Genomic DNA, 57671 nt, shown 5'->3' with positions numbered 1-57671 from the left:
TCGGGTCGCCGCCGAGTCGGTTACCCGGCGCCGGCCCAACCGGCCGAGCGGGTCGTCGGCCGGCACCTTCGGGCCGCCACCCGGCCACCAGACGATGACGGGGGAGTCCGGCAGCAGCAGGGGCGTGATCACCGACTCGGGAACCTTCGCCAGCTCGCCGTGCAGCCGCAGCAGCACCGCCTCGCCGGGGATGCCCTCACCGACCCGCACCTCGGCGTCCAGCCCGGACGCGCCCCGGCCGGGCCGCAGGATTGCGACGAGAACGCGGGACGGGTGCTCCCGACCGGCCTCGTTCGCGGCCTTCATCGCGTCGTGGTGGGACGCCTCGTCGACGACGACCACGATCGTGCCGACCATGCCCATGGCCGGCGAACCCGCGTGCCGGCGGGCCTGTACCAGTGCCGATGCGACGCCGCTCGACGTCGTGTCGGTCAGGTCGATGATCATGGCCGCCTCCAGGCACGTCCGTCGCGGGCGAGCATCTCGTGTGCGGAGTCCGGGCCCCAGTGACCGGACGCGTACTGCTCCGGCTTGCCGTGCCGGGCCCAGTAGTCCAGCACCGGGTCGAGGATCTTCCAGCCCAGCTCGACCTCGGTGTGCTGCGGGAACAGCGGCGGGTCCCCGAGCAGTACGTCGAGGATCAGCCGCTCGTACGCCTCGGGCGAGGACTCGGTGAACGAACCGCCGTACGCGAAGTCCATGTTCACGTCGCGGATCTCCATCGACGTGCCGGGCACCTTGGCGCCGAAGCGCACCGTGATGCCCTCGTCCGGCTGGATCCGCAGCACCAGTGCGTTCTGACCGAGCTCTTCGGTCTCGGTCTTGGTGAACGGCAGGTGCGGCGCGCGCTTGAACATCACCGCGACCTCGGTGACGCGACGGCCGAGCCGCTTGCCGGTGCGCAGGTAGAACGGCACACCGGCCCAGCGCCGGGTGTCGACGTCGACCCGCAGTGCCGCGAAGGTCTCGGTGGCCGAGTCCTCCGGGATGCCGTCCTCCTGCAGATACCCCTTCACCTTCGTGCCACCGGCCCAACCGGCGGCGTACTGCCCGCGGGCCGAGTGCAGATCCAGCCGCTCCGGCAGCTGTACGGCGTTCAGCACCTTCTTCTTCTCCTGGCGCAAGGACCAGGCGTCGAAGCTGACCGGCTCCTCCATCGCGACCAGTGCGAGCAGTTGCAGGAGGTGGTTCTGGATCACGTCACGGGCGGCGCCGATGCCGTCGTAGTACCCGGCCCGGCCGCCGATGCCGATGTCCTCGGCCATCGTGATCTGGACGTGGTCGACGTAGTTGCTGTTCCAGATCGGCTCGAACATCGCGTTCGCGAACCGCAGCGCGAGGATGTTCTGGACCGTCTCCTTGCCCAGGTAGTGGTCGATCCGGAAGACCGACTCGGCCGGGAACACCGACTCGACCACCTGGTTCAGCTCACGGGCGCTCTTCAGGTCGTGACCGAACGGCTTCTCGATCACCACCCGCCGCCACGAGCCGGGATGCTCGTCGGTCAGCCCGTGCTCGGACAGCTGCCGCACCACCTCGGGGAACAGCCCCGGCGGGATCGACAGGTAGAACGCGTGGTTGCCGCCGGTTCCGCGGGTGACGTCCAGCTCGTCCACGGTCTCCCGCAGCCGCTCGAACGCCACATCGTCGGTCAGGTCACCCGGCACGAACCGGAACCCCTCGGAGAGTTGCTGCCACACCTCCTCCCGGAACGGTGTCCGGGCGTGTTCCTTCACCGAGTCGTGGACGATCTGGGCGAAGTCCTGGTTGGTGTAGTCGCGACGGGCGAACCCGACCAGGGCGAAACCGGGGGGCAGCAGCCCCCGGTTCGCCAGGTCGTAGACCGCCGGCATCAGCTTCTTGCGAGCCAGGTCGCCGGTGACGCCGAAGATCACCAGGCTGCACGGCCCGGCGATCCTCGGCAGCCGCCGATCCTGCGGATCGCGCAGCGGGTTCACCGGTCCGGCCGGCTCTTCGTTGAGCTCAGCGGTCATTGGCCGCATCCCTTCGAGATGTCGAGCTACTTGTCGGAACTTATCGGAGCCGGAACTTATCGGAGCACGGACAACAGCTGCTGTACGCCGTTCGCCACGTCCGTGAGGTGCAGCCGCAGTACCGGCCGGCCCCGCTCCGCGAGCACCCCGGCGTCACCGGCGGCCTGCGCCGAGATCAGCGTGCCGAACGTGAACGGACGGTCCGGGATCTCCACGTCCTGCGGGTGCGCCCCGGTGATCTGCAGGAACACGCCCTCCGGGTGACCGCCCTTGTGGTACTGGCCGGTCGAGTGCAGGAACCGCGGGCCCCAGCCGAAGGTCACCGGGCGACCCGTCTTGGTCGCCAGGCCCGGCCGGACCGCGAGCAGGTCGGCGTCCCGCTCGGAGTCGAGGTACGCCATCACTGCGACGTACCCCTTCTCGTCGAGCGTGCCGAGCAGCGCGTCCACCGCGCCCTGCAGCGAGTCGACACCGTCGAGCAGACCCTCGGAACCACGGACCTCGACAGCACCTTCGGTGAAGGCCGCCGCCTCAGGCTCCGGCTGCGCGTCGAGCAGACCACGCGCCGCCTTCTTGGCGCTCTCGACGTCCGGCTGGTCGAACGGGTTGATGCCGAGCAGATAGCCGGCCACCGCCGTCGCCACCTCCCAGAGCAGGAGCTGCCCGCCGAGCGAACCCGACGTCAGAGCCGTCGGTACGCCGCTCGTCGCCTTCTCGGCCAGCAGCGCGTTGGTGAGGTCGGCTGCCTCGCTCGTCAGCTCCGGAGCGGTCGCCTCGACCGCGACCGGGAGGACCCCGGTGCCGTTCTTGCCGGTGCTCTCCGCGATCAGCTGCTCGGCCCAGTCCGGGAAGCCGACGATGCCACCACTCCCAGGCCCGTCGGCCGTGATGATCGCCTTGTCCCGGCCCGCGCTCGCCGCGAGCACCGCACCCAGCCACAGGGCCGGGTTGTCGGTGGAGTCGGCCTGCAGCTCCGGAGCGGCCTCGGCCGCCTGGTCGAGCAGTTCGGCGATGTCGGCGCCGGCCAGACCGGACGGCACCAGGCCGAACGCGGTCAGCGCGCTGTATCGGCCGCCGACGTTCGGGTCGGCGAGGAACGTCTTGCGGTAGCCCTCGTCCGCCGACAGCTTCTCGAACGGCGAACCCGGGTCGGTGACGACGACGATCCGCGATGCGGCGTCGATCCCCGCGTCGGTGAACGCCTTCGCGAACGTCCGCCGGTGGCTGTCGGTCTCGACCGTGCCGCCGGACTTGCTGGACACGACGATCACGGTCTTCGACAGGTCACCGGCCAGCGCGCGGCCGACCACGCTCGGGTCGGTCGAGTCCAGCACGACCAGCTCGACACCGGCCGTCCGGGTGATGACCTCGGGGGCCAGCGACGAGCCGCCCATACCGGACAGCACGATCCGGTCCAGGCCCTCGGACCGCAGGTCGGCCTGCAGCGCCTCGATCTCGGCCAGCAGCGGCCGCGAGGTCTCGTGCAGGTCGACCCAGCCGAGCCGGATCGCCGACTCGGACTCGGCCTCGGGGCCCCAGACCGTCGCGTCCTTCGCGGCGATCCGGGAGGCGATCTTCTCGGCGACCAGCTTGTCGACGACCTCGGACCAGTCGCCGTTCTGGGTGTTGACCTTCGGTGCGCTCACTTGGCGGCCGCCTTGAGGGCCGTGGCAACGGTTTCCTGCAGCTCGGACCAGGAGGCGTCGAACTTCGCGACCCCTTCGTCCTCGAGCAGTTGCACGACCTCGTCGTACGAGATGCCGAGCTTCTCCAGGTCCTCGATCACCTTGCGGTCACCCGCGTAGTCGCCGCGGACCGTGTCACCGGAGAACTCGCTGTGCTCCTCGGCCGCCTTGATCGTTGCCTCGGGCATCGTGTTCACGACACCCTTGGTGACCAGGTTGTCGACGTACAGCGTGGGGGAGTACGACGGGTCCTTGGTGCCCGTGGACGCCCACAGCGGGCGCTGCGGCTTGGCGCCGACGGTCTCCAGCTCGCGCCAGCGGTCGGTGTCGAAGATCGCCTCGTACGCCTCGAACGCGAGCCGGGCGTTGGCGATCGCGGCCTTGCCCTTCAGCGCCTTCGCCTCGTCGGTACCGATCGATTCCAGCCGCTTGTCCACCTCGGTGTCCACGCGGCTGACGAAGAACGACGCCACGCTGGCCATCTTGGTGACGTCGTGGCCGTTCTCGACGGCCTGCTCCAGGCCGGTCAGGAACGCGTCCGCGACCGCCTTGTAGCGCTCGAGGGAGAAGATCAGCGTCACGTTCACGCTGATCCCGGCGGCCAGCGTCTGCGTGATCGCCGGCAGTCCCGCCTTGGTGGCCGGGATCTTCACGAACACGTTCTCGCGGCCGACGATGTCCCACAGCTGCTTGGCCTGCTCGACCGTCTTCGCGGTGTCGTGCGCGAGGGTCGGCTCGACCTCGATCGAGACCCGGCCGTCCTGGCCCTCGGTGTCGTCGTACAGCGGCTTGAACAGGTCCGCGGCGTCCCGGACGTCGTCGGTGGTGATCACGCGGATCGCCTCGTCGACCGAGATGCCCTGAGCGGCGAGGCGCTCGACCTTCTCGGCGTACGCGTCGGCGTCCGAGATGGCCTTGGCGAAGATGGTCGGGTTCGTGGTCACACCGACCACGTGCTTGTCCTCGATCAGTGCCTGCAGGCTGCCGCTGGCCAGCCGCTCACGGGACAGGTCGTCGAGCCAGATGGAGACACCCGCGTCCGCGAGTGCTTTCAAGCGATCGTTCATAACTCCGATGCCTTCTTCCGGAATGTTCTGTTGTGGGTGTCGTCAGCTGGCGTCGGCCGGTCCGACCGGCCCGGCGGCGGCGCGTCCGGGCGGGACACCCGGACCGCTGATCTGTGCGGCGGCGGCGATGCTGTCCTTGGCGGCCTGGACGACCGCGTCGGTGGTGATCCCGAACTCGTCGTACAGGGTCTGGTACGCCGCGGAGGCGCCGTAGTGCTCCAGGCTGACCGAGCGGCCGGAGTCGCCGACGATGTCGTGCCAGCTCTGCGCGATCCCGGCCTCGACCGAGACCCGGGCGCGGACATCGGCCGGGATGACCGACTCGCGGTACGCGTCGTCCTGCTCGTCGAACCACTCGCGGGAGACCATCGACACCACGCGGGCGTTGACGCCCTCCTCGGCCAGCTTGGCGCGGGCCTCGACGGCGAGCTGCACCTCGGACCCGGTCCCGATCAGCACCACGTCCGGCGTGCCTTCGGTGTCGAGCAGCACGTACGCGCCCTTGTGGACGTTCTCCGTGGTCGCGTAGCCGTCCGTACCGCGCGGGAAGGTCGGCACGTTCTGACGGGTCAGCACCAGCCCGGCCGGCCGGTCGGTGTGCTCGAGGATGGTGGCCCAGGCGGCCGCCGTCTCGTTCGCGTCACCGGGCCGTACGACGTCCAGGCCCGGAATCGCCCGCAGCGCCGACAGGTGCTCGATCGGCTGGTGCGTCGGACCGTCCTCGCCGAGGCCGATCGAGTCGTGCGTCCAGACGTAGGTGACCGGCAGCTGCATCAGCGCGGCCAGCCGGACCGACGGACGCATGTAGTCCGAGAAGACCAGGAACGTCCCGCCGTACGGGCGGGTCAGGCCGTGCAGGGCGATGCCGTTCAGCACCGAGCCCATGCCGTGCTCGCGGATCCCGAAGTGCAGGACGCGGCCGTACTCGTCGCCCTGGAATTCCTTGGTGGAGTACTCCGCCGGGATGAACGACGGCTGGCCCTTCGGGGTGGTGTTGTTCGAGCCGGCGAGGTCGGCCGAGCCGCCCCACAGCTCGGGCAGCTCCGGCGCCAGCTTGGTCAGCACCTCGCCGGACGCGGCGCGGGTCGCGACACCCTTGGCGTCGGCGTCCCAGCTCGGCAGCGCGTCCTTCCAGCCGGCCGGCAGCTCACGCTTCGACAGCCGGTCCAGCAGCGCGGCGCGCTCGGCGTTCGCGGCCTTCCACTCGTCGAACTTCGCGGTCCACTCGGCCTCCTCGGCCTTGCCCCGCTCGAGCGCCTCGCGGGTGTGCGCGATCACGTCGTCGGCGACCTGGAACGTCTGCTCCGGGTCCCAGCCGAGGACCTTCTTGGTGGCCGCGACCTCGTCGGCGCCGAGCGCCGAGCCGTGGATCTTGCCGGTGTTCTGCTTGTTCGGGGCCGGCCAGCCGATGATCGTGTGCAGCCGGATGAAGCTCGGCTTGTCGGTGACCGCCTTGGCCGCCTCGAGGGCGTCGTACAGCGCCTGCACGTCCTCCTCGTAGCCGGTGCCGCCGTTGGTCCAGTCGACGTCCTGGACGTGCCAGCCGTACGCCGCGTAGCGGGCCGCGACGTCCTCGGAGAACGCGATGTCGGTGTCGTCCTCGATCGAGATCTTGTTGGCGTCGTAGATCACCGTGAGGTTGCCGAGCTTCTGGTGACCGGCCAGCGAGGACGCCTCGGCCGAGACACCCTCCTCCAGGTCGCCGTCCGAGGCGATCGCGTAGACCTGGTGGTCGAACAGGCTCTCGCCCTTCGGCGCGTCCGGGTCGAGCAGGCCGCGCTCGCGGCGGGCCGCCATCGCCATGCCGACCGCGTTGCCGACGCCCTGGCCGAGCGGGCCGGTCGTGGTCTCGACACCCTTGGTGTGCCGGTACTCCGGGTGGCCCGGCGTCTTGCTGCCCCAGGTCCGCAGCGCCTTCAGGTCGTCCAGTTCGAGGCCGAAGCCGGCCAGGTAGAGCTGGATGTACAGCGTCAGGCTGGAGTGGCCCGCGGACAGCACGAACCGGTCGCGACCGGCCCAGTGCGCGTCCGCCGGGTTGTGCCGCATCACCTTCTGGAACAGCAGGTACGCCGCCGGCGCGAGGCTCATCGCCGTACCGGGATGTCCGTTTCCGACCTTCTCGACCGCGTCCATCGCGAGGACCCGCACGGTGTCGACCGCGCGCTGGTCGAGCTCGGTCCATTCAAGCTTGGGGCTGGTCTTCTCCGTCACGCCGGCGGCGCTCCTCTCGATGGTGGCTTCTGGGTCCGTCACCCAGGATGAGCCTACTGTGGCGAACTCTCTCCACTGCACACTGCTCAACTACGTGTCAACTGTCCGGCAACTCTGCCTGTTCCCCAACCGGCGGGGCCGCATCGGAGGGGGGTGGCAGAACCCTCCTACGGGGCGTCGTAGACTGCTGAACCGTCAGCGCCGGATCTCCGGCGTCAACCCAGATTGTTCGAGGTGTTCGTGACGGCCGTCGACCCGCGTCCCGCCGCGACGACGTCGTACCCGACGCCGCTGCCGGACGCTACCGCTGTATCAGCTGCAACGGTGAGTCCGTCGGTGCGCGACGTGGTGAAGGCGTACGTCGGTCTGACCAAGCCGCGCATCATCGAGCTGCTGCTGATCACCACCGTGCCGGTGATGTTCCTCGCAGCCGGTGGCGTGCCCGGGCTGCAGGTCGTGGTGGCCACCCTGATCGGCGGCGTGCTCGCCTCCGGCAGCGCGAACACGATCAACTGCGTCCTCGACCGCGACATCGACGAGCAGATGCGCCGGACCCGGCGCCGCCCGCTGCCGCGGCACGCGGTCAGCCCGCGCTCGGCGACGGTCTTCGGCGTCGCCCTCGGCGTGCTGGCGACGCTCGAGCTCGGCTTCTTCGTGAACTGGCTCTCCTCCGGCCTGGCGCTGGCGGCGAACCTGTTCTACGTCTTCGGCTACACGATGGTGCTGAAGCGCCGTACGGTGCAGAACATCGTCTGGGGCGGGATCGCTGGCTGCTTCCCGACCCTGATCGGCTGGACCGCGGTCACCGGCGAGCTGGCCTGGCCTCCGGTCGTGCTGTTCCTGGTGGTGTTCTTCTGGACACCGCCGCACACCTGGTCGCTCGCGATGCGGTACCGCGAGGACTACGCATCGGTCGACGTGCCGATGCTCCCGGTGGTCGCCACCCCGGTCCAGACCGCCCGGCAGATCATGGCGTACTCAGTGATCATGGTGATCACGTCGCTCGCGCTGTGGCCGATCGCCGACACCGGCTACGTCTACGGGCCGGCCGCGATCGTGCTCGGCTTCGTGTTCCTGCGCGAGGCGCGCCGATTGTTGCTTCGGGCCCACACCGGCGCCGACGGCGCGGCCCTGAAGCCGATGCGGCTGTTCCACTTCTCGAACATCTACCTGGCCCTGCTGTTCATCGCCGCCGCGATCGATCCCCTTCTGCACTGAGCGTTGCCGCGTCACCGCGCGGAGTCCTCCCGTTGACCATTTCGTGACCTCATGTTCCGATGGGGTGGTCTGCGGAGGGGAAGCCGTGGTCGGGGGAGACGGGAGTCTCAGGGGGTTTCACAGTGGGGGTACGAACACGCATTGCCGCGGTAGCGGCGCTCGCGCTCGCCGGTTCGGTGCTGGTCGCCGGGCAGGCCGACGCGCACAGCAGTCCGTCGAGCCTGAAACCGGTGGCGACCAAGCTGAACGGGCCACGCGGCGTCTCGACGTTCGAGAACAAGGTCATCTACAGCGTGAGCAGCGGTGCTGTGTACGCGACCGATGGCCACAGGACCTGGAAGCTCGGCACCGTGCCGGGCGCCAACGGGTTCGCGCCGGCGATCGACACCAGTAAGCGCGGTGTGACGTACGCGCTGACGGGTGCCGGTGGTGAGCCGGGCCAGCCGCCGGTGCCGGGGAGCTCGACGCTGTACCGGTTGCGCTACGGGAAGTCACCGGTGAAGATCGCCGACATCGCGGCGTACCAGAAGAAGGACCCGGATCCGTTCGACCTGGAGAAGAACCCGACCGACTCGAACCCGTTCGGTGTCGCCGCGCTCAACGACGGCACGGTCCTGGTCTCCGACGCGGCCGGCAACGACCTGCTCCGGGTCTGGCCGAACGGTCACATCAAGACGGTCGCGCGGTTGAAGCCACGCGTCGTCGCGATTCCGCCGGGCCTGCCCGCCAAGGGCCCGGACGGCAGCCCGATCCCGCCGGCCGGTACGCGGGTCCCGTCCGAGGCCGTCGCGACCTCGGTGACCGTCGGTTCGGACGGCTACTGGTACGTCGGTGAGCTCCGCGGCTTCCCGGCGACACCGGGGACGTCGCAGATCTGGCGGATCAAGCCGGGCTCGTACAACGCGGTCTGTGACCCGACCAAGCCGAACCGCGGCAACTGCAAGCGGTACGCCGACGGCTACACGTCGATCGTCGACCTGGCCGGCGGCCCGCGCGGGACGCTCTCGGTCGTCGAGCTGGCCAAGATCAGCTGGCTGAAGTTCGAGCTGTCGGGCAAGCCGCAGATCGGCGCGCTGATCCTGCAGTTCCAGGGCCGGAACCACAAGGCGACGTTCCGCAAGGAACTGGTCAGGAACCAGCTCACGCTGCCGGGCGGCACGGCCTTCAACCGATGGGGTCAGCTGTTCGTCTCCGCACCGGTGATGGGCACTGGCGCCGTGTACAGAGTGAAGTACTGAGTGAAGTACTGATCGGTCAGGTCATTCTGCTTCCGGAATGAGAACACTGGCGAGAGCGACCCGGCGCGTGCCGGGTCGCTCTTCGCGGTACGGCGCCAGTACGTCGTTGAGCGCGCTCTGCAGCGCGGGCAGGTCCCCGTCGGCGACGTACAACTGGCTCATCCCGAAACCGAGGTAGTCGCGCAGCTCCTGGTCCTCGGCGGCCAGGAAGTCGTCGAAGGTCTCGCCCAGCAGCCCCAGGAAGGTCAGGAACGTCGTTCGCAGCTGGGCGGCGTCCATGGCCCGGACCTCGTCGAGATCGGCGACCGCCAGCCGCGCACCGAGCGCCAGCGTTCGTTCGGTCGTGCCGCGCACCTTGCGCTCGGCGACCACCGCGAGGATCCCGGCGTCGATCAGCGCCGCGACATGCCGGTAGAGCGTCGCCTGGGTGATCTCGGGCAGGGCGTCGCGGAGCTGCGTGGTGGTCAGTTCGCGCCCGCTGAGCTGCTGGATGATCCGCAACCGCGCCGGGTGCATGACGACATCGGCGATCGGCGAGTCCTTCGGCACGGTGACCTCCACTGATCATTATCAGTCTGATAATGTTATTGCTCTCAGGTTGATAATAGTCGGGGAGAGGACAGTCATGACCCAGGGACTGCCCATTCGGGTGGCGGGACTGAGCAAGGCGTTCGGGCCGGTCGATGCCGTGAGCGATCTGACATTCACCGCGGCCGCGGGGCGCGTCACCGGATTCGTCGGGCCGAACGGGGCCGGCAAGTCGACCACGCTGCGGATGCTGCTCGGGCTGATCCGGCCCGATCGGGGGAGTGCGTTGTTCGGCGACACGCAGTACCGGGATCTGGCGTCGCCCACCGGTGTGGTCGGCGCGGTGCTCGATCTCGCGGCGGCTCATCCGGCGGCGAGCGCGCGGGCGCACCTGCGGACCGTGTGCGACCTGAGCGGGCATCCCCGGTCGCGGGTCGACGCGGTGATCGAGAGCGTCGAACTCACCGGGTACGCCGATCGAAAGGTCCGCGGCTTCTCGACCGGGATGCGGCAGCGCCTCGCGCTGGCGACTGCGCTCCTCGGCAACCCGGGGGTGCTCGTTCTGGACGAGCCGTCGAACGGGCTGGATCCCGCGGGCATCGTCTGGCTGCGGACGTTCCTGCGGCAGCTCGCGGACGAAGGACGGACCGTGCTGATCTCCAGTCACGTCCTCACCGAGTTGCAGTACAGCGTCGACGACCTGGTGCTGATCGACCACGGGCGGATCGCCTGGTCCGGCGAACTCGCGGACTTCACGGCTCACGGAGCGACGCTCGAGCAGGCCTTTCTCGCGCTGACCGCGAAGGAGACGACGGTATGAAGAACCTGATCCGTGGCGAGATCACCCGCCTGTTCTCGACCAGGCTGCCGTGGTGGGCCGTGCTGGCCGCGGTCGCCTCGGGCGGCGGCCTGACCGGGATCCTGGCGCTGACCGGGCCGGAGAACGCGACGCCGCCGATGCCGGGGATCGAGACCCCGGCCGGTGCCGGCCTGGTGGCCGGGTTGTCCGGCCTGTTGCTGTTCGTGCCCGCGCTGTTCGGCACGATCGCGATCACCAGCGAGTACCGGCACCGCACGATCGGTACGACGTTCCTGGCCGCACCGCGCCGTGGGCAGGTGCTGTCCGCGAAGCTGATCGTGTACGGAGTGGGTGGCCTGTGTTACGGGCTGATCGCGTCCGTCACGTCCGGACTCGCGCTCCTGGGCGCTGCTGCGATCCGTGGAGTGACGCTGACCGTCGACCTGGCGGATCTCCTGCTGCTCCTGACGAAACTTGCCGTCGTCGCGGCGGTCTACGTGGTCGTCGGCGTCGCGATCGGCGCCCTGGCCCGACACCAGCTCGTTGCCGTCGGCATCGTCCTCGGCTACTTCTACTTCCTCGAGTACGTGCTGATGATCCTGCCCGGCGTCAACAGGCTCTACCCGTACCTCCCGGGCGGCGCGACGTCGTCCCTCACCAGCTTCACGTTCCTCACCGACACCATCGCCGACCAGACCTCGGCCACGGTCGGCACGCCGCTCCCACCGCTGTACGCCGCCCTCGTACTCCTCGGCTACGCCGCAGTCGGCGCGACGGCGGCAGCCGTAGTACCCCTCCGCCGCGATCTCACCTGACGGCGTTTGAGGGGCCGGCCCCTGAAAGTGTGGGGTGACACGTGTTATTTCGGGTCCGCATCCCGCCGTTTGAGGGGCCGGCCCCTCAAACGCCGGGCGCTGGGCTGGGCTGGGGCGGGGCGGGGGTCAGGTCGCGGGGGTGCCGCGTTCGCCGTAGACGGCGGTGACCAGGGCGATCAGGAGGCCGGCCAGGAACATGTGGACGAGGACGACGGGCCAGGGCAGGCCGGTGAAGTACTGCGTGAAGCCGACGACGCCCTGTAGGAGCTCGATCGCGAGGAGCCATGCGGCGAGTTTGCGGAGCGTGCGGGAGGTGGCGGTGACGCGGGTCGCGATCACCAGCGCGATGGTGATGCCGAGCAGGCCGAACACGACGTCCGCGTGCAGCTGAGCGACCAGCTCGGGATTGAAACCGTTGCGGCCGGTCTCCGGGTCACCCGAGTGTGGGCCGGCGCCGGTGACGATGGTGCCGAGGGCAACGGTCAGCCAGACCGCCACCACGGAGGCGGTGGCCAGCGCGCGGACGACCGGGGGAGTGTGCGGGTACGGACTGGTGCGGGAGCGGCGCATCATCGAGACCGTCAGCGTGATGATGATCGGCGAGACCAGGAAGTGCGCCGACACGATCCACGGATTCAGCCCGGTGAGCACGCTGATGCCGCCGATCACCGCCTGCAGCGGCACCCCCAGCGCGGCGGCCGTGGCCAGCCGGCGCAGGTCGTGCCGGATCGGGCGGTACCGCATCACGACCAGCCAGGTACAGATCGCGATCACCGCGACCACGAACCCGAGCATCCGGTTGCTGAACTCGATCGCCCCGTGGATGCCGAGGGCGGCATGCGGGACGTACGACTCGTCGGTGCACGACGGCCAGGTCGGGCAGCCCAGCCCCGAACCGGTCAACCGGACCAGACCACCGGTCACCACGATGCCGATGTTCGCCACCACCGACGCCCAGCCCCAGCGCCGTACGGCGTCCAGGCTCGGCTCGGGCAGCAGTCGCCAGAAGCGGCCGACCGGTTCGGTCTCTCGAGGCGGGGTCTCCGTCGTCATCACCGGCACACTCTAAAGGTCAGTCCCACCGGAACGTCCGGGAGACCAGGTAGCCCAGCACTCCGGCCCACAGTGCGAGCGACAGCGCGGCGGCCCACGGGATCACACCCTCGACGGTCGAGTTCGCGATCCCGTTCGCCAGTGCGGCGCTCGGCAGCAGCCGGACGATGCCTTGCATCCCGGCCGGGTACTCGTCGACCGGCGTCATGATCGCGCCGCCGACGAGCAGCAGCAGGTAGAGCAGGTTCGCTGCGGCCAGCGTCGCCTCGGCCCGCAGTACGCCGGCCATGAGCAACCCCAGTGACGCGAACGCGGCGGTGCCGCAGAGCACCGTGAGGATCACCCCGAACACCGCATTGAACCCGCCGACGGGCTTCCAGCCGAGGGCGAACCCGGTCCCGATCAGGACCGCGAGCTGGATCACCTGGACGATCAGGACGGCGCCGATCTTCCCGGCCAGCAGACCGGTACGGGACAGCGGGGACGCACCGAGCCGCTTGATCACGCCGTACCGGCGCTCGAAGCCGGTCGCGATGGCCAGCGACGTGAAGGACGTGGACAGCACGGCCAGCGCGAGCACCCGCGGGACGGCCTCGTCGATCGGCCGTCCGCTGCCGAGCGGAAGGCGTTCGCCGAGGCCGGTGCCGCCGAGCAGCAGCAGGAGGCCGAGCGGGATCACCAGCGCCAGCAGCAGTTGCTCGCCGTTGCGGACGAGCAGCTTGAACTCCATCCGGGTGTGCGCGAGCACCTTGCGTGGCCAGGGCGCGCTGCCGGGCTGTGGGGCGTACGTCGCAGCGGCGCTCATCAGGACTCCTGCTTCGGCGCGGTCAGCTCGAGGTACACGTCCTCGAGCGACTTGGTGTGGTGCTCGGTCAGCGAGTCGGGGGTGCCGGACGCGATCACCTTGCCGGCCGACACCACGTACACCTGGTCGGACAGCTGCTCGGCCTCGTCCATCGCGTGGGTCGTGAGCACGACGGTGACGCCGTCGGCCTGGAGGTCGCGGATCAGTTGCCAGATCTCGCGCCGCCCGTGCGGGTCGAGGCCGGTGGTCGGCTCGTCGAGGAACGCGATCTCCGGCCGGCCGACGATCGCCAGCGCGAACGACAGCCGCTGCTTCTGCCCACCCGAGAGCCGCCGGTACGGCGTGCGTCCGCAGCTGCCCAGGTCGAGGCGCTCGACGAGAGCCGGGACGTCGAGCGGATGGGTGTGCAGCGTGGCGACGTACCGGAGCATTTCGACGGCGCGGACGCCGGACCAGGCGCCGCCCTCCTGGAGCATCACGCCGATCCGCGGCATCAGCGCGTCGTGGTCGGCGATCGGGTCCAGCCCGAGCACCCGGACGCGTCCGGAGTCCGGTCGCCGGAACCCCTCACAGCTCTCCACGGTCGTGGTCTTGCCGGCGCCGTTCGGGCCGAGCACGGCCGTCACCGCGCCGGCGGCTACGGTGAGACTCAAACCGTCGACCGCGGTTTTCTCGCCGTACCGCACGACGAGGTTGTCGATCTCCACCGCAACTGGCACAACCGCAGCATAGAGAACCGGAAGAACGAACCCTCGCCCCGCTCGGGGTTGGGAGGGGGGAAGTGACCTCGCTCACGCCGCACCCCGGAGCCCCGCGTGAGCGCGTGAACCGGTTAGGGGACCCTTATTTGAAGGGCCCCGGTATTTACGCGACACTGATGTTGTGAAAAATCCTGCGAGCAGCGGAGCCGTGTCCCACGGCACCGGTAGCGCGCGGGACGAGTCCACCCGGGACCGGGTCGCCCGCTCGATCCTGACGAATGGTCCGTCCAGCGCCGCGGTGCTGGCCGACCGGCTCGAACTCACCCCCGCGGCGGTCCGCCGGCACCTCGACCACCTGCTGGACGAGGGCCTGGTGGAGTCCCGCGAGGAGCGCGTCTACGGTCCACGTGGCCGCGGCCGCCCGGCGAAGGTGTTCGTGCTGACCGACACCGGCCGGCACGCCTTCCACCAGGCGTACGACGACCTCGCGGCGACCGCGATGCGGTTCATCGCCGAGGCCGGCGGTGACGACGCGGTGACGGAGTTCGCCCGGCGCCGGGTCGCCGAGGTGGAGGAGCGGTACCGGGCGCAGCTGGCGCAGGCTCCCGAGGGCAAGAAGACGCAAGCGCTCGCCCAGGCCCTGACGGCCGACGGGTACGCGGCGTCGACGGCGGAGGCGGGCCACGGCGCCCAGCTCTGCCAGCACCACTGCCCGGTCGCGCACGTGGCCGAGCAGTTCCCCCAGCTGTGCGAGGCCGAGACCGAGGTGTTCTCGAGACTCCTCGGCAAGCACGTGCAGCGTTTGGCCACCATCGCCCACGGCGACGGTGTCTGTACGACGCACATCCCGGGCCCTACCCCTGGGGCCCCTGTAACCGACGGCGAATCTGCGAGGACTGCACGATGACGCAAACCGCTCACCCCGAACTGGAAGGCCTCGGCAACTACCAGTACGGCTGGTCCGACTCCGACGCCGCCGGCGCGGTCGCCCAGCGCGGCTTGAGCGAGGACGTGGTGAGAGGCATCTCCACGCTCAAGAACGAGCCGGAGTGGATGCTCGACCTGCGCCTGAAGGGCCTGAAGCTCTTCGGCCGCAAGCCGATGCCGTCCTGGGGTGCCGACCTGTCGGGGATCGACTTCGACAACATCAAGTACTTCGTCCGGTCCACCGAGAAGCAGGCCGCCAGCTGGGAGGACCTGCCGCCGGACATCAAGAACACCTACGACAAGCTGGGTATCCCGGAGGCGGAGAAGCAGCGCCTGGTCGCGGGCGTCGCCGCGCAGTACGAGTCGGAGGTCGTCTACCACCAGATCCGCGAGGACCTGGAGGAGCAGGGCGTCATCTTCCTGGACACCGACACCGGCCTGAAGGAGCACCCGGAGATCTTCAAGGAGTACTTCGGCTCCGTGATCCCGGTCGGCGACAACAAGTTCGCCTCGCTGAACACCGCGGTCTGGTCCGGCGGCTCGTTCATCTACGTCCCCAAGGGCGTCAAGGTGGACATTCCGCTGCAGGCCTACTTCCGGATCAACACCGAGAACATGGGCCAGTTCGAGCGGACGCTGATCATCGTCGACGAGGGCGCGTACGTGCACTACGTCGAGGGCTGCACCGCGCCGATCTACAAGTCCGACTCGCTGCACTCCGCGGTCGTCGAGATCATCGTGAAGAAGGGCGCCCGCTGCCGCTACACGACGATCCAGAACTGGTCGAACAACGTCTACAACCTGGTCACCAAGCGCGCCACCTGCGAAGAGGGCGCGACGATGGAGTGGATCGACGGCAACATCGGCTCCAAGGTGACGATGAAGTACCCGGCCGTGTACCTGATGGGTGAGCACGCCAAGGGCGAGACCCTGTCGGTCGCGTTCGCGGGCGAGGGCCAGCACCAGGACGCCGGCTCCAAGATGGTGCACAACGCGCCGTACACCTCCAGCTCGATCGTGTCGAAGTCGGTGGCCCGCGGTGGCGGCCGGACGTCGTACCGCGGTCTGGTCGAGGTGGCGCCGGGCTCGCACCACAGCAAGTCCACGGTGCGCTGTGACGCGCTGCTGGTCGACACCATCAGCCGTTCGGACACCTACCCGTACGTCGACGTCCGCGAGGACGACGTGGCGATGGGGCACGAGGCGACCGTGTCCAAGGTCAGCGACGACCAGCTCTTCTACCTGATGAGCCGGGGGATGGCCGAGGACGAGGCGATGGCGATGATCGTCCGCGGCTTCATCGAGCCGATCGCCCGCGAGCTCCCGATGGAGTACGCGCTGGAACTGAACCGTTTGATCGAGCTGCAGATGGAAGGGGCCGTCGGCTGATGTCGTCAGCAGAAACCCTTGTTGCGACGGGCAACAAGGCGCACTCGCACGGGCCGGGGTCGCCGGTTCCGCTCCAGGCGCGGAGCGAGCGGCCGACGTCGTACGACGTGGCCGACTTTGCGGTGCCGAACGGGCGCGAGGAGGAGTGGCGCTTCACCCCGGTCAAGCAGCTGAAGGCCCTGTTCGACGACGCGGCCGGCTCGGAGACCCCGAAGGTCGATGCTTCCGGTCCGGAGGGCGTGGTCTTCGAGACCGTCGCCGCGGACTCGCTGAAGGTCGGTAAGCCGCAGGACCGCTCCGCGGCCGTCGCCTGGAATCATGCGGCCGAGGCGTTCGCGGTCCGGATCCCGGTCGAGGCCGAGCTGACCGAGGCGGTGCACGTGAACGTCGCGAGCCTCGGCGCCCGCGGCTTCACCCACCTGATCGTGGACGCCGGACGGCACAGCAAGGCGATCGTGATCATCGATCACACCGGCGCCGGCGAGCTCGGCAGCAACGTCGAGATCACCACCGGCGACGGCGCCGAACTGCGTGTGGTCAGCATCCAGCAGGGCGACCACGAGTCGATCCACCTCGGCCAGCACGACGCGCTGGTAGGCCGGGACGCGAAGCTCCACCACGTCGTCGTGACGCTGGGCGGCAAGATCGTCCGGATCGCCACCAACGTTCGGTACGCCGGACCTGGCGGCGACGCTGAACTCCTCGGTGTGTACTTCGCCGAGTCGGGTCAGCACCACGAGAACAGGCTGTTCGTCGACCACGAGGCCGTGCAGTGCAAGAGCAACGTGATCTACAAGGGTGCGCTGGCCGGTGACCACGCCCGCTCGGTCTGGATCGGCGACGTCCTGATCCGGGCCGCCGCCGAGGGCACCAGCACCTTCGAGCTGAACCGGAACCTGGTCCTGACCGACGGCGCCCGCGCCGACTCGGTGCCGAACCTGGAGATCGAGACCGGCGAGATCGAGGGCGCCGGCCACGCGTCGGCGACCGGCCGGTTCGACGACGAGCAGCTGTTCTACCTGCAGGCCCGCGGCATCCCCGAGGACGCGGCCCGGCGGCTGGTCGTGTCCGGCTTCTTCAACGACATCATCGGCAAGATCGGTGTCCCCGAGGTCACCGAGCACCTGCACGAGGTGATCGAGGAGAAGCTCGCCCGGACGGCGGAGCTGAGCGCGTCCGCCAAGGCGGTCGTCGGAAAGTGAGCGACACGTTCGAGCGTGCCTGCGCCGCTGCCGACGTACCCGACGAGGGCGTGATCCCGGTCGAGGTCGGCGGTGTGGAGGTCGCGGTCGTGAAGAGCGAGGGACAGTACTTCGCGGTGCGGGACGAGTGCTCGCACGCGCAGATCCAGCTGTCCGAGGGCGACGTCGGCGAGTGCGAGATCGAGTGCTGGCTGCACGGGTCCCGCTTCGACCTGCGCACCGGTGAGCCGACCAGCCTGCCGGCCTACGACCCGGTGCCGATCTACCCGGTCCGCCTCGACGGCGACGACGTACTCGTCGACGTGAAGAACCCCCTGAACCAGCCAAATCTTTAAGCACAGCCTGTAAAGACGACGGAGATAGAGATACTGATGGCGACACTCGAGATTCGCGACCTGCAGGTGTCGGTCGACACCGAGGCCGGCCCGAAGCAGATCCTGCGCGGCGTCGACCTGACCATCGCCGGTGGCCAGACGCACGCGATCATGGGCCCGAACGGTTCCGGCAAGTCGACGCTGGCGTACTCGATCGCCGGGCACCCGAAGTACAACATCACCGGTGGTTCGGTGACGCTGGACGGCGAGGACGTGCTGGACATGTCCGTCGACGAGCGCGCCCGGGCCGGCCTGTTCCTGGCGATGCAGTACCCGGTCGAGGTGCCGGGCGTGTCGGTGGCGAACTTCCTGCGCACCGCGAAGACCGCGATCGACGGCGAGGCGCCGAAGCTGCGGACCTGGGTCAAGGACGTCAACAAGGCGCTGGCCGACCTGGACATGGACTCCGACTTCGGCACCCGCAACGTGAACGAGGGCTTCTCCGGCGGTGAGAAGAAGCGCCACGAGATCGTCCAGCTGGAGCTGCTGAACCCGAAGATCGCGATCCTCGACGAGACCGACTCCGGCCTCGACATCGACGCGCTGAAAATCGTCTCCGAGGGCGTCAACCGGTTCGCCGGCCAGGGCGACAAGGGCATCCTGCTGATCACCCACTACACGCGGATCCTGCGCTACATCACGCCGGACTTCGTGCACGTCTTCGTCGACGGCCGCGTCGCCGAGGAGGGTGGCCCGGAGCTGGCCGAGGAACTCGAGGCCAACGGGTACGAGCGGTTCCTCAAGGCAGGCGCGAAGTGACGACGGCCCGGACCTTTGGCAGTCCACTGGACCTGCAGTCGGTCCGGGCGGACTTCCCGATCCTGTCCCGCGAGCTCGCGGGCGGGTTCCCGCTGGTCTACCTGGACTCGGCGAACTCGTCGCAGAAGCCGCGCCAGGTGGTGCAGGCGATCGAGGACCACTACCTGAAGCACAACGCGAACGTCGCCCGGGCCATGCACCAGCTCGGTGCCGAGGCGACGGCGGCGTACGAGGGTGGCCGGGACAAGGTCGCGGCCTTCCTCGGTGCGCCGTCGCGGGACGAGATCGTGTTCACCAAGAACGCCTCCGAGGCGCTCAACCTGGCCGCGCACACGCTGGGCGCGTCGCTGAAGCCGGGCGATGTCGTGGTGATCTCCGAGATGGAGCACCACAGCAACATCGTCCCGTGGCAGCTCGCGTGTGAGCGGACCGGCGCGACGCTGAAGTGGTTCGGCGTCACCGAGGACGGCCGCCTCGACACCAGCAACATCGAGGAGCTGCTGACCGAGAACACCAAGGTCGTGGCCCTGACCTGGGTGTCGAACGCGCTCGGCACGATCAACCCGATCAGCGATATCGCCGCCAAGGCGCACGCGGTCGGCGCGACGGTCGTCGTGGACGCCTCCCAGGCGGTCCCGCAGCTCCCGGTCGACGTCTCGACGCTCGGCGCCGACATGCTGGTCTTCACCGGCCACAAGGTCGTCGGCCCGACCGGGATCGGCGTGCTCTGGGGACGGTACGACCTGCTCGCCTCGCTGCCGCCGTTCCTCGGGGGTGGCGAGATGATCGAGGTCGTCCGGATGACGGGGTCGACGTACGCCCCGCCGCCGGCCAGGTTCGAGGCCGGTACGCCGCCGATCGCGCAGGCGGTCGGGCTCGGTGCGGCCCTGGACTACCTGTCCGGGATCGGGATGGACAAGATCGCGGCCCACGAGCACGCGATCGTCGAGTACGCGCTGGAGGGGCTGAAGACGGTCCCGGGCCTCAAGCTGCTCGGCCCGACCGACGCCAAGGACCACGGTGGCGCGATCAGCTTCGAGCTGGACGGCGTCCACCCGCACGACGTGTCGACCGTGCTGGACACCCGGGGCATCGCGGTCCGCGCCGGGCACCACTGCGCGCGGCCGGTGCACGAGCGGTTCGGAATGCAATCGTCGACCAGGGCGTCTTTCTACCTGTACACGACTCCCGAGGAGATCGACGCGCTCGTCGACGGCCTCGGATTCGTCCGAAGCTTCTTCAAGGTGGACTGATATGCAGCTCGACAGCCTCTACCAGGAGATCATCCTGGACCACTACCGCAGCCCGCACCACGCGGGGCTCGCGGACCCGTACGACGTGGAGGTGCACCACGTGAACCCGTCCTGCGGGGACGAGGTCACGCTCCGGGTCGAGCTCGACGGCGAGACCGTCAAGGGTGTCACGCACGCGAGTGTCGGGTGCTCGATCAGCCAGGCCGCGACGTCGGTGATGTCGGACCTGGTGATCGGCAAACCGGTCGCCGAGGGTATGGCGACGTACGAGAAGTTCCTCGAACTGATGCAGGGCCGGGGGAACGTCGAACCGGACGAAGAGGTGCTGGAGGACGGCGTGGCGTTCGCCGGCGTCGCGCAGTTCCCGGCCCGGGTGAAGTGTGCGCTGCTGGGCTGGTCCGCGTGGCGGGACGCCACCGCCCAGGCCATCGCCAGCCAGAACGCCGCGAGAGATGGAGTGAGCAATGGCTGACCAGACGGACGAGAAGATCGAGCTGCCCGAGGTCGACCTGGAGGCTGCTCAGGCGGCACAGGCGGGCACGACCCCGGCGAAGGTCGAGGACGTGACCGAGGCGCTCAAGGATGTCGTCGACCCCGAGCTCGGTATCAACGTCGTCGACCTGGGCCTGATCTACGGCATCACCGTGGACGACACCAGTACGGCGATCATCGACATGACGCTGACGTCCGCGGCCTGCCCGCTGACCGACGTGATCGAGGACCAGACCCGGATGGCGCTCGAAGGCCTGGTCAACGACTTCCGGATCAACTGGGTCTGGATGCCGCCGTGGGGTCCGGAGAAGATCACCGACGACGGCCGCGACCAGCTGCGGGCGCTCGGCTTCAACGTGTGAGCAAGATCGTTTCCGTTGCGCCGGGCCGGTTGGACAGATGGCTGACCGGCTTCGGCGAACGGCACGGCGACCTGCGGTACGACGCGACGCCGACGACTGTCACGGTCTCCGCCGAGGACGGCTCGTCGGCCGTCGTCACAGTGCCTTTCGAGCCCCTCGTGGATCTGACCCGCGAGGGGCTCGTCGCGCATGTGCTCGCCGACCGGCGGCTCGGCGTACTGCTGGTTCGGCGCGGTGGCTACGGCGCCGGGGTGTTTGCCGGAGGCAAGCTTCTGGACTCGAAGGTCGGCTCGCGGCACGTGCAGGGGACGACGAAGGCCGGTGGCTGGTCGCAGCAGCGGTACGCGCGACGGCGGGACAACCAGGCCCGGGAGGCGTTCGCGGCCGCGACCGAGGTCGCCGTACGGATCCTCGCGCCGGCGAAGCTGGACGTGCTGGTGTGCGGGGGAGACCGGCGAGCGGTCGACACCGTGCTCGAGGATCCGCGGCTGAAGGAGCTCGCCGGGCTGGTGCGGTCGCCGTTCCTCGGCGTACCGGATCCGAAGCAGAAGGTGCTGGAGCAGGCCGGCGCGGACGCGCGGGCGATCCGGATCGACGTCGATCAGACCGAATCGGTGTAGCTGTCCCGGATCAAGAGCAGTCGGTCCAGCCGGAAGCGTCCCGGATCGAGCTCGCGCGTGGCGCGGCCGTCGGCGGTCCAGAACGCGGCGTCCGGGACCGCGTCCACGTTTGCCGGGACGAACTTCACGACTTCCTCGACTGCTTGGCGGGCGAATGCCATCACCGTGCGCGCCGCCTCGGACCGGTCGTCGACCGCCACCTCAGCGGCGATCCGGTCGGCGACCGACAACCACTGGCCTGCGTCGATCAGTTCGGACGGCTCCGGTCCACCGAAGGCGGGGGACTCGGTCAGCGGCGGTGAGAACAGGTACTCGCGCTGAGCCCCGCAGCCGGCACATACACCGGCGTACCTGATGGCCGGCTCGCCGTCGACGTCCGTACGGCGGTCCTCCCAGGAAGCCTCGTGCGAGCCGCAGTCCGGGCAGGGTGTGAGATCGAGGTACAGCATCACCTCGGTCGGCGTCCGGGCGATCGCGTACTGGGGGTCGTAGCCGGTCACTGCAGCGTCACCCCGCTCGACGGGTTGGCCGTGTGACTCCGGCGTACCGGAGCCCGGGTCGACTCGTTCGTGGCGTGGCGCAGCTGTGAGTCGGTCTCGGCGAGTACTGCCGCCGGGATCCCGTGCTGCTGCAGTTCTTCCACGACCGCGCTGGTGAACTGTCGCGGCGGAGCGTCGGGCGTGTGCAACTGGCGCAGGTCGACCCGTCCTTCGGCGAGCAGCGCGAGCCGGGGGTGCAGAGTCGCGAACGCCTTGGCGAACGCCTTGTCGGTCCTGCTGGTCATGGTGCCGTTCGGGTGCGCGACGTACACCGTGCGGCCACCGTTCGGGGTGCGGAGCGTCAGGCGGACCTTGACCTCGTCGCGGCGGGCCTGTTCGAGCGCGTCGACGAGCGGCTGGTACGGGTGCTGCTCGTCGGCGGTCGCCGACACCAGGACGGTCCGCACGCGGCGCGTCGGAGTCGTTGCCACCTGCCCCGACTCCATCCGGGCCAGCATCGCCTCGTAGTCGTGCCGGAACATCGTCAGGTACGCCTCGCCGGACGCTGCACGATGCACCGTGTCGGAGCGTTCGACGCGCGGCCGACTGCGGCGGCCGAGCCGGAGCCGCTGGACGTCGAGGTGGTAGTCGACGGACACCTTGACCGTGACGACCTGCCCGGACTCGTACGCACCGGTCTCGTGCCGGGCACCGACCGTACCGGTGTCCTGCTCGCTGACCCGCCGGCTCGTGCTCGCGCTCGCGGTGAGCGCGCCGCCCGGCGTACTGCCGCCGATCGTCTTGGAGCCGGGGAGCACGTGGTTGCTTCGTGCGGTGAGCTGGCTGACCAGGAGGTCACGGGTGTTCTCGCCCAGCTGGGTGGTCGCCCCTTCGGCCGGCTCCGACACGAGTTCCAGGGCCGAGACCTCCGCGCGGACCCGCATCGCGACGACCCGGGCGGTCTGGTCCGGGATGGCGAGTGGGACGAATTCGTACCCCGACGGCCCGGCCATCTCGTGGAACGCGACCATCCGGCTGCCACCGCCGAGCACCGACTCGAGCGTCGCGCTGTGCGCCTGCACGCCGGCGGCACCCAACATGTCAGGGTGACCGAGGCGCTCGTACGCCGCGTTGTACAAGGTGTTCTCGGGCGCCTCGCCGGTCCGGTAGGGCTGGGTGCTTTCGACCAGGTAGTTGGCCGGGAGTACGACGGCCCGATGGTCCGGCGCCTGGGGGCCGTACTTCGCCGGTACCGAGTCGAACACGGCGGTCGGGACGGAGATCCGCATCTTGCCGGTCGCTTCCCGGCGGGTCGCGGGGCGCGTCGGCGGCCCACCGGCGCTCGCCGAGTCCTCGACCTCGACGATGACCTGGTAGTCCCGCTTCACCCGGCCGGTCGCGAGCGCCAGGCTGGTGCTGATCCTGGTGTTCATCTGGCTGCTCGACGCGGTCGTCGACGTCCCGACGTCCGCGCCGACGCCGGCCGACCCGGACACTCCGTCGGAGCCGTTGACCTCGAGAGTCCCGCCGTACGACGTGCCCTCGGTGACGCTCTGACTGCGCTCGCGCAGGTCCCAGTGCTGGCTCAGGTTGAACCCGTTGCCGCTCTCGCCGTCGTTGCCGTCCCGCTCCCGCGACATCGGGCCGGTGAACCGGAGCCGGACCCGGACCCGGACGTTGCGGGTCGACGCACCGTCGCGGACCGGGAGCTCGCGGACGAAGCCGCGCGGATCGAGCATGTCGTCCAGCCCGTTGCGCCAGCGGGTGCCGGCGAAGTCGCCTTGCAGAGCGCTGATCAGCACCGGGTCGTCCATCGCCCAGGGGAGGTGTCCCTCGACCGCCGCGCGCACCTCCTCGTAGATGTCGGTCGGCTCGCCGTCCTTGTCGTTCAGGGTCGCCCGCACGACCTGCGCGGCGGCCATCGACTGCCGGTAATGCGGCGGAACGACCGGCTCGCGTGACAGCCGGGCCAGCTCCTCGGCGGAGTTCAGGACGGCGTCGAGTCGCTCGTCGGTCGGACCGCGCTCCGCCAGGAGCTTGGCCATCAACCGCTCGTCGGTGTGCTCTACGGCCAGCGGCCCCGCGGCCGCGCGCACGCCTTTATAGCGCCGTACCACCGCGACCGTCGTCGGGCGGGGGAGTTCGAGGTCGCCGTTCAGCAGCCGCTCGACGGCGTCGGCGACCTGGCGCGGCGGGAGGTTCAGCTCGCCCCGCCCGTAGAGCCGCAGTGCGTCGCGTTCCGGGAGTGTGAGGAGGACGGCGCCGGTCTCCAGCGGGATCGCCCGCGGCTCGGCACCGCCGGCGCGGAGCTGCGCCTCGAGGACGAGATCGCCGGTGAACTGGTAGTGCTGCCCGTCGCGCATCAGCGTCCGCTCGACGGCAGTCGTGGCCGACTCAGAGGTGGCGGACGACTTCGTGGTCGACTTGGTCAGCCCGACCGCGCCGCCGGCGGACTGTCCGTCGGCCGCCACCGAGCCGGTGCCCGCGTTGACCCCGGCGGTCGCTCCGGTCGCGACGCCTGAGGAGCTCGTGGTGGTCGCCATCGTCACGTTCAGTTCGGCGAGGATCGGGTTCCCGGTGCCGACGTACCTGAGGTTCTCGACGTGAGTGCTGACGCGCAGGGTGCTCCGCTGCGGCGTGAGGGCGCGTTGCTGTACGGCCTCGAGCGGGTCCGACGGCGCCGGGCTGACGATCAGGCCGGTGCTGTACTCCGTGGTGAGCAGCTCCGGCCGCGTGATCAGGTTCCGCGGCGAGAGGAAGCCACTGAGATGGTGCAGCGCCGCGCTGTCACCCCGCCGGAGGCTGGGGACGGCGTCCGTCAGCCGCTTGATCGGGTCGCGGACGTCGGCGTGCTGGATCGCTGCCGTCTGCAACAGTCCGGGATCGACGCGGCCCTCGACCGACAGCCCGCCCTCCGTGGGGCCGCAGAAATCGCTGTCGAGCCAGACCTTCGCACTGCCCTCCGCCGCGGCCACCGGAACAGTGGACCCGTCATCGGTGATCTCACTGATCCGGATCGTGTGCGGTACGTCGAACACCGCGACCCGCGCGCCCGACTCGGTGACCGTCATCCGGTACGCGCTGCGGGTCGTCGACCCGCCGAGGAAGCGACCGAGCGACGAGCGGCCGAGCGACAGCCCCGCCTTCGGGGTCGCCCCGGACCGGCCGTCGGCGGGCGCATCGGTGAGCCCCAGCTTGGCCGACCACGGCAGGTTCTGCGACTGGTTGGTGGAGCGTCCCGAGGTGCTCACGCCGATGTCGACGTTGACGACCATGTCGTTGTCGGCCAGACCCATCAGCTGCGCGCGGTCGAAGTGCTGTTCGATCGAGATCTTGTAGGACCGGACCCGCGGCGGGTGCCCGGTCCGGTGCTCGGTGAGCTGGAACGTCAGCCGGTCCTGCGCGGCGTGGTCGTACCCGGTCTCCAGCCGCTGCTTCGCGAGCTGCTGCCGGGCACGCTCCCAGATCTCCGTTCGGCTCATCTGCTCGGCCGGGTCGAGACCGGCGAGCTCGGCCGGCAACGGGTGTCCGTCCGCGTCGAGGGGCGGGAGCATGTCCTGGTCCTTCAGATGGGCCAGGAAACCGCTCAGCGCCTCGTCGGCTCCGGTGAGCTCGCGGATCATCGCCGGTCCGGCGCCCCGCAACTGGCCGGGCCCGTTGCCGAGCCACGGCGGGAGCTGCAGCGGCAGGTCGGTCGGGCGCGGGTCGCCGCGGAGCAGCAGCCGGCCGTCGGTACCCCGTTGCGGAGCGCCCTCGGCATCGCGGATCAGCGCGGCCGCCGGCACCGGGAGGCCGTACCGGAACGCGTCGCGCTCGGCCATCCGCAGGCAGGCGTCGCCTTCGGTCTCGGTGCTGAACGACCCGGCGCGGTCGAGGCGGTGCACGGTCACCTTGTGCCGCAACCGCAGCTTCACGCCGACCGTCGGCGCGATCCGTTGGGTGCTCCAACGACTGCCCAGGTTGGCGGTCGACGCGGTCTCCTCGACACTGGTGTTCCGTCCGGCGCGCAGCCCCGGGCCGAGGTCGGCCGTGCTCGAGCCGATGTCGGCGATCGGTGTACTGACGGTCCCGCTCACCGTGCGCGAGGAGTTGACGGCCTGGGCTCCGGACGCGCCGGAGTTGCCGACCCGCCACACCTCCAGCTTGTGGTCCGGTGAGCTGTCGCTGACCAGCTCGGCGGACTCCAGGTCAGGCACGGTCTCGAGCTGGGCCCACGCCACCGGCTTGCCGCCGTTCGTGATCAGCCGCCAGACACCGCCCGGCTGCGTCGTCTCGTCGAGCCGGATCATTCCGTCCTCGGCGATCAGACCGCGCAACCGGTCGTGTCCGACCCGGTCGAGCGAACCGAGACGCTGCTGCAGTTCGCGCATCGTCCGGTCGCACAGGTCGTTCAACCCGTCGACCCGCGTGGCCATGTGCTCGGGCATGGCCGTACTGCGTTCCGCGGCCAGCCCGAGCGTCTGCAGATCGGTGGTCTCGGTCGGCGGCGGGACCGTGTAGGTGTGGATGAAGCCGAGGTCGAGAGTGGCCGAGTCGCGGTCGGTGCCCGAGTCGACGACCTGGACCGGTGACCACTCCCCGGCCGCCGACTCGCGGATCTGCCAGTTCCAGCGCGGTCGCGTCGAGCGGTACCGCAGGAACTCCCCGCGGAGCGCCTCGACCGCGCCCGTCTGCGCGGTCTCGGTCGCGCCGCCGCTGTCCGTTGCGCCGTCTGCGCTGGAGACCTCGACTCCGGGTGAGACGAGCGTGGCGGCTGCTTTCAGCTTGCTCGTGTCCGGCAGCATCTGGGTCAAGGTGTGCAGGCTGGCGCCGACCGTCGTACCGCTGTTCTGCATCGCGGCGGTGGTGACGGTGTGGCCGGCCTGGACGACCTGACCGACCTGGGCTTCGTCGAAGACGATCGGGCTGTCCAGCACCTCCTGCAGCTCGCCGGGATCGAGCCGCAGGTGGATCTGGATGAGGCGGCCGACGTCGGCGCGCGGGTCGTTGCCGATCGTCAGCACCACGCCGTCCGGGGACAGCACCCGCCGGCTCTCGCCGCGCAGCGTCCGGTGCAGGAAGTCGGGCGTGAAGGTGAACGACGTTCGGCCCGCGAGCGCCGTGTTGAGGTCCTCGCTGAGCTTGGTCAGGTGGGGGAGGCGACCGGACGGCAGACCGTTGTGCTGCACATCCTGAGCCGGCAACGTCGCCGCGGTCGCCTGCTCGTACGCTCGCACCTCGGCCGCAGCAGCGGCCGAGGTCGTCTTGCCCGCGAGCAGGGCGCGATACGTGTCGGCAGCGGTCCGGGCCTGCTCGGCCGCCGCAGTGCAGGAGCTCGCGATCTGGACGTGCCGCTCGGCGACTCGGAGTCGAGCGTCGGCCCGGTTCCGGAGCCGGCGGGCGCGCTCGCCCGCGGACGCGTCCTTGGCCTCGGCCTGCTCGTCGGCCTGTGCGAACAACCCGGCGGCCTGTTCACGGGCCGCGGCGGCACTCGCGGTCCGCACCTCGGCACGGTGTTCGTGATGATCCGCTGCGGACTCGAGATCGCCGACCTGACGGCGTACCCGTGCTCGGAAGCGTTCCGCCGGCGTTGCCGCCGGTGCCTGCGTGCGATCCGGTACGACGACCTGCAGCCTGTCCCACGGGACGCTCGGCGCCGGGTGCCCGCCGCTGCGAATCGTCTGGGAGAGGTTCGTCAGGTCGCGCTCGATGTCCGCGAGCGGCCGCACGCCGACACCCGCGTGGGTCTCGCGCCACTCGGCACTGAGCTGGCGGAAGTCCTCGTACTGCGCTTCGGCCCGGCGGTCACGCTGCTCGCGGTGCCGCTCGGCGCCGGCCCGGGTGTCACTGACGATCGTCCGAATCCACCCGAAGAACCCACCCCTCGCCGACCGCTCGGTCCCAGCGGTGCCAGGGGGAGCGGTGGCGGGGCGGTGCTGACCGCCGACCGGGCGGCGCGGGCTGTCTGTCGGGCGTAGCGACGGTGGTGTCGTCCGCGTGAGCTGTTCGGCGTCGTGGTCCAGCACGCGCGCCGTACCGACGAGATCCGCCGCGAAGGGTCGGCCGAGGCCGTCCTGGGGAGCGCGCACCGAGGTCAGCCGCCGGAGGTCGGCCTCGCTGTCGAGCCGGTTGCCGTCCAGTACGTCCTGCAACAGCGCGCGGGCCTCGGTCTCCTGCTCCGCGGGCAGACCAGGCAGATCGAGCAAGGCGTCCAGGGCTTCGGTCGCCCCATCGGCCGGCGCGCCACCGCGGACCCGGTCGAGTTCGGCGCCGACGAACGCCACCGCCTCGGCGAGGAGCCGGTCGTCGGTGACGGCGGCGGCCCGGCGGGCGAGCCGCCGCTCGAGCCTGCGCAGGGCCTTCCGCGCCAGCCGGTCCCGCGAGTTCCGCAGCCGGATGGTGCCGTCCCGGAGGGCGAGCGCATCGGGAGCTACGACGCCGAACGCGAGCCCGAGGGCCCGGCGCGCGCGGGCCTGCGGACTGCCCTCCGTGCTCACCGCAGACGTCACCGCAGATCTCCCCGTTCCGGACGCCGGGACTTACCGTCTGTCACCGGATGCTGTGGATCGGGAGATTAGCAACCTTCTGTTCAATTAGCAGATAGATATCCCACCGAAGGAGTTCACAATTGCCGGTGGGCTTTGTCACATCATGAATCCCTGTACAACGCGCGGAAGTCCGCCAGCACGCCGCGGAAGTACTCGAGGTCGTCCTGCAGCTTGGCGCGGTGCACCAGGTTCGGGTGGCTGATCTTCGCCCGAGCGCCGTACGCCGACCAGATCTCCGAGTCCGGTACTTCGTCGGCATCGTCCGGCAGAAACTTGATCGCCTCGCCGATCGCCTCGGCCGCGAACTCCCAGTTCAGCTCGATCACAGAGCGGTCCTGCTCGGCCGCGCCGGTGTAGGCCATGTCGGCGTCCAGCGCCTTCTGGGCATACGAGCGCGCGACCATCGCCCACTGCGCCGCGTCGATCAGCCGCGACCGCCCCAGGCCGAAATGCAGACCGAGCGTCGTCGCCGTCTTCTCGGAGGCATACGAGATGCTGATGTCCCCGGCCGGCGTCGAGTACACCCAGGCGTCCGGGCCCTCCGTCGTGTTGACGCCCGGCTGCGGCTCCTCCGGGGGTACCGAGGGCACGTTCGGGTCGGCGGCGGCCACCAGACTCAAGTACACCTGCGCCTCGATCAGGGTCCTCGCGGTCAGCATTCTTGTCTCGCTCCTGTGTCCCTAGGTGACGCTAGATGTCCCGGCCCAGCCGGCCGTACTCGTCGCGGACGATCAGCAACCGCTCCAGGCGGAACCGCCCCGGATCCGCCTCCCGGACCGCCAGCCCCTCCGGCGTCCAGAACTCGTCGTCCGGTACGGCGTCCGCACCGGCCGGCACGAACTTGATCACCTCGCTGACGGCCGCCTGCGCGACGGCCAGCACCTTACCGGCCTCGGTGGGATCCGTCGGGACCTCGGCGGCGGCACGGTCGGCCACGTCGAGCCACTGCCCGGCGTCCAGAACCTCCGACGGCTCCGGACCCCCGAACGTCGGCCAGCCCTGTACTGCGGTCTCGCGGGCCGGCAGCCCGAACAGGTACTCGCGTTCCGCGGCGCACCCAGGGCAGACGGCGAACCAGCTGCTGGCGAGCTCACCCTCGATCTCGACCAGCGCCTGCTCCCAGGGCGCCGCGGTCTCCCCGCAGTCCGGGCAGGGATGCAGTTCCAGATACAGCTGTGCCTCGTCCCGGGTCCGCGCCACCGCGAATGCCATACCGCCCCTCTCGTGTGCCTGGTTCCATGATCGCCGTCACGGCCCGGCCAGCGACGGGCCGTGGCTCGTTGTGGTGATCGTGTGGCCCGCCGCGCCACCGACCGACGGCCGGGCGGGGTGCTCGGACGGCGGTGCCAGAGTCCACGCGGCGGTCGTGTAGTCCACCGCCTTCAACACGTCCCGGGGTACGCCGGCGCGCTCGAGCTCGGCGGCCACCTTGGCGTTGAAACTGCCCTCGGTCGACGAGGTGTTGTAGAGCCGGCGCAGGTCGACCCGCCCCTCGGCCATCTGCACGACGGTCGGGTGCAGACTCGCGAACGCGGACGCGAAGCCACCGTCGTTCACACCGAGCAACGTCGGCGGTGTGCCCTTGCTGGGATCGCCGGGAATCGCCTGGTACAGGCGCTCCGTACCGTCGTCCTCCCGGACCTTCAGCACCACCGGCTTCCCGGTGCTCCGCGCCCGGTCGAGCGCGTCCAGGAGCGGACGGTACGGCTGGTAGACCTGCCCGGATTTGCCCTGCCCGTACTCGGTCGTGGTGATGTCCGGCCGCCCGAGTTTCTCCGGTACGGCCTGCAACCGGGCGTTCGCGAGCACGCTGTCGAGCGAGGCACCCCTCTCCATCTGCCGGAGACTGTCGAGGAACTGGTGCCGCAGCATCCGGACGTACAGCTGACCGTTCGCGATGTTGGGCACGTAGTCGGTCTTCTTGGTGGCCGGCTCACCGCGGCCGTTGTCGGTCGTGGTCCGGATCGTGGCGTGGTAACTGATCGGGATGTGGACCGTCACCAGTTGGCCCTCGGCGAACCGGCTGAGCTCGAGCCGGGTGCCGTTGGCGTCGCTGATCTGCTCCTTGACCTGCTCACCGATCGAACCGCCGACCGACACGAGTCCGGCATCCACTCCACCGTTCGCGGCGACCGGGGTACGCCGGTTCCTGGCCGAGCCGGAGCGGCGTACGTGCTGGCCTCGCCAGACGTGTCCCTGCTGGCCCTCCATCGGTTCGTCGATCAGCGTCATGGTGCCTGCTTCGGCCTCCACGTTGACGCTGATCATCGTGTTCCCGTTGCCCGGCTTCGCCAACGGTGGCAGGTCGATGCCGCCGTCCATCAGCCGCCCGACCTTGGCCTTCACCGCGCTCGCCTTCAGCATCGGCCGGACGACGTGCCGGTACTCCGCCATGCCGGCCCGGCCGAGATACTCGGGCCGCCGCAGGTACGCGCTCAGGTTGTCGTACAGCTGGTCCTGCCGCTTCTCGCCCACGCCGTGCGAGGCGTACCGCAGGACCATCGCACCTTCGGGCAGCCGGAACCCGCGGTGGTCGGCCCGCGCCTCGAGCGCCTGCTGGTTCTCCGCCGGCCGCGGACCGTCCTTCAGCTCGTCGGTCGGGATCGTCGTCCGGAGCTGCGCGCGCAGCTCGCGCCGCGACGACGTGCTGGTGATGTCGGCGGGGTCGATCCGGCGGAGCTGCCAGCGGGCGCTGGCCATCGCCGCCGCGCCGGCGTTCTGGACGCGGACCACCTCGGTCGTGAACACGATGGTCCGGTTGGCCATGGTCTTCTTGAACTGGCCCAGCCGCCGCAGGTTCGTGTTCTGCGTACTCTCGGCGGAGGTGTTCGTCGTGGTCAGGTCCGTCGACAATCCGGCCGAGCCGTCACCGAGGGCGGTCGGGGTGCCGCCGTTGACGCCGCCGCTGATCGCCACGGTGCGGTTGGCGGCCTGGTCCTTCTGTTCGTAGTCGTAGGTCTGTTTGACGCCGCCGGCGTTCACGGTCGGGATCTTCGGCTTGCCCTCGGCGTCCGTGAGGATGTTGCCGTTCTCGTCGGTCGGGACGGACTCGACCGTGACATCGCCCTCGAAGCGCGCCCAGATCTTGACGAACAGCACGTCGGGTCGCTGCTGCCCTTGGAGTGGTACCTCGATGGCCATCTCGGCCCCGCCCGGGCTGAGCATGTCCTCGAGATGGCCCTGGTAGCTGCGCTTGTTGAGGCGGGTGTCCAGCGCGTGCTGGAGTTGCAAGCTGGCGTCGCGCAGGCCGGGGGCGATCTCGTCGATCTGCGGACCGACCAGCGTCCCGAGGTTGACCAGCTGGTCCGGATCGCCCTCGACCGTCACCGACTCGACCTCGCCGGCGCCCAGGCTCTCGTCGTACACCTCGGAGGTATGCATCACGCGCGGCTGCTGGGCGAGTACCTCGGCCGCCTGCATCGCCGCTGTCAGTTGGTCGTCGGCGCCCAGGTCCGGCTGGGGCTCGGCCCCGGTCTGCTCGTTGAGCTTCGCCGCGAACCGCTCCGGCGTGTGCGTGGGCGCGAGACCCGTGTCGACGCCGGCCTTGTCCTGCCGGTACCGGTGCACGAAGCCGAGCGCGACCTGCGCGTCCATGGTGGTGCGGCCGTTCAGGTACCGCTCGGCCACGTCCGTGGTGACCCAGAGCGGCAGGTCCAGCTTCCCGCTCGCGTAGAGCTCCAGCGCCCGTCGCTCGGCCATCGACTTCTCGGCCATCGCGTCGGGCAGCGGTACGGACCGGACCACCTTCCCGTTGTGCACGATGTCGGCGACCATCCGGTGCCGCTCGAGGAACTCGTGGTGCGTGCCGGGGTTGATCAGCAGCCGCTCTTCACCGGACGTCTCGCTGACCGTGGTCGACTGCGACGTACCGCCGGTCCGGCCTCCCGAGACGCCGCCGGACGTCGTGCTGGTGTCGGCAGCGACCGAGCCGGCGCCCGCCTCCACGCTGAAACCGCCGGACGCCGACGTCCCCGAGGTGTAGCCCACGTCGGACATCGTGAAGTTGATGTCGACGGTGTTGTCCTGCGTCATCGCGACGTGGGTCAGGCTGACCGCCTCGCCACGGATCACGATCTCGTAGTCCTGCGGCAGGAGCGTGCCGTCGGTGAGCGCGTGCAGCGGGTTGCCCGGCGCCTGGACCACCGTGAACGGCAGCCGGTAGCTCCCGTTCATCCAGTCCCGGTTCGCCATCAGGCTGTTCGGTGACAGCGCCTCGTGCAGCGCCGGCAGCGCCGTCGAGTCCGAACGGATCGCGGGGATCGCGGCGCAGAGCGCGTCGGCCGCGTTCCCGGCGTCGACCGCGAACGGGATCGCCTGCTCGACGGCCGACGGGTGCGGCGGCTTCGGGTTCTTCTCGAACACCGGCGCGGCCGCACGGGTCAGCGAGCTCGGGTACGCGACGTCGACGCTGCCGCGGACGTCCGCCAGCAGCGGGCCGTCACCGCGGTTGGTGATCTCCGCGAAGGTGAACCGGACCTTCTGCCGGAGGTGGTCGATCGGCTCGGTGCTCTCACCCAGGCCGACGTCGTTGAGCCGCTCCCCGGAGGTGTACGTCGTACTCCGGCCGACGGCGTTCCGGCTGAACTTGACGCCGATCTTCGCCATCCACCCGGCGACGCCCTTCGGCGGACCGTGCTTGGCCTCGACACCGGCCGAGACCGGGATCGACTTGGACCGCCCGATCGTGCGCTGGGTGGCCCGCGAGCTGATCCCGAGCAGTACGGCGGCCTCGCTCGTACTCGTCCCGAGATCCTCGACCTCGTACGACTCTTTCTGCTCGTCGTAGTCCGGAGTGGCCGACAACCGGAACGGCCGCCATCGCGGCGCACCGGCGAGCCCGCGGTCCTCGAGGACGACGATCAGCCCGCCCTGCGCGGCCTGGTTGAACCCGGCCTCGATCCGCGGTGCGTTGATCTGCTGCTTGATGCGTTCCAGGTTGGCCCGCTGCCACGGCGCACTCTTCTCGCCGGGCCGCGGAACGAGGCCGAGCCCGCGCAGCCCTTCCAACGCATCCTCGCGGGTCTCGTCGGCACCCTGGAGGTTCTGCGCCATCGCGCGGCCGGAGCCCCGCAGCTGGTGCTCGCCGTTGCCCATCCACGGCGGTGCGTTGTGCGGAACCGTCGAGGGGTCCGGGTCGCCGCGCAGCAGCACCCGGCCCTTGTGCAGCTTGACGGTGCCGTCGGCTTCCCGCTGGACGGCGTTCTTGTCCGCGCGGCCGCCGGCCCGCAGCAGGTCGTTCTCCGGGATCCGCAGCAGACCGGTGACCAGGTCCCGCTCGACGATCGGTGGCCGCTTGTCGCCGACCTTCTGCAGCGTCGCCTTCGCCCGGAAGCCGAGCAGCACACCCTGGGTCGGGCCCTCGTTGCGCTGCACGCTCGGGACGATCGTGGTCATGCTCGTGGTCTGGCCGCCCTGGCGCGACACGTTGCGCCCGGCGGACACCCGCGGCCCGAGGTTCACGCCGGACCCGCGGACGTTGTTCAAGGCGTTCACGCCGGGTGCCAGGTGGCCCGGGTCCGGAACGCCCGGGAATCCGACCGAAGCGACTCCGGTAAGAGAGGTGCCGTAGATCTGGCCGGCGTTGATGCCGCCGAAGTCGACGAGCACCTCCTCCTGCCACATCTCCGAGCTGGACTCGCCGGCGAGTTCCGCCGTACGCCAGACCGGCTCGAGTTCCCAGGTGAGCTCGTACTCCGTGTTGTCGCCGTTGGTGAACCGCCGGGTGACCCCACCCGGCTGGGTCATCTCGCGCAGCAACCGGTGCGAGTCGTTCTGGATCAGGCCGGCGATGTGCGCGTACGCGACCTGGTCGAGGTCGCCGTACTGCTGCTGGGCGCGCGCGACCAGCCGGTCGGTGACGCCGTGCAGTCCGGTGAAGCTGGTGACCGTGTGCCGCGGGAACTCACCGGTGACCTGATCGCCGTACCCGAGCTCCGCCAGCGAGACTGTCTCCGCCGGCGGCTTCACGGTGTACGCGCTCGATACCCACGTCTGCTGCTTCTCGAGATCGGTGGTCTCGACCGGCGACCACGGCTCGGTGGGGGACTTGCGGACCTCGATCTCGAGGACGCCGTCCCACTCGTACAGCAGGGACTCGCCGCGCATCACGTCCACCCAGCCGGACTGGTAGTGCGCCGTGGCGCCACCGGTCTCGGCCAGCGTGCGACCGCGGGTCACCTCGACCTTGGGCGAGATGAGCTGCGCGGCGGCGTGCACCGGCGTACCGGGAGCGGCCAGTGCGAGGATCGGCCCCAGGTTCACGCCGACGGTCTGACTCGTCGAGTGCGTGTTCGTGGTGGCGATGCTCATGCCACCCTCGCCGAGCGTGCCGGACATCTGCTCGGCCAGGTCGAAGTCGCGGGTGGTGATCTCTCGGATGTTGCGCGGCCGCATCCGGAGCCGCACCTGCGGCATCTTCGCGAGCGGGTCGTCCGAGCTGCCCGGGATCGAGAACACCATGCCGTCCTCGGACAGCAGCCGGCGGTACTCCGCACTTATCAGCGGCTGTGGGCCGCGCACGGGCAACTTGCTCTTGATCCGGTGCGCGGCCAGCAGCTTGTTGATCCGGTCGACCGGCAGCTTGACCGGCTCGCCCTCGGGCACGCCGGTGCGCAGGAAGTCCTTGGCCGGCAGCGCCGCGTCGCGACTGGTCTCGAACAGACCGACCTGGTGCTGAGCCGCTGCTGCCTGCGCGGCGATCTGGGACTGCGGGGCGCCACCGTCGATGTCACTCAGCAGCGACTGGTAGCTCTCGAGGGCTTGCTGTGCCTCGACCGCCGCCACGCCGTACCCGTCGCGGATCTCCGTGTGCCGGTCGGCCTTGCGCCGCAGCCCGGTCGCGGTCTTCCGCAGTACGCGGGCCCGTTCGGCGGCGCCGATGTCGAGCTGTTGCTCCTCGGCATCGGCCGACTCGTCGAGCTTGTCGGCCTGCTCCCTGGCCTTCTGCGCAGTGTCGTTCTTGGTGTCGGACTGGTCCTCGAGCTCCGCGACCGTGGACTCGAGGGACTCGATCTGGGTGAGGACCTGGTTGCGCAGGTGGGCGTTGGTTCCGCGGGCCGGCTTGGCCTCGGCCTCGGCGCGGGCAGCGGCGAGGCCGAGCGCGGTCGCTTCCGGGCCGACGATCGCCTCGGCGGTCCAGGGGAGAGCAGGCTCGCCGCCACCGTGCCGGCGGATCGTCCTGGCCAGACCGGTCAGGTCGCGTTCGATGTCCGCGACGCTGCGCGGCCCGCTCGGCTGACCGAAGGCGAGGATCTCGGTGCGCGCGTCGCGCCAGTCCCGGACCAGCATTTGGTACGTGGCCTGGTCGGCCTGCAGCCGGCGGTCGCGGCGCTCGGTATCGAACGCGGAGCGGAGCTTGCCGAGGACGCCACGCGGGCGGCCGGCCTCGGCGGCCGCGATCTCCTGCGTCATCTGGGCCAGCTGGTGCGTCCAGACGTGCCGCAGCTGTGAGTCGGCGACCTGCGAGGAGATCCGCAAGATGTGCGGGTCACTCGCCGTACCGGACCGGATGATGCTCTGGCCCATCGCGCCCAGAGTGGTCTCACCGATCTCGACCTGGACGTGCTGCGGTACGTCGGTCGCGGTCGTCGGCAGGATCGCCTGGTTGTTCTGGAAGTCGACGTCCGGAGCACCGGTCAGCGACCCGGACAGGTCGACCTCGTTCAACGCCAGCAACGCGCGGAGCGCGCGTGACTCGTCCAGCGGGGGAGTGGACTCTGTTCGTCCCTCGGCACCGGTCACCAGGCCCGTGCCGCGGATCTGCGAGGTCCACAACCTCCGTCCGTACCCTCGCCCTCTTCGGTGGTTGTTACCGACCTGTGGGCGATGCCGTCCGGCTCGCTGGGGTGGTGGCGGTGGACTCAGCCCGACGAGTTGGGCATCGCGGCTGATCGTCGCCGACGCCGCCACGATCTGCGACGACGGCACCGGGAGGTCCTCGCCGCCGAGGCGCTTCAGCCGAGCGGCCGCCTCGGGGTCGTCCGCCGCCGCGGCGCTGAGCGCGACGCGCAGCATCGCTTCGCCCTCGGTACGGCGGGATTGGTCCAGTCCAGGTCCGCGCAGGTACCGGTCGAGCGCGTCGGTCGCACCGCGGCCTGCCGACTCGTCGCGCGTTCGCGCGATCTCGGCCCCCAGGACCCCGACCGCTTCGGCGAGCAGCCGGTCGTCGGAGACGTGGTCCGCGGCCCGGCGGGCCAGAAGTTGCTCCAGCGAGCGCATCACGCGCGCCGCCAGTACGTCGTCGCGCCGGCTCAACCAGACCCGGCCGTCCCGCAGCGGTATCGCCTGCGGGTGCAAGATCCCCAACGCGGTGCCGGCCGCCCAACGGGCGCGATCGGCAGCCGTGGTGGGCGGCGACGTGGGTGTGACCAAATGACTCAGCCCCCTCCCGTGTGTCCAGGTGATCACCAGTTGTCACCAGGACGTCCTACTAATTCTGGAATCTAGCAAACAATTGGTTACTCGCCAGCTACTCGAAGCACGCGAACTGTTAACGATTTACGACCAACCGGCCCCTAGGATCGACGCCATGATCGACCGGCTCGGTTCCTCGCAATGGAGTGTCTCCGAAGCGCGCAGCATGGTCGCGCGCTTACGGCATGTCGCGGACGACGGACCGGAGTACGACGGTGTTGAGCTGTTCCTCGCGCTCTGTACCTATCTGGACCAGATCCACGGCGGGATCGGGTTCGACTACGTTTTCACCGGTGCCGAGCGGGCCGCGCTGGCGGACGCGGTGCGGGAGGTCCGCGGGCACCACCCGGTGCCCGATCCGCGCGGCGAGCGGCTGATCCAGCCGGTCAACGCGTCGGTCACGTTGGTCGAGGGACGGGCCCTGACGGCCTGGTTGGAGGGGCGCTCCGGATGGCAGCAGCAGGTCGGTTACGCGCTGCGTGCGCTGTACACCTATCTAGACCAGTTGTACGGCGGTCCGGGCGCGTTCAACGAGCTGCTGACCACCCTGGAACGCAAGCGGGTCGCGGCCAGGTAACGGCACCGGCCTGCCGCCACGAGTGGCACCACGCTGCCATTACGGTATGCGGGTGAGTCTCTCGTCCTCCACGCGTACTTCGTCCCAAGGGGCCCGGGCAGCGGGCCGATCGGCGGGCGGTGGCTCGGCCCGCCTCCCCAGCAGCCGGGAGCGGCGCCCCGCGCTCGCCGCGCTCGCGGTGATCCTGATCCTTCTCGGCGCGGCCGGCTCCGCGCTGATCGCGCTGAACAGTGGCAGCCGCTCGGATTTCGTCGCGGTCTCCAGTGACCTCGAGCCCGGGCACAAGCTGGACCGCAAGGACCTGTCCCGCGGCGACCTGGCCGGTGCGACCGGCGGCCTGATCCCGTGGTCGGAGGCCGAGAAGTACATCGGTCACTACACGACGACCTGGCTCTACAAGGACCAGTTCGTCACTCCGAAGAACTTCACCTCCGACTCGAACCCGCCGGTCCCGACCGGCGGCGCGCTGGTCGGTGTCAGCCTCGAGGCCGGCCGGGCGCCGTCCGACGGGCTGAACGTCGGCGACATCGTCGCGGTGATCCGGGTCCCCACCGCCAACCAGGAGGGCGCCGCGACGACACTGGTCACCGCGGCCGAGGTGACCTCGACCGCGGGCGCGATCACGGACTCGAAGACGAGCGCGAACAGCTCGCTGAACGTGACGATCCTGATCCCGGACGAGAAGGTCACCTTGGTCGGTGCGGCCGCGGCGTCCAAGTCGCTGATGCTGGCGAAGCTGTCCCCGGCCACCAAGCCCGAGGTCTCCCGGAACTCCGGAGGACGTTGATGGCACTGGTGGCGTTGGCGAGCGCGAAGGGCTCGCCGGGGGTGACGACGGCCAGCCTCGTGTTCGGTGCGCTCTGGCCGCGGCAGGTGCTGCTGGCCGAGTGCGACCCGGCCGGTAGCGATGTCGCGATCCGGATGACCGGACCGGGTGGTGCGGCGCTCAACTCCGACCGCGGGCTGGTCAGTCTCGCTGCCGCGAGCCGCAAGGGTCTCGGCGATGAGGTGATCCACGCGCACAGCCAGCAGTTGGATGGCGGGCTCGACGTACTGCTCGGTGTTCGGTCGCCGGAGCAGGTCGGTGGCATGGGTGGTCTGTGGCATCCGCTCGGCATCTCGTTCAACCAGATGCAGAACGGCGACGTACTGGCCGACTGCGGGCGGATCGGTGCGTCGTCACCGCAGCTGCCGGTCATCCAGTCCGCACGCCTCGTCGTCCTGGTGTGTACGGCGACCGGTTCGTCCGTCGCGCACCTGAGGGAGCGGCTGTCCACTCTGGTGCACCACGTCGACGCGCAGCTCGGTGTGGTCGTGGTGGCCGACCCGAAGCGCCGGGACGGCGTCAAGCAGGTGTGGACCGTGCTGGACGCGATGTCCGTGCCGGTGCGGCACCGGTGGCACCTGGCGTACGACCCGGCCGGTGCGGCGTTCTTCGACGGGCGTGGTCACGGCCGGCTCGACAAGACGCCGCTGATCCGGACGGCGACCGACATCACCGCGGAGATGGCGTCCCTGGTCTCCAGCCCGCCGCCGCAGGACTTCGACATGGCCAACGCGGCGTTCCCGCCGGGTGATTACCGGTGAGCGCAGACCAGGAGCTGGTCCGCAAGCTGCGCGTGCAGGTTGCAGAGCGGCTGAACGAGCAGCGCCGGCGGGACCAGGTGAACGGCGTACCTCCGATGAGCGCGGAGGACGAGCGGGAGTACGCGCGGTCGCTGATCGTGCAGGTGCTCGAGGACCACGCGCGGTACGAGCTGGCCGAGGGCCGGACGCCGCCGACCCCGGACGACGACGCGCAGATCGCCGGCGCGATCCACTCGGCGCTGTTCGGCGTCGGCCGGCTGCAACCACTGATCGACGACCCCGACGTCGAGAACATCGACATCAACGGCTGCGACCAGGTCTTCGTGCAGTACGGCGACGGTCGCGAGGAGACTCCCGGTCCGGTCGCCGAGAGCGATGACGAGCTGGTCGAGCTGATCCAGGTGCTGGCCGCGCACGCGGGCCTGACCAGCCGCCCGTTCGACTCGGCCAACCCGCAGCTGGACCTCCGGCTGCCCGACGGCTCCCGGTTGTCCGCGGTGATGGGCGTGACCTCGCGGCCGGCGGTCTCGATCCGTCGTGCCCGATTGGGCAAGGTCTTCCTCCGCGACCTGGTGGCCAACGGCACCATCTCCGACGACGTCGGCTCGTTCCTGCGGGCGGCGGTCGCGGCCCGGAAGAACATCATGATCGCGGGCGCGACGAACTCCGGGAAGACCACGCTGCTGCGGGCCCTGGCCAACGAGATCCAGCCGCACGAGCGGCTGATCACGGTCGAGCGCTCGCTGGAGCTGGGGCTCGGCGAGTTCAAGGACCTGCACCCGAACGTGGTCGCGTTCGAGGAGCGGCTGCCGAACTCCGAAGGCGTCGGCGAGGTCACGATGGCCGACCTGGTCCGCCGATCGCTGCGCATGAACCCGAGCCGGGTGATCGTCGGTGAGGTGCTCGGTGACGAGATCGTGACGATGCTGAACGCGATGAGCCAGGGCAACGACGGCTCGCTGTCGACGATCCACTCGAACAGCTCGATGGAGGTGTTCAACCGGATCAGCACCTACGCCATCCAGTCGCTGGAGCGGCTGCCGATGGACGCCACCCAGATGCTGATCGCCGGTGCGCTCGACTTCGTCGTGTTCATCCGCAAGCACAACGACTACCAGCACGGCGGCGGCCTCAGCCGGTACGTCGAGAGCATTCGCGAGGTCACCGGATGGGACGGCCGGGTGCTGTCGGGCGAGGTGTTCGCGGCCGGACCGGACGGGCACGCCGCGGCGCACGCGCCGATTGCGTGCATGGACGAGCTCGAGCACTACGGGTACCAGCCACTCGTCCACGGAACGTGGGCGTGACGCGATGAACGACCGGACCCTGGGGGCGCTGATCTGCGGCGCGGTGGTCGGCGGCGCCGTACTGCTGCTGATCGTCGCGATCCGCGGCACCGAGCGCAAGGAAGAGACGCCGTCGCTGTTCCGCAACCGCAGCGCCGAGAACCGGAAGAACCTGATCCGGTTCGGCGTCGGCATCGCGGTCGGCCTGATCGTGCTGGTGGTGACCCGCTGGCTGGTGCTGGCCGTCGCGCTCGGCCTGCTGGCCGCGATGGCGGACCGCTTCTTCGGCGGTACCGGTGAGGAACGGCGCGCGATCGACCGGCTCGAGGCACTGGCCACCTGGACCGAGGCGCTGCGCGACACCATCGCCGGCGCGGTCGGTCTGGAGCAGGCGATCCCGGCGACCGCGGTGAACGCGGCCCCGGCGATCAAGCCCGGCCTGAACCTGCTGGTCGACCGGCTGCGGATCCGCGAACCGTTGCCGTCGGCCCTGATGCGGTTCGCCGACGACCTGGACGACCCGTCCGCCGACCTGATCGTCGCGGCCCTGGTGCTGAACGCCCGGCTCCGCGGCCCGGGTCTGCGCGAGGTGCTCAGCGCGCTGGCCGACTCGGCCCGCGAAGAGCTCGACGTACGCCGGAAGGTCGCCGCGGAACGCCGCTCGACCAGGCGCAGTGTGCAGGTGGTGGTCGCGATCACGCTGGTCATGGCGGCCGGTCTGGTGCTGTTCAACCCGACGTACATGCAGCCGTACACGAGCTTCATCGGACAGGTGGTGCTGGCGGTCGTGATCGGGCTCTATGCGCTCGGGCTGATCTGGCTGCGGCGGCTCGCGAAGATCGAGGTACCCGAGCGGTTCCTGATCGGTGTCAACCTCGACCAGCGGGCCAATAGGTCGGGCGACGAGCGGATGGAGGTGGTGAACGGATGACGTGGGCCTTCCTCACCGGCGGGATCGCCGGGCTCGGCGCGTACTTCGCGGTCCGGATCTTCATCAAGCCGCGGGCGAACGTGCTGTCCACGATCGCGCGGATCGACGCCGGCCGCGGCGGGTACTCCGGTGGCGCAACGACCAGCGCGGCGGGCGAACGGGTTCTGGGTGGCGTCGACCGGGCCCGCGAGACGCTGGGCCGACGGCTCGAGATGGAGGCGAACGCGCGCGGCTGGGCGTTCGGCAAGCTGCGCCGCGACCTGGCGGTGATGAACCAGCCGTTCGCCGCGATGCTCGCCACCAAGGTGTTCTTCGCACTCGGCGCGCTGGTCTTCATCCCGATCGTGCTGTTCCTGTTCTCGGCGATTGGTCTCACCGCGCCCGGCGCGGCGCCGGCGATCGTGACGCTGGCGTTCATGGCGCTCGCGTTCTTCCTGCCGGACCTGGCGCTGCGCCAGGAGGCCGAGAAACGGCGCCGGGACTTCCGGCATGTCGTCGGGTCCTTCCTGGACCTGGTCGCGATGAACCTGGCCGGCGGCCGCGGTCTGCCGGAAGCGTTGATGACCGCGTCGACGATCGGTGACCACTGGGCGATGGCCCGGATCCGGCAGGCACTGGCGAACGCGCGGCTGATCGGCATCACGCCGTGGGACGCGATGGCCCGGCTCGGCGAGGACCTGGGTGTCGACGAACTCCGCGACCTGGCGTCCGCGCTGGCGCTCGCGGGAGACGAGGGCGCGAAGATCCGCGCCTCACTGCTGGCCCGGGCGGCGTCGCTGCGCCGCAAGGAGCTGGCCGACGTGGAAGGCAAGGCGGGTGAGCGCTCCCAGTCCATGCTGGTCGCGCAGCTCGTCATGATCGCGGCGTTCTTCCTGTTCCTGGCCTTCCCGGCCGGTGTGGCGATCCTGGGAAGTTAGACCGAACGGTGATCAGGGCAAGGGATCCAGAGGGCGGAATCGTCCGTCTTACACGGCATACTGAGGCCTGCTTCGGCCTCACGATTCGGAAGGCATGCGGATGATCTCGGAGATGATGTTCTGGCGGGCCATGGCCGGCTACGCGGTCGCACGGGCACAGACCCAGCGCGCCCGCGCACGGGCGGGTCAGACCGACCTGGGCGCCTCCGCACTCGAGTGGGCGATCATCTCGGCGATCCTGGTCGCCGCCGCGCTGGCGATCGGCGTGGTAGTGAAGCGCGTGATCACCAAGCGCACCGCTGAGATCGACCAGGGCTGACGTCCACCGTGGTCCGGCGGCGCCGATCGGAGCGGAAACGATCGGAGCGGGGGGTCAGCACGCTCGAGCTGGCCATCCTCGCACCGGCGATCCTCGCGCTGATCTTCGTGTCCATCCAGACCGCCCTCTGGTTGTACGGGCGTTCCGTCGCGCTCAACGCCGCGCAGGAGGGCGTGTCCCGGCTGCGGCTGGTGCAGCCGCCGGTCTACACCACGGCCGTGGGGGAGAAGGTCCGCTCGGACATCCAGTCGTACGCGCAGCAGCTCGGCGGGACGACGCTGCAGAACACCAGCGTCCCGTTCCCGTCGTACAACAGTCCGGAAGGCACGGTGTCGTTCACGGTGACCGGTGACACCGTCTCGCTGGTGCCCGGACTGAAGCTCAAGGTGACCCGGACCGCCACCGGACCGATCGAACAGTTCCAAGCCGACAAGTGAGTGTGAGGATGAAGCGGAAGCTGGGGATCCGTGGGCAGCGCGGCACCATGGCGCTGGAGATGGTGATCCTTGCCCCGGTGCTGCTCGCGCTGTTCATGTTCCTGCTCGCCTGCGGGCGGTACTTCCAGACCTCGTCGCTGCTGGAGGGCGCGGCGCGCGACGGTGCCCGCAGCGCCAGCCAGTCGCGGTCGTTGCCGGACGCCCAGAGCCGCGTCGACGAGGCGGTCACCGGCACGATGGGGCAGGCGGTCAAGTCCTGCAAGGAGTCCGCGGCCGGTTCCATCACGACCGGGTTCGTGGCGGGCCAGCCGCTGTCGGTCGAGGTCACCTGCACGATCAACTACCGCGACCTCGGCCTGCTCGGCCTCGGCGGCGACACCAAGATCACCAAACGCTTCACCTCCTCCCTCGACCCGTACCGGGGGGTGCGCGGTGAAGGCTCCTGACCCCACCCCCGCGCCTGCCGACCGCGCTGCGGCGGTGTCTGCTGCTGAGCGGCAGCGGTCGCGGGTTGTCGAGTTTCTGCGGATCGATGCGCCTGGCAACCACCGGTTGTTCGCGCGGGGAGCGCTCAGCCCGGCGGTCGCGATCCTCGCGGTGATGATCTTCACCCTGGCCGGCCTGGTGATCGACGGCGGCCGGCAGCTCGGCGCGCGTTCCCGCGCGGTCGGGTACGCCCAGGAAGCCGCCCGCGTCGGCGCCGCCGCGATCCAGTTGAACGTCGCCGAGGCGAAGATCGACACCACCAAGGCCGCCGCCGCGATCTCCACGTTCTGCGGCCAGGTGCAGTCGAACGACCCGGCCGTGACCGCCTGCGGCCCGACCACGCTGACCGACCAAGAGGTCGCGATCCAGGTCGACATCAACAACAAGACCACGTTCCTCGGCCTGATCGGCAAGAACTCGCTCAAGGCCGTGGGCACCGGCGAAGCCCACGCCGAGCAGGGCATCGACAAGGCCGACGACAGCCCGACCATCCCGCCGATCGTGGTGAACCCGACCACCGACGGCCCGGGCGCGCCGACCTCGATCGCGAACCCGCCGACGATCGACCTGCCGTGCCCGACCTGGACGGTCGGCTCGCCGACCCCTACCTGGACGCTGACGCCGTTCCCGTTCCCGCGCACCTGCAAGCCGAACGTGACGCCCAGTCCGGACCCATCGTCCCCGACCACGCCGACGGACAGCCCGTCCGGCCCCACCTCGAGCGCGCCGACGAGCACGCGCTAAACCCTGGAGGACTGTTCTTCGTGCGTAGGTTTGCCCTCCCGGCCCTCGTGCTGATCGGCGTCGCCCTGCTGAGTGCCTGCAACAACGACTCGTCCGACGGCGGCCTCCCGCAGCCCGTCGGCGGCGACTCCGGTACGACGACCTCCGCCGACACCCCGTCCACGCCACCGGAAACCACCAGCGCGCCAACCGTGCCCGCCACCACCGCCAAGCCCACGACGGCCCCCAAAGGCCAGGTCATCGTCAAGGCCGGGAACTTCGCCTCCAACCCCGCCGTCCAAGGCCTCGTGACCAGCTATCCCCTGTACTTCCAGGCCCTCGTGTCGAAGGACGACACGATCCTGAAGAAGCGCTTCCCCTCGTTCTTCTACGCCGACGTGTCGGAGGAGATCGTGGATGCCAAGCGCAACGGCTGGGTGATGCGCCCGCCGGGCAGCGTGGTCGTGGTCGGTGCCCACAGCACCTCGGACGGCACGGTCGCGGTGCAGACGTGTCGCTCGCAGACGACGCAGTACTGGGACCCGAAGGCGAAGAACTGGACCGTGGTCGCGCCGAAGGGCTCGCCCGAGGTCATCGAGATGATCCAGACCGGGATCGGCTGGTTGCCGTACCGCCTCGCCTCGCCGAACGGCGTCAAGTGCGGACAGGTGCGCTATCCGGCCTAGGGCGGAAGCCAGGATTTCAGGTTGCGAAGAGGTGACGAGGCACTCGCCAACGGGCATGATGCCCCTGGCCGAAGATAATCTGCGGGAAGACGAGTCTGGGGAGTGAGGATGCACAACCGAGTTGGCCGCACACTGCTCGTCCTGAGCGCGGTACTCGCGTTACTCGTGGCTGGACCCGCCACCACCGCCACCGCAGACACCATCCAGACTGGGAACTCGGTCTGCAGTATGTACGTGAATTCGGTTGGCTTCGGGGCGTACTGCAGCTCGGGCGAGGCCATCGTCGACCCGAATGCTCCGGCCCCACCGACCTGGCGAGAGCGGCTGAATGGGCGACCGTTCGTCCCGTGCCGCGACTTCGAGATCCCGAAGGGGATCCGGCTGCCGAAGGCGCCGGACGGCAAATCCTGGGCCATGCGGATCACGATCACCGACTACAAGCTGGACACCTACAACGGTGGACCCGACGCTCACCTCGAACGCGCGTACGTGGCAGTCGACGAGGCCGATCGGGCCCAGTGCCCGTTCCCGGACTACATGGATCAGTTCTGGTGGCCGTTCAAGTCGAACTATCCGCCGCCCGCGCTCCAGGTCATGCCGACATACACGCCGCGCGTCAACGTTCCGGCCTTCTTCACGCTGACGCCCGACAGCTCGCAGGCGGTCGCGAACGACGGCACCCAGAGCGGCTTCTACAGCCCCGGGCACAACCTGACGATGCGCGGCATGGTCGTCGAGATGGTGATCGACCCAGGTGACGGCACCGGGACCTTCAAGTGCCCGGTCGGTGTGACACCGATGGACGACCCGGACGGGTACGACCAGTCGCAGGACCCGGACCACCAGATCAACCCCTGCAAGCACACGTACAAGAAGTCCAGCGCGAGCCAGCCGGACGGTATGTACACCGTCAAGCTGACGATCACGTGGGAGGTCTCGTACTGGATCGGCAAGGACGCGGGTGGTTGGAAGCCGATCGGCAAGGCGAACGTGACGGCGGTGCAGCGGCTGCCTGTGCAGGAAGTCGAGGCCATCGGTGGGTGACGTGGTGAGTGGTACAGCGGTCGAGGGTGTGGCTGACGGTGGGGGTATGGAGGAGCGATGGTAAGGACGAATGAGCCGGCGCGGGCTGCGCGGTTGCCGCAGCGGGGGTCGGGGAGTCCGGGTGCGGACCGGCTGAAGGGGTTCGTCGCGCTGCTCGCGATCCTGGCGATCGTCGGCGGAGTGCCGTACGTGCTGCTGCGGTTCTTCGGTACGCCGTGGCCGGACAGCATCCCGAGCCGTGACGTGCTGTTCAGCGAGTTGAGCATCCAGACCGTTCTCGGCATCATCGCGTTCTTCATCTGGGTCGCCTGGCTGCACTTCGTGGTCTGCCTGATCGCTGAGGCGGTCGCGGAGATCAAGGGGCACGGGCTGTCCCCACGCGTTCCACTCGGCGGCGGCTCCCAAGCACTGGCGCGGCGCCTGATCGGCACCGTCGTCCTGATCGCCGCAGGTGCGGGTGTCAGCCTGCCGGTCGCGAGCGCGGTGACCACGAGTGGTCCGGCCGCGCCGACCGCTGTGACGACGCGGCACGGCAACGAGGAGACTTCCGCGTCGCAGTTCCGGCAGACCGAGCCGGCCAGCAAGGTGCTCGCGGGCCATGGAAAGACGACCACCGGCGTACGGACGAACCACGACCACAAGGGTCAGGTCATCAAGTACACCGAGGTCCGTCCGCCGCAGGGCCGGAACTACGACTGCCTCTGGGACATCGCGGAGCGGTACCTGGGCGAAGGCCGCCGGTACAAGGAGATCTACGACCTCAACAAGAACAAGCTGCAGCCCGACGGACGCCGGCTGACCAACCCGGACCTGATCCTGCCGGGCTGGCAGGTGCGGCTTCCGGGCGACGCCAAGGGTCCGGGTGTGCACACGGTGCGGGTCAGCATCGACGACCACACCACCAAGACCCCGGTCACCCCGAAGGTCGAGAACCGGACCGTCGCGCGGCCGTCCACGAAGACGACGGCCGAGACGAAGCCCGAGGCGAAGCCGGCTGCGCCGGGGCGCTTCTCCGAGAAGAGCATCGAGCGGGGTTCGTCGGTCGGCATCGGCAGCGCGAAGAACGACCCGGGCGGGAAGAACGTCAAGCCGGGGGAGCCGGGCGTGACGGTCGAGCCGCACGCCCCGGGCACCGGCCAGAACGAGCACGGCGAACCCATCGGTGGCGGCACGCAGCTGCCGGATCCGGTGCCGGTCGCGGTCGACGACGGCGGTTTCAGCCTGAAGGACGCGGGCATCTACGGGTTCGGCGCGACGCTGCTCGCAGCCGGCCTGGCGATCGCGCTGAAGCGGCGCCGCGGTTGGGCGCAGGGCCCGGGCCCGAAGGCTGCCGGGCACCGGCAGACCGAGGTCGGCCTGCGGCTCGCGGCGGACGTGCCGACCGCGCAGTTCGTCGACAACTCGCTCCGCAAGCTGGGCGCCGACATGACGCAGCTGCAGCGGCCGATGCCGAAGGTGGTCGCCGCGCTGGTGACCGACCGCGCGCTGACGCTGGTCCTCGACCCGTACGAGGCGCAGCCCGCTCCGCCCGGACCGTGGCAGGCGATTGCCGAAGGCACCCGATGGACGCTGCGCCGCGCATACGGCCCGAGTAGCGAGGTGAACGCGCCGGCGCCGTACCCGACGCTGGTGACGGTCGGGCAGAACGCGGACGGCGCGACCGTGTTGATCGACCTCGACACCGCGAACGGGATCGTCGCGTTCGGCGGCGTGGGGAACGCGTCCCGCGACGTGGTCGGTTCGCTCGCGGTCGAGCTGGCGACCAACCTGTGGTCCGAGGGCGCGCACATCAGCATGGTCGGGTTCGGTGACGACCTGTCGTCGCTGGCGCCGACGCGGTTGAGCTACTGGGTGCGCCTCGACGACGCGATGGGCGAGGTGGCCCGGCGTACCGAGGCGCAGGTCCAGGCCTGCCAGCGGCGCAACGTCGGCTCGGTGGCCGAGGCGCGGATGTCGCATCCGGACGCGGCGCTGTGGGGCGCGGAGATCATCTTCGTGTCCGCGCCGCCGTCGCCGGAGGAGCAGGACCAGCTGAACCGGCTGGCCGCGGACACCAAGCGCAGCATCGCGGTGGTCGTGGTGGGCGACGTGCTGAACTCGCCGTGGCGGTTCGTCGTGGACGAGAAGAACCAGGCGGTCTGCCGGTTGCTCGGCCTCGAGGTCGACGCGCACAGCGTCAACCCCGAGCAGTTCGCCGACCTCGTCGCGCTGTTCGACGCGGCCGAGACGGACGCCCGGGACAAGCGGCGGTCCGAGCAGAACATGCCGGCGTACGAGTTCTCCGCCACGGACCTGAGCCAGCCGGCGCCGGTCGAGGTCGACCTGCTCGGTCCGGTCGAGGTGGACGCGCGTGGTGCCATCGACGACGGCCGGGTGGCGCTGTCGACGGAGATCATCGCGTTCCTCGCCAGCCAGGACTACGGCGTACACCCGAACGTGCTCGCCGGTGCGATCTGGCCGCGCGGCATCAGCGAGGAGCTGCGGGACGCCGCGCTGGAGCACACCCGCCGCTGGGTCGGTGTGGATGCGATGTACGCCGATGAGTCGGGCCGCTGGATGCTGAACCGCAGCGTCGTCCGGGTCGACTGGGACGTGTTCCGGACACTCGCCAAGCAGGCGTCGATGGTGGACGACCCGCGCGGCGCGCTGTCGACGGCGCTCAGCCTGGTCCACGGCCCGGCGTGGTCGAACCTGCCCGGTGGCCGGTACTCGTGGCTCGCCGCGTCCGGCATCGAGCGCCGGATGGCGGAGGCCGTCGTCGACGCCGCACTGCGGCTCGCCGAGGCGTCGCTCAGCCACAACGACGGCAACCTGGCCCGCACGGCCCTCCAGACCGGCCTCAGCTTCTCGCCGGCGTCGGAGGAACTCTGGCGAGCCACCCTCCGCCTGGCGTCGCACTTCGGCACCACCGCGGACGTCACCAACGTGGCCACCCAGATGTACGCCGCCCTCACCAAGCACGGCGGCCCCCGCGGCGCCGAGTCCGAAACCGACGCCCTCGTCGACGAACTCCTCCCCGGCTACCACCGACCCGCCCAGGTCGCGTAACGCCGTACCAACAGAACCGCCCCGCGCTCAGGAGAGTGCGGGGCGCTTTCTTGTTGGACTGTGGTCAGAGGGAGGACGCGGACCAGGTGTCGCAGGCGGTCATGTCGCCGGAGTCCATGCCGCGCTTGAACCACCGCATGCGTTGGTCGGCGGTGCCGTGGCTGAAGCTCTCGGGGGTGACCTGGCCCTGGGTCTTCCGCTGGATGCGGTCGTCGCCGACGGAGGCGGCGGCGTCGAGGCCGCGGGCGATGTCGTCTTCGGTGAGCTCGGTGATCAGCGGTTTGCCGTTCTTGCCCGGGACCGTGGTGGCGTGGTTGGTCCAGATGCCGGCCAGGCAGTCCGCCTGGAGTTCGGAGCGGACCGAGTCCGACGTCGGGCCGTTGCGGGTCTTGATCCGGTCGAGGATGCCGTACAGGTTCTGGATGTGGTGCCCGTACTCGTGCGCGATGACGTACGCCTCGGCGAACTCGCCGCCGCGGGCGCCGAGGTCAGTCTGGAGTGTGTCGAAGAACCCGAGCTCCAGGTACACCCGCATGTCCGGCGGGCAGTAGAACGGGCCGACCGCACTGGTCGCCGGGCCGCAGCCGGTGTTCACCGAGCCGTCGAAGACCCGCATCGCTGCGCGGGTGTACTTCTTCCCACGCCGGGGGAGCTCGGCGGCCCAGAAGCTCTCGATCGAGTTCTGGTAGAAGACGAACCGGCAGTTCGAGTTCGACTGCAGGTCGGTGCCCTTCTTGCAGGAGCTCAGGTTGCCGGCCGCGGTGTTCTGCGTCGCGGGCTCGTCGCTGCCACCTCCGCCTGGCAGACCGCCCGAGAGCAGCAGGATCACGACCAGCAGGATGATGCCGCCGATGCCGCCGCCGACCGGGATCATGCCGCCTGGCAGGCCGCCGCCGCGTCCGCTGCCACTGCCGCGGGTGTCCTCGATACCGCTCGTGTCGAGATCCGCATCCGGATTGAATTTCACGGCACATACACTAGTCCCGAGTGCGGGGGATTCCCGGCGTGCCGTGACACCGCCTTGTCAGCCAGTAACCCAGTGTAAGGACGCCTGCGACCCCCGATGATCACTGTCTCCAATCTCGAGGTTCGCGTCGGTGCCCGCCAACTGCTCGCGCCCGCGTCGTTCCGGGTCGGCCCGGGCGACAAGGTCGGGCTGGTCGGCCGCAACGGCGCCGGCAAGACGACGCTGACGAAAATCCTGGCCGGTGAGGGCCTGCCGGCCAGCGGTTCGGTGACGAAGTCGGGTGAGATCGGCTACCTCCCGCAGGACCCGCGCACCGGCGACCTCGAAGTACTCGCCCGGGATCGGATCCTGGCAGCCCGCGGCCTGGACGACGTCGTACGCCGTCTGCGCAGCGCGGAGAAGTCGATGGCCAGCGCGGACGAGAAGACCCGCGCCAAGGGCATGCGGCGGTACGAGCGCGCCGAGGCGGACCTGCACGCCGCGGGTGGGTACGCCGCCGAGTCGGAAGCGGCTCGGATCGCGGCCAACCTCGGCCTCCCGGACCGCGTCCTCGGACAGCCGCTCGCAACGCTGTCAGGTGGTCAGCGCCGCCGCGTCGAGCTGGCCCGGATCCTGTTCGCGCAGGCTGAGACGCTGCTGCTCGACGAGCCGACCAACCACCTGGACGCCGACTCGATCATCTGGCTGCGCGACTTCCTGAAGTCGTACCCCGGTGGCGTGATCATGATCAGCCACGACGTGAACCTCCTGGAGGAGACCGTCACGAGGGTCTTCCACCTGGACGCGAACCGGGCCGAGATCGACATCTACAACGTCGGCTGGAAGGCGTACCTGACCCAGCGCGAGACCGACGAGCGCCGCCGCAAGCGCGAGCGGGCGAACGCGGAGAAGAAGGCCACCCAGCTGGTCGACCAGGCCAACAAGATGCGCGCGAAGGCGACCAAGGCGACCGCCGCCCAGCAGATGCTGCGGCGCGCGGAGCAGTTGATGTCGTCGCTGGAGGACACCCGCCAGGCCGACCGGGTCGCGAAGATCGCGTTCCCGACGCCGGCGCCGTGCGGGAAGACGCCGCTGATGGCCCGCGAGCTGTCCAAGTCGTACGGCTCGCTGGAGATCTTCACCGACGTCGACCTGGCGATCGACAAGGGCTCGCGCGTCGTCGTCCTCGGGCTGAACGGTGCCGGCAAGACCACGCTGCTGCGGATCCTCGGCGGCATCGAGAAGGCCGACACCGGCGAGATCATCGACGGCCACGGCCTCAAGCTCGGGTACTACGCCCAGGAGCACGAGACCCTCGACGTGAACCGGACCGTGCTGGAGAACATGAAGTCCGCCGCCCCGGACCTGAACGAGACCCAGGCCCGCAGCGTCCTCGGCTCGTTCCTGTTCACAGGTGACGACGCGGACAAGCCCGCGCGGGTGCTGTCCGGCGGTGAGAAGACGCGGCTCGCGCTCGCGACACTGGTCGTGTCGGCTGCCAACGTGCTGCTGCTCGACGAGCCGACCAACAACCTCGACCCCGCGTCCCGCGCCGAGGTGCTGAACGCGATCCGCTCGTACGCCGGCGCGATTGTGCTCGTCACCCACGACGAGGGCGCCGTCGAGGCCCTCGAGCCGGAACGCGTCGTCCTGCTCCCCGACGGCGTCGAGGACCTCTGGACCAACGAGTACGCCGACCTGGTCTCGCTCGCGTAGCTACTTCCCAGTAATGTTCCGTCGTATGACGGATCTCGGACTGCGGTTGTCGGTGGACGGACCGGTCGCGCGCGTGGTGCTCGACCGGCCTGAGGTGCGCAACGCGCAGACGCCAGCGATGTGGAGTGCGCTGGCGGACTTCGGTACGGCGCTGCCGGCCGACGTGCGCGTGGTGATCGTGTCGGGGGAGGGCCCGTCGTTCTCGGCCGGCCTCGACCGGCGACTGATCATGGGCGAGAACGACCTCGGTCAGGAGCCGCTGCTCAGTCTCGGCGCCAAGCCGACCGACGAGGTGCTTGAGCTGATCGCGCAGTTCCAGTCCGGCTTCTCCTGGCTGCGGCGTCCGGAGATCGTCAGCATCGCCGCGGTTCAGGGTCACGCGGTCGGCGCCGGCTTCCAGCTCGCGCTGGCGTGTGACCTGCGGATCGTCACACCCGACGCCCGGTTCAGCATGCGCGAGCCGTCCCTCGGCCTGGTCCCGGACCTCGGCGGCACGAAGCCGCTCGTCGAACTGATCGGCTACTCACGAGCGCTGGAGATCTGTACGACGTCCCGCTGGGTCGAGGCCGCCGAGGCGAAGGAACTCGGGCTGGCGAACATCGTCGTACCGGCGGAAGAGTTGGAGGCGACGGTGAAGGATCTGACCGACGCGCTGCTCGGCCCGTTGCCGGGAGCGATCCGCGAGACCAAGGCGTTGCTCCTCGGTGCCGCGGACCGCTCGTACGACGACCAGCTCAAGGCCGAGCGAGAGGCTCAGGAGCGCCGTCTGAAGGAGCTCCTGGCCGCACTCGGTTAGTGCCAGTTGCTGACCAGTACGTCGTGCGGCGCAGGCTCGCCCTTGCCGGTCTCGACGTACTTCTTGAGGCTCATCAGGAACGTGGCCCACTTGGTGCTGCAGTGGTACATGAACTCGACCGGCTCGCGCCAGCCTGCCTGCTTGAACAGGATGATGGTGTACTCGTCGGTCTGGGACAGCTCGAAGGTGACGTGCGTGCCGATCCACTCGTCCGGGCCGCCAACGACCTCCCAGTGGACCAGTTCGCCGGGCTTGGTCTCGACGACCTTCATGTCGAAGCCGTCGCCACCCGCGGTGGCGAAGCGGAACTCGATCACGCCGTCGGGGTCGCCGACCGTGTCCTCGGTCCACCAGCCGGCCAGACCGTCGATCGTGGTGAGTGCGCTGAAGACGTCCTTCGGGGACGCGATGATGCCAACACGGTGCAGGATGTCGCTCATTGGAGTTTCCTCTCGGCTTGTTCGATCGCCTCGGCGATGCGCTTGATGCGTTGCAGCCGCCGGTCCCAGGCGTCGGTGACGTCGGTCAGCTGGTTGATCGCGCGGGCGAGGCGGTCCTCGTCCACGGCGTACCGGCGTTCGCGTCCGGACGGCGTGGAGTGCACGAGTCCGGCCCGGTCGAGAACGCCGAGGTGCTTCGCGACCGCCTGCCGGGTGACCGGCAGCTGGTCGCTGAGACTGGTCGCGGTGCCCCCGCCGTTCGCCAGCAGCAGGTCGAGCATCCGCCGCCGGGTGGGGTCGCCGACCGCCGACCAGAGCTCGTCGTCGATCACGGCCGGTGTACCAGCCGGTCGACGTACGGCGTGATGCGCGGAAGGAAGTAGTTCCAGCCGTTGGTGTGGTCCTCGAGGACCACGTCGGACACGCCGGCCTCGTCGTACCCGGTCTCGGCGAAGCGGAGCAGCGTGCCGCCGTCGACCGGGATCAGCTCGAACGTCACGAGCAGCGAGTTCTCCGGGGTCGCGGTCTCGCCGTCGTAGTCCCAGCGGAACGCGAACCGGTGCGGCGGCTCGGCCTCGACCACCGTGATCGGCACGACCTTGGTGCCTTCGGCCTGCTTGAATCCGACCGTCCCGGTGGTGCCGGGGACCGCCTGCAGGTCGACCTCGTCCGGCCACCACTCGCGCAGGTGCTCCGGCGAGCTGAGCACCTGGTACACCACGTCCGGTGCGGCCTCGACCCGAATCTCCCGCTCGATACTCCTGCTCATGCCCCTCATCCTTTCGCAACCTTTGGTTGCTCATGACTGTAGACCACGATCGGCGCGACGCGCAACCAGAAGTTGCGGGAAGCGTCCTGGCCTCGGGAATGTTGAGAAGATCGGGGTAACGAGAGGGAGCTGAATGTCTTCACCGATGATGCGCGGCGGGATGGGCGCGATGTCCTGGCGGCGCCAGGACGCCTCTGTGGTCGGCCAGAAACTGGCCAAGGGCACGTTGCGCCGGATTGTCCGGTTCGCGCGGCCGTACCGCTGGCACATCACGGCATTCCTGCTGCTGGTGATCGTGTCCGCGTTCCTGGTCATCGCGTCACCGTTGCTGTTCAAGAAGATCGTCGACGACGGGATCTCCAAGGGGAACGCCAGCCTGGTCACCGCGCTCGCGCTGGTGGTCGCGGTGCTCGCGGTCTTCGAGGCGATTCTCGGGCTGATCCAGCGCTGGTTCTCCGCGCGGATCGGTGAGGGACTGATCTTCGACCTGCGGACCAAGGTGTTCGCGCACGTCCAGCGGATGCCGGTCGCGTTCTTCACCCGGACGCAGACCGGCGCGCTGGTGTCGCGGCTCAACAACGACGTGATCGGCGCGCAGCAGGCCTTCACGTCGACACTGTCCGGCGTGGTCTCGAACATCATCAGCCTGATCCTGGTGGTCGGCGCGATGCTCGCGCTGAGCTGGCAGCTGACCGTGGTCGCGATCCTGATGCTGCCGATCTTCCTGATCCCGGCCCGCGTCCTCGGCCGCCGGCTGGCCGCGATGACCCGCGAGCAGATGAACCTGAACGCCGAGATGTCGACCGGGATGACCGAGCGATTCAGCGTCGGCGGCGCCCTGCTGGTCACCCTGTTCGGGCACCCGCAGCAGGAGAACGAGACCTTCGGCGAGCGGGCCGGCCGGGTCCGTGACCTGGGCATCCGGATCGCGATGCTCGGCCGGGTGTTCTTCACCGCGCTCACCCTGGTCGCGGCGCTGGCGACAGCCCTGGTGTACGGCGTGGGCGGCAACCTGGCCGTCCGCGAGACCCTGACGGTCGGCACGCTGCTCGCCCTGGTCGCGCTGCTCGGACGGCTGTACGGCCCGCTGACCGCCTTGTCCAACGTCCGCGTCGACGTGATGACCGCGCTGGTGTCCTTCGAGCGGGTCTTCGAGGTGCTCGACCTGGAGCCGATGATCAAGGACGCGCCGGACGCGCGCGACCTGCCGGAGAACGCGGCGAGTGTCGAGTTCGACCATGTCGCGTTCTCGTACCCGACCGCCGAGCAGGTGTCGCTCGCGAGCCTGGAGTCGGTCGCGGTGCTGGACAAGCGTGTGTCGGCACAGGTGCTCGAGGACGTGAGCTTCGCCGTACAGGCTGGTCAGATGGTTGCCCTGGTCGGTCCGTCGGGCGCCGGCAAGACGACGATCACGAACCTTGTCGCCCGCCTGTACGACGTGACTGGGGGAGCGGTCCGGGTCGGCGGGGAGGATGTCCGTGACGTGACGCTGCAGTCGTTGCACGACACCATCGGGTACGTGACGCAGGACGCGCACATGTTCCACGACACGATCCGGGCGAACCTGCTGTACGCCAAGCCCGGCGCGACCGAGGACGAGATGATCGCGGCGCTGGAGGCCGCGCAGATCTGGGAGCTGGTGTCGGCCCTGCCGGATGGGCTGGACACCGTGGTCGGCGACCGCGGGCACCGGCTGTCCGGTGGCGAACGGCAACGACTCGCGATCGCGAGGTTGTTGCTGAAGGCGCCGAAGATCGTCGTCCTCGACGAGGCGACCGCGCACCTGGACTCGGAGTCGGAGGTCGCCGTCCAGCGAGCCCTGGACACCGCGCTGCAGGGCCGGACGTCGCTGGTGATCGCGCACCGGCTGTCGACGGTGCGGAACGCCGACCAGATCCTGGTGGTTGACCACGGCAACATCGTGGAGCGCGGCACGCACGACCAGCTGCTCGCCGCCGGTGGCGAGTACGCTGATCTGTACCACACGCAGTTCGCGCAATCGGGAGCCGTGTCCGGCACAGCGGCAGGTGTCTGATGATCAAATTCGGGCTCGTCCTCGCGGCCGGGTACGCCGGCTTCAAGGCGGCGTACCACTCCGAGGACGGGCGCCATTACGGCGCGACCGGCGAGCGCGCGATCAGGACGACGCTGTCGTTGCTGATCGCGAGTCTCGCCGGCGGCATCACCTACGCGGCGCTACTGTCCCACTAGGTCGCCACACTCTTCTCCGGATCGTGCTCGAGCAGGTGCAGCACCGGTACGCCGAGGTGCCGGCGGGCTGAAGTGGTCCAGTCCAGGTGGAAGAACTCCGCCACGATGTGCGGCCTGGTCAGGATGATGACCTCCTGGCCGTGGACGTGTCGCACGGTCGCTACCAGGGCATCGATCGGCCGCTCGTGCGAGATACCGCCCTCGGCGTTCTGCCCGAGATCGCGGAGCCGTTGCACGCTGCGGCCGCTGCATCCCTTGGCCTCGCTGTCGATCGCCTTCTGCGCCTCGGTGAGGTCCTCGCGCTGGCCGGCCAGTCCCGGCCCGTAGAGATCCGCGGTACCGAGCGCGCTGATCGAGGCCTCGACACCGGCCTCGGCGTTGTGGCAGGGCACCAGCACGTGGTACGTGACCGGCTCAGGCATGTCGTCGTGGAGTTCGACGACGCGTTTCGCGTCGGGCTCGGACAGTTCCTGTTCGACGAGCAGTACGACGTCGTACATCGCAACCTCCGGGTTCCTACCAGTCGGTATGACTCCATAGTGCACCGGAAGCACCGGAAGTAATCACCTGGATCGTTCCAGTCTCCGCCGACCGTAGGTTCGCAGCGCCCGGAGCAGGTCCACCTCCCGGAACGCGGGCCAGTACAGGTCGCAGAACTCGATGTCCGATCTGGTTGCCTGCCACAACAGGAAGTCCGACATCCGCAGCTCGCCGCTGGTCCGGATCACCAGATCGGGATCGGGCAGCCCCGGCACGTACAGGTGCCCGCTGATCGTCTCCTCGCTCAGCTCGTCCGCGATGTCCTCGAGCGAACGCCCGTCCGCCGCGGCCTCGTCCAGCACCGACCGGACGGCGTCGAGCACCTCGAGCCGCCCGGAATAGCCGATCGCGAGAGTGAGATCGCCGGCGTCCCGGTCACGGCTGAGCTCGACCGCTTCCTTCAGCGCGCGAGCCGTTGAGTCCGGCAACAAGTCCAGTTGGCCCGCGAGGTGCAGCCGCCAGCGGTGGTCCCGGCGAACGTGATCCGCGAGGACGCTCTCGGTGAGCTCCATCAGGTAGTCGACCTCGGACGAGTCCCGCTTGCGCAGGTTGTCGGCCGACGCGACCCATGCGGTCACACAGGTGACGCCGGCGTCCGCGTTCCACTGCAGGAACTGTTCGAGATGCTTGGCGCCGAAGCGGTGGCCGATGCGTACGTCGTCGTACCCCTCGCCGCGCGCCCAGCGGCGGTTGCCGTCCATCGCGATCGCGACGTGGGCGGGCTTGGGCAGACCGGCGAGCTGGCGGCGGAGCCGGCGGTTGTAGAGGCTGTAGAGCATCAGCGTTGGGCGCTCGAGAGGACGTCGGCGAGGTCGAACTTCACGGGTTCCTCCAGCTGCTCGTAGGTGCAGGACTCCGGAGTACGGTCCGGACGCCAGCGCACGAACTGCGCGGTGTGCCGGAAGCGGATGCCTTCCATGTGGTCGTACCGGACCTCGACGACGAGTTCCGGGCGCAGCGGCGTGAATGACAGGTCCTTGCCGGCCTGCCAGCGGCTGCCCTCGGCGTTGCGCGGCGTCCGTACGCCTTCCTCCTGCTTCGCCCACGCCCACGGGTGGTCGTCGAAGGTGGTGACGAGCGGCTGCAGCTCCTCGAAGAGCTCCTTGCGGCGCTCCATCGGGAACGCGCCGATCACGCCGACGCTCGCGAGGGTGCCGTCGTCGTTGTAGAGGCCGAGCAGCAGCGAGCCGATGCGATCGGGGCCGCTCTTGTGCAGGCGGTACCCCGCGACGACACAGTCCGCCGTACGCTCCGGTTTGATCTTGAACATGGTCCGCTTGTCCGGGACGTACAGGCCGTCGA

At 69.7% G+C, this 57671-nt stretch carries 51 protein-coding genes (2 of these 51 only partly in view); 30 read left to right on the top strand and 21 right to left on the bottom strand.

What is annotated here, in order from left to right:
• The 5 genes in view from AC0662_RS09690 to tkt are tightly spaced (at most 56 nt apart) and all read right to left on the bottom strand, a layout consistent with a single transcriptional unit that may run on beyond the window.
• On the bottom strand, positions 1-447 hold the beginning of the coding sequence (locus tag AC0662_RS09690; protein ID WP_478299682.1) for a glucose-6-phosphate dehydrogenase assembly protein OpcA. 678 nt of this gene lie to the left of the window's left edge; only the first 447 of its 1125 coding nucleotides appear in the window; it begins with the start codon at positions 445-447; its stop codon lies beyond the left edge, outside the window.
• Positions 444-1994: a glucose-6-phosphate dehydrogenase gene (gene zwf, locus AC0662_RS09685; protein ID WP_452204470.1), complete on the bottom strand. Its 1551-nt coding sequence runs from the start codon at positions 1992-1994 to the stop codon at positions 444-446. The genes AC0662_RS09690 and zwf overlap by 4 nt, the downstream gene beginning before the upstream one ends.
• A 56-nt stretch (positions 1995-2050) precedes the next feature.
• A complete protein-coding gene (locus AC0662_RS09680; protein WP_478299680.1) occupies positions 2051-3640 on the bottom strand; it encodes a glucose-6-phosphate isomerase in 1590 nt (529 codons plus the stop codon).
• On the bottom strand, positions 3637-4746 hold the full coding sequence (gene tal / locus AC0662_RS09675; protein WP_478299678.1) for a transaldolase: 1110 nt from the start codon (positions 4744-4746) through the stop codon (positions 3637-3639). The genes AC0662_RS09680 and tal overlap by 4 nt, the downstream gene beginning before the upstream one ends.
• 42 nt (positions 4747-4788) lie before the next feature.
• A complete protein-coding gene (tkt, locus tag AC0662_RS09670) occupies positions 4789-6879 on the bottom strand; it encodes a transketolase (protein WP_478300209.1) in 2091 nt (696 codons plus the stop codon).
• A 312-nt stretch (positions 6880-7191) separates the two neighbouring features.
• Here tkt and AC0662_RS09665 point away from each other — a divergent pair, with 312 nt between their 5' ends.
• Complete coding sequence (locus AC0662_RS09665; RefSeq protein WP_478299676.1) at positions 7192-8175, top strand: heme o synthase; 984 nt, start codon at positions 7192-7194, stop codon at positions 8173-8175.
• A gap of 122 nt (positions 8176-8297) precedes the next feature.
• The gene (locus AC0662_RS09660) at positions 8298-9413 is read left to right on the top strand and encodes a ScyD/ScyE family protein (protein ID WP_452204474.1); all 1116 of its coding nucleotides are present in this window, start codon (positions 8298-8300) and stop codon (positions 9411-9413) included.
• Between the two features lie 21 nt (positions 9414-9434).
• On the opposite strand, the gene AC0662_RS09655 is transcribed toward AC0662_RS09660, so the two are convergent.
• Positions 9435-9962 carry a helix-turn-helix domain-containing protein gene (locus AC0662_RS09655; protein WP_478299674.1) on the bottom strand — a complete coding sequence of 176 codons (528 nt, stop codon included), beginning with the start codon at positions 9960-9962 and terminating at the stop codon, positions 9435-9437.
• Positions 9963-10038: 76 nt separating this feature from the next.
• Between AC0662_RS09655 and AC0662_RS09650 the strand changes: the two genes are divergently transcribed.
• Complete coding sequence (locus AC0662_RS09650) at positions 10039-10761, top strand: ABC transporter ATP-binding protein (RefSeq protein ID WP_452204476.1); 723 nt, start codon at positions 10039-10041, stop codon at positions 10759-10761.
• Complete coding sequence (locus AC0662_RS09645; protein WP_478299671.1) at positions 10758-11555, top strand: ABC transporter permease; 798 nt, start codon at positions 10758-10760, stop codon at positions 11553-11555. Before AC0662_RS09650 ends, AC0662_RS09645 begins: the two co-directional genes overlap by 4 nt.
• Before the next feature lie 126 nt (positions 11556-11681).
• Here AC0662_RS09645 and AC0662_RS09640 read toward each other — a convergent pair whose 3' ends face one another.
• From AC0662_RS09640 to AC0662_RS09630, 3 genes are read right to left on the bottom strand one after another with little or no spacing between them, the layout of a single operon-like run.
• Positions 11682-12608, bottom strand: coding sequence for a COX15/CtaA family protein (locus AC0662_RS09640; protein WP_452203654.1), 927 nt, complete (start codon positions 12606-12608; stop codon positions 11682-11684).
• A 19-nt stretch (positions 12609-12627) separates the two neighbouring features.
• Entirely contained in the window at positions 12628-13413 is a 786-nt protein-coding gene (locus tag AC0662_RS09635; protein ID WP_452203575.1) for an ABC transporter permease, read from the bottom strand.
• Positions 13413-14132: an ABC transporter ATP-binding protein gene (locus AC0662_RS09630; RefSeq protein WP_478299669.1), complete on the bottom strand. Its 720-nt coding sequence runs from the start codon at positions 14130-14132 to the stop codon at positions 13413-13415. The genes AC0662_RS09635 and AC0662_RS09630 overlap by 1 nt, the downstream gene beginning before the upstream one ends.
• Positions 14133-14295: 163 nt before the next feature.
• Between AC0662_RS09630 and AC0662_RS09625 the strand changes: the two genes are divergently transcribed.
• From AC0662_RS09625 to AC0662_RS09585, 9 genes are read left to right on the top strand one after another with little or no spacing between them, the layout of a single operon-like run.
• Entirely contained in the window at positions 14296-15021 is a 726-nt protein-coding gene (locus tag AC0662_RS09625) for a helix-turn-helix transcriptional regulator (protein WP_478299667.1), read from the top strand.
• A complete protein-coding gene (gene sufB, locus AC0662_RS09620; protein WP_452203578.1) occupies positions 15018-16430 on the top strand; it encodes a Fe-S cluster assembly protein SufB in 1413 nt (470 codons plus the stop codon). The genes AC0662_RS09625 and sufB overlap by 4 nt, the downstream gene beginning before the upstream one ends.
• A complete protein-coding gene (gene sufD, locus AC0662_RS09615; RefSeq protein WP_452203579.1) occupies positions 16430-17632 on the top strand; it encodes a Fe-S cluster assembly protein SufD in 1203 nt (400 codons plus the stop codon). Before sufB ends, sufD begins: the two co-directional genes overlap by 1 nt.
• Entirely contained in the window at positions 17629-17967 is a 339-nt protein-coding gene (locus AC0662_RS09610; RefSeq protein ID WP_167212652.1) for a non-heme iron oxygenase ferredoxin subunit, read from the top strand. Before sufD ends, AC0662_RS09610 begins: the two co-directional genes overlap by 4 nt.
• Positions 17968-18003: 36 nt before the next feature.
• A complete protein-coding gene (gene sufC / locus AC0662_RS09605; protein WP_478299664.1) occupies positions 18004-18765 on the top strand; it encodes a Fe-S cluster assembly ATPase SufC in 762 nt (253 codons plus the stop codon).
• Positions 18762-20018 (top strand): cysteine desulfurase, encoded by a 1257-nt coding sequence (locus AC0662_RS09600; protein WP_452203581.1) that lies wholly within the window; start codon positions 18762-18764, stop codon positions 20016-20018. Before sufC ends, AC0662_RS09600 begins: the two co-directional genes overlap by 4 nt.
• Position 20019: 1 nt before the next feature.
• The gene (sufU, locus tag AC0662_RS09595) at positions 20020-20490 is read left to right on the top strand and encodes a Fe-S cluster assembly sulfur transfer protein SufU (RefSeq protein ID WP_452203582.1); all 471 of its coding nucleotides are present in this window, start codon (positions 20020-20022) and stop codon (positions 20488-20490) included.
• Entirely contained in the window at positions 20483-20872 is a 390-nt protein-coding gene (locus AC0662_RS09590; protein WP_452203583.1) for a metal-sulfur cluster assembly factor, read from the top strand. The genes sufU and AC0662_RS09590 overlap by 8 nt, the downstream gene beginning before the upstream one ends.
• Entirely contained in the window at positions 20869-21492 is a 624-nt protein-coding gene (locus AC0662_RS09585) for an acVLRF1 family peptidyl-tRNA hydrolase (protein WP_478299661.1), read from the top strand. Before AC0662_RS09590 ends, AC0662_RS09585 begins: the two co-directional genes overlap by 4 nt.
• On the opposite strand, the gene AC0662_RS09580 is transcribed toward AC0662_RS09585, so the two are convergent.
• The 5 genes from AC0662_RS09580 to AC0662_RS09560 all read right to left on the bottom strand — a co-directional run bounded on the left by AC0662_RS09580 (position 21474) and on the right by AC0662_RS09560 (position 36868).
• Positions 21474-21992, bottom strand: coding sequence for a zinc ribbon domain-containing protein (locus tag AC0662_RS09580; RefSeq protein WP_452203585.1), 519 nt, complete (start codon positions 21990-21992; stop codon positions 21474-21476). The two genes, AC0662_RS09585 and AC0662_RS09580, sit on opposite strands and share 19 nt — an antisense overlap.
• Positions 21989-28459 (bottom strand): hypothetical protein, encoded by a 6471-nt coding sequence (locus AC0662_RS09575; protein WP_478299659.1) that lies wholly within the window; start codon positions 28457-28459, stop codon positions 21989-21991. Before AC0662_RS09575 ends, AC0662_RS09580 begins: the two co-directional genes overlap by 4 nt.
• Positions 28460-28599: 140 nt before the next feature.
• Positions 28600-29157, bottom strand: coding sequence for a hypothetical protein (locus tag AC0662_RS09570; RefSeq protein ID WP_478299657.1), 558 nt, complete (start codon positions 29155-29157; stop codon positions 28600-28602).
• A 31-nt stretch (positions 29158-29188) separates the two neighbouring features.
• Positions 29189-29710 (bottom strand): hypothetical protein, encoded by a 522-nt coding sequence (locus AC0662_RS09565; RefSeq protein WP_478299655.1) that lies wholly within the window; start codon positions 29708-29710, stop codon positions 29189-29191.
• 36 nt (positions 29711-29746) lie between these two features.
• Positions 29747-36868 carry a hypothetical protein gene (locus AC0662_RS09560; protein ID WP_478299653.1) on the bottom strand — a complete coding sequence of 2374 codons (7122 nt, stop codon included), beginning with the start codon at positions 36866-36868 and terminating at the stop codon, positions 29747-29749.
• Positions 36869-37025: 157 nt separating this feature from the next.
• Here AC0662_RS09560 and AC0662_RS09555 point away from each other — a divergent pair, with 157 nt between their 5' ends.
• The 13 genes from AC0662_RS09555 to AC0662_RS09495 all read left to right on the top strand — a co-directional run bounded on the left by AC0662_RS09555 (position 37026) and on the right by AC0662_RS09495 (position 48951).
• Complete coding sequence (locus AC0662_RS09555) at positions 37026-37487, top strand: hypothetical protein (protein ID WP_452203590.1); 462 nt, start codon at positions 37026-37028, stop codon at positions 37485-37487.
• Between the two features lie 52 nt (positions 37488-37539).
• Entirely contained in the window at positions 37540-38274 is a 735-nt protein-coding gene (locus AC0662_RS09550; RefSeq protein ID WP_478299651.1) for a hypothetical protein, read from the top strand.
• The gene (locus AC0662_RS09545) at positions 38274-39074 is read left to right on the top strand and encodes a CpaE/TadZ family protein (protein WP_452203592.1); all 801 of its coding nucleotides are present in this window, start codon (positions 38274-38276) and stop codon (positions 39072-39074) included. The genes AC0662_RS09550 and AC0662_RS09545 overlap by 1 nt, the downstream gene beginning before the upstream one ends.
• The gene (locus AC0662_RS09540; protein WP_478299649.1) at positions 39071-40381 is read left to right on the top strand and encodes a CpaF family protein; all 1311 of its coding nucleotides are present in this window, start codon (positions 39071-39073) and stop codon (positions 40379-40381) included. Before AC0662_RS09545 ends, AC0662_RS09540 begins: the two co-directional genes overlap by 4 nt.
• Positions 40382-40385: 4 nt before the next feature.
• Positions 40386-41291, top strand: coding sequence for a type II secretion system F family protein (locus tag AC0662_RS09535; protein ID WP_452203594.1), 906 nt, complete (start codon positions 40386-40388; stop codon positions 41289-41291).
• The gene (locus tag AC0662_RS09530) at positions 41288-42208 is read left to right on the top strand and encodes a type II secretion system F family protein (RefSeq protein ID WP_452203595.1); all 921 of its coding nucleotides are present in this window, start codon (positions 41288-41290) and stop codon (positions 42206-42208) included. The genes AC0662_RS09535 and AC0662_RS09530 overlap by 4 nt, the downstream gene beginning before the upstream one ends.
• 100 nt (positions 42209-42308) lie before the next feature.
• Positions 42309-42527: a hypothetical protein gene (locus AC0662_RS09525; RefSeq protein ID WP_478299646.1), complete on the top strand. Its 219-nt coding sequence runs from the start codon at positions 42309-42311 to the stop codon at positions 42525-42527.
• A gap of 8 nt (positions 42528-42535) precedes the next feature.
• Positions 42536-42964: a TadE family protein gene (locus AC0662_RS09520; protein ID WP_478299644.1), complete on the top strand. Its 429-nt coding sequence runs from the start codon at positions 42536-42538 to the stop codon at positions 42962-42964.
• An 8-nt stretch (positions 42965-42972) separates the two neighbouring features.
• Positions 42973-43410, top strand: a complete 438-nt coding sequence (locus tag AC0662_RS09515; protein WP_478299642.1) for a TadE/TadG family type IV pilus assembly protein — start codon at positions 42973-42975, stop codon at positions 43408-43410.
• A gap of 34 nt (positions 43411-43444) precedes the next feature.
• On the top strand, positions 43445-44194 hold the full coding sequence (locus tag AC0662_RS09510) for a TadE/TadG family type IV pilus assembly protein (protein WP_478299640.1): 750 nt from the start codon (positions 43445-43447) through the stop codon (positions 44192-44194).
• 20 nt (positions 44195-44214) lie between these two features.
• On the top strand, positions 44215-44859 hold the full coding sequence (locus tag AC0662_RS09505; protein WP_478299638.1) for a hypothetical protein: 645 nt from the start codon (positions 44215-44217) through the stop codon (positions 44857-44859).
• Between the two features lie 228 nt (positions 44860-45087).
• Entirely contained in the window at positions 45088-45903 is an 816-nt protein-coding gene (locus AC0662_RS09500) for a hypothetical protein (protein WP_452203655.1), read from the top strand.
• A gap of 57 nt (positions 45904-45960) precedes the next feature.
• Positions 45961-48951, top strand: coding sequence for a hypothetical protein (locus AC0662_RS09495; protein ID WP_478299636.1), 2991 nt, complete (start codon positions 45961-45963; stop codon positions 48949-48951).
• Positions 48952-49015: 64 nt separating this feature from the next.
• Here the strand turns inward: AC0662_RS09495 and ypfJ are convergent, their stop codons facing one another.
• Entirely contained in the window at positions 49016-49918 is a 903-nt protein-coding gene (gene ypfJ, locus AC0662_RS09490; RefSeq protein WP_478299634.1) for a KPN_02809 family neutral zinc metallopeptidase, read from the bottom strand.
• Positions 49919-50014: 96 nt separating this feature from the next.
• Between ypfJ and AC0662_RS09485 the strand changes: the two genes are divergently transcribed.
• Together AC0662_RS09485 and AC0662_RS09480 are read left to right on the top strand one after the other, a co-directional pair.
• Entirely contained in the window at positions 50015-51613 is a 1599-nt protein-coding gene (locus tag AC0662_RS09485; RefSeq protein ID WP_478299632.1) for an ABC-F family ATP-binding cassette domain-containing protein, read from the top strand.
• 25 nt (positions 51614-51638) lie between these two features.
• Entirely contained in the window at positions 51639-52409 is a 771-nt protein-coding gene (locus tag AC0662_RS09480) for an enoyl-CoA hydratase/isomerase family protein (RefSeq protein WP_478299630.1), read from the top strand.
• On the opposite strand, the gene AC0662_RS09475 is transcribed toward AC0662_RS09480, so the two are convergent.
• Genes AC0662_RS09475 through AC0662_RS09465 form a run of 3 tightly spaced genes read right to left on the bottom strand, consistent with a single transcriptional unit; the run spans position 52406 to position 53618 of the window.
• Positions 52406-52849: an SRPBCC family protein gene (locus AC0662_RS09475; protein ID WP_452203605.1), complete on the bottom strand. Its 444-nt coding sequence runs from the start codon at positions 52847-52849 to the stop codon at positions 52406-52408. The two genes, AC0662_RS09480 and AC0662_RS09475, sit on opposite strands and share 4 nt — an antisense overlap.
• Positions 52846-53181 carry an ArsR/SmtB family transcription factor gene (locus AC0662_RS09470; protein ID WP_478299628.1) on the bottom strand — a complete coding sequence of 112 codons (336 nt, stop codon included), beginning with the start codon at positions 53179-53181 and terminating at the stop codon, positions 52846-52848. The genes AC0662_RS09475 and AC0662_RS09470 overlap by 4 nt, the downstream gene beginning before the upstream one ends.
• A complete protein-coding gene (locus tag AC0662_RS09465; RefSeq protein ID WP_478299626.1) occupies positions 53178-53618 on the bottom strand; it encodes an SRPBCC domain-containing protein in 441 nt (146 codons plus the stop codon). The genes AC0662_RS09470 and AC0662_RS09465 overlap by 4 nt, the downstream gene beginning before the upstream one ends.
• Before the next feature lie 133 nt (positions 53619-53751).
• On the opposite strand from AC0662_RS09465, the gene AC0662_RS09460 reads away from it, so the two are divergent.
• Positions 53752-55653 (top strand): ABC transporter ATP-binding protein, encoded by a 1902-nt coding sequence (locus AC0662_RS09460; RefSeq protein WP_478299624.1) that lies wholly within the window; start codon positions 53752-53754, stop codon positions 55651-55653.
• Complete coding sequence (locus AC0662_RS09455) at positions 55653-55829, top strand: hypothetical protein (protein WP_452203609.1); 177 nt, start codon at positions 55653-55655, stop codon at positions 55827-55829. Before AC0662_RS09460 ends, AC0662_RS09455 begins: the two co-directional genes overlap by 1 nt.
• On the opposite strand, the gene AC0662_RS09450 is transcribed toward AC0662_RS09455, so the two are convergent.
• From AC0662_RS09450 to AC0662_RS09440, 3 genes are all read right to left on the bottom strand, one after another.
• Complete coding sequence (locus AC0662_RS09450; RefSeq protein ID WP_452203610.1) at positions 55826-56329, bottom strand: hypothetical protein; 504 nt, start codon at positions 56327-56329, stop codon at positions 55826-55828. The two genes, AC0662_RS09455 and AC0662_RS09450, sit on opposite strands and share 4 nt — an antisense overlap.
• 63 nt (positions 56330-56392) lie before the next feature.
• Positions 56393-57148: a polyprenyl diphosphate synthase gene (gene uppS / locus AC0662_RS09445; RefSeq protein ID WP_478299621.1), complete on the bottom strand. Its 756-nt coding sequence runs from the start codon at positions 57146-57148 to the stop codon at positions 56393-56395.
• Positions 57148-57671, bottom strand: the 3' end of a protein-coding gene (locus tag AC0662_RS09440) for an ATP-dependent DNA ligase (RefSeq protein WP_478299619.1). 553 nt of this gene lie beyond the right edge of the window; 524 of the gene's 1077 nt are visible here — the last part of the coding sequence; its start codon lies off the right edge, out of view — the gene reads right to left on this strand; it ends in the stop codon at positions 57148-57150. Before AC0662_RS09440 ends, uppS begins: the two co-directional genes overlap by 1 nt.

Source organism: Kribbella sp. NPDC043289 (assembly GCF_056436705.1).
Note: the sequence above shows the minus strand (reverse complement) of the source record. Positions and strands in the feature narration are given on the sequence as shown.

What these genes read in the sequence shown, in the direction of transcription:
- zwf (WP_452204470.1), bottom strand. Translation starts at nt 1,994, where the DNA reads ATGACCGCTGAGCTCAACGAAGAGCCGGCCGGACCGGTGAACCCGCTG.
- tal (WP_478299678.1), bottom strand. Translation starts at nt 4,746, where the DNA reads ATGAACGATCGCTTGAAAGCACTCGCGGACGCGGGTGTCTCCATCTGG.
- tkt (WP_478300209.1), bottom strand. Translation starts at nt 6,879, where the DNA reads ATGGACGCGGTCGAGAAGGTCGGAAACGGACATCCCGGTACGGCGATG.
- AC0662_RS09650 (WP_452204476.1), top strand. Translation starts at nt 10,039, where the DNA reads ATGACCCAGGGACTGCCCATTCGGGTGGCGGGACTGAGCAAGGCGTTC.
- AC0662_RS09645 (WP_478299671.1), top strand. Translation starts at nt 10,758, where the DNA reads ATGAAGAACCTGATCCGTGGCGAGATCACCCGCCTGTTCTCGACCAGG.
- AC0662_RS09640 (WP_452203654.1), bottom strand. Translation starts at nt 12,608, where the DNA reads ATGACGACGGAGACCCCGCCTCGAGAGACCGAACCGGTCGGCCGCTTC.
- AC0662_RS09635 (WP_452203575.1), bottom strand. Translation starts at nt 13,413, where the DNA reads ATGAGCGCCGCTGCGACGTACGCCCCACAGCCCGGCAGCGCGCCCTGG.
- sufB (WP_452203578.1), top strand. Translation starts at nt 15,018, where the DNA reads ATGACGCAAACCGCTCACCCCGAACTGGAAGGCCTCGGCAACTACCAG.
- sufD (WP_452203579.1), top strand. Translation starts at nt 16,430, where the DNA reads ATGTCGTCAGCAGAAACCCTTGTTGCGACGGGCAACAAGGCGCACTCG.
- sufC (WP_478299664.1), top strand. Translation starts at nt 18,004, where the DNA reads ATGGCGACACTCGAGATTCGCGACCTGCAGGTGTCGGTCGACACCGAG.
- sufU (WP_452203582.1), top strand. Translation starts at nt 20,020, where the DNA reads ATGCAGCTCGACAGCCTCTACCAGGAGATCATCCTGGACCACTACCGC.
- AC0662_RS09590 (WP_452203583.1), top strand. Translation starts at nt 20,483, where the DNA reads ATGGCTGACCAGACGGACGAGAAGATCGAGCTGCCCGAGGTCGACCTG.
- AC0662_RS09570 (WP_478299657.1), bottom strand. Translation starts at nt 29,157, where the DNA reads ATGCTGACCGCGAGGACCCTGATCGAGGCGCAGGTGTACTTGAGTCTG.
- AC0662_RS09565 (WP_478299655.1), bottom strand. Translation starts at nt 29,710, where the DNA reads ATGGCATTCGCGGTGGCGCGGACCCGGGACGAGGCACAGCTGTATCTG.
- AC0662_RS09555 (WP_452203590.1), top strand. Translation starts at nt 37,026, where the DNA reads ATGATCGACCGGCTCGGTTCCTCGCAATGGAGTGTCTCCGAAGCGCGC.
- AC0662_RS09545 (WP_452203592.1), top strand. Translation starts at nt 38,274, where the DNA reads ATGGCACTGGTGGCGTTGGCGAGCGCGAAGGGCTCGCCGGGGGTGACG.
- AC0662_RS09535 (WP_452203594.1), top strand. Translation starts at nt 40,386, where the DNA reads ATGAACGACCGGACCCTGGGGGCGCTGATCTGCGGCGCGGTGGTCGGC.
- AC0662_RS09530 (WP_452203595.1), top strand. Translation starts at nt 41,288, where the DNA reads ATGACGTGGGCCTTCCTCACCGGCGGGATCGCCGGGCTCGGCGCGTAC.
- AC0662_RS09525 (WP_478299646.1), top strand. Translation starts at nt 42,309, where the DNA reads ATGATCTCGGAGATGATGTTCTGGCGGGCCATGGCCGGCTACGCGGTC.
- AC0662_RS09515 (WP_478299642.1), top strand. Translation starts at nt 42,973, where the DNA reads ATGAAGCGGAAGCTGGGGATCCGTGGGCAGCGCGGCACCATGGCGCTG.
- AC0662_RS09500 (WP_452203655.1), top strand. Translation starts at nt 45,088, where the DNA reads ATGTACGTGAATTCGGTTGGCTTCGGGGCGTACTGCAGCTCGGGCGAG.
- AC0662_RS09495 (WP_478299636.1), top strand. Translation starts at nt 45,961, where the DNA reads ATGGTAAGGACGAATGAGCCGGCGCGGGCTGCGCGGTTGCCGCAGCGG.
- AC0662_RS09485 (WP_478299632.1), top strand. Translation starts at nt 50,015, where the DNA reads ATGATCACTGTCTCCAATCTCGAGGTTCGCGTCGGTGCCCGCCAACTG.
- AC0662_RS09480 (WP_478299630.1), top strand. Translation starts at nt 51,639, where the DNA reads ATGACGGATCTCGGACTGCGGTTGTCGGTGGACGGACCGGTCGCGCGC.
- AC0662_RS09475 (WP_452203605.1), bottom strand. Translation starts at nt 52,849, where the DNA reads ATGAGCGACATCCTGCACCGTGTTGGCATCATCGCGTCCCCGAAGGAC.
- AC0662_RS09465 (WP_478299626.1), bottom strand. Translation starts at nt 53,618, where the DNA reads ATGAGCAGGAGTATCGAGCGGGAGATTCGGGTCGAGGCCGCACCGGAC.
- AC0662_RS09460 (WP_478299624.1), top strand. Translation starts at nt 53,752, where the DNA reads ATGTCTTCACCGATGATGCGCGGCGGGATGGGCGCGATGTCCTGGCGG.
- AC0662_RS09455 (WP_452203609.1), top strand. Translation starts at nt 55,653, where the DNA reads ATGATCAAATTCGGGCTCGTCCTCGCGGCCGGGTACGCCGGCTTCAAG.
- AC0662_RS09450 (WP_452203610.1), bottom strand. Translation starts at nt 56,329, where the DNA reads ATGTACGACGTCGTACTGCTCGTCGAACAGGAACTGTCCGAGCCCGAC.
- uppS (WP_478299621.1), bottom strand. Translation starts at nt 57,148, where the DNA reads ATGCTCTACAGCCTCTACAACCGCCGGCTCCGCCGCCAGCTCGCCGGT.